Genomic DNA, 40,628 nt, shown 5'->3' with positions numbered 1-40,628 from the left:
GGGGTGGAGACCAACAAGATCCTCGGCACCTCCGACCAGGACCGGGTCATCATGGACGGCCTCTGCGTCCGCATCGGCGCCATGCGCTCCCACTCCCAGGCGCTGACCCTCAAACTCCGCGAAGACCTGTCCGTCGCCGAGATCGAGAAGCTGCTGGCCGAGGACAACCAATGGGCCAAGGTGGTCCCGAACACCAAGGAAGCCTCCATGGCAGAGCTGACCCCCGTAGCCGTCTCTGGCACCCTGGACATCCCCGTAGGCCGCATCCGCAAGATGGAAATGGGCCCGCAGTACATCAGCGCCTTCACCGTGGGCGACCAGCTCCTCTGGGGTGCAGCCGAGCCGCTGCGCCGCATGCTCAACATCGCCACCGGGAACCTGTAGCCCTTCCGCTTCAAAATCGTCAGCCGGATGGATGACGCCACCACCTGCACCCGGCCGTCCGGGGAAGACGGGCACGGTCTCTACGGACACCACTCGGCGGACGTAGACGTGTATTACCCTGCCGATAAGCCGGCGTGATCTACGTGCGGTCCGCTGGGACATGGCTCAACTGCGCGGTGTTGCCCGGGTAGCGGTCCTTCCATAGCATTCATTGGCGTCGCCTACCTGCTCACGGACCACTACACCGTGGCCAACATCTTCCTGCTGAACGCCATGGCGGGGCCCCAGGAAAGTGACCACCCAGTGGCACTTCTGGTTCATAGAATTGCTGGTGTACATCTTCCTGGCGGTGGCGCGGCACAAGATGTTCGCCTATGTGGGCCTGGCCGTCCCTTACCGTGAACGCATGTGGAGGGAGCGCGTGGCGCCCTTTGCAATTGCAGCGAGAAAGGGTGCTCCGGCCCTGCCAGGAGCCGTGAGGATCCGCGCCGCCCGGTTCATGACGGACGGCGGGAGCCATGTTGCGCGGAGCCGCTGCAAAAAGGTGGCGTTGGCCTGCAGCGCCACTTCGAGGGCAGCGAGGCGTGCTGCAGTGCCCCCGCCTGCCGCTCCCGTCCAGGGCAGCCCGGCGTTGTCGGCCTCCCGGCTGTCCGTCACGGGAGATGGCCTGCCGTATCGGTGCCGTTCGAAGTCGGTGGTGAGCACTCCCACTGCCTGGTACGCCGCTGTGTCCATCCCGCCCGGGTCTCTTAGATGTCCGCGGAGCCGGCTGGAATAGGCGCGCGGCGTTTCACTCGGGCCCTGGGGCACGCCGTAGTCCGTGCCCAGGTCCAGCAATTCGCTCCACGCCAGGGGAATGGCATGGCCGGGATCCCGGGGCCGGAGTCGGCGACTGCGGAGGGCAGCGCGGAGTAGGTGCGGCGAAGCGGCCAGGAGTGCCGCGCCCAGGACCCCGCCAACTCCGAGCAGCGTCAGCAGGAGTTGGACGTCCTCGTCTGTGCTGCCGGTTGTATCTGGTCCCGGAAGCGGCGCCGCGTTGGGCGCAGGGCCCGGCGCCGGTGTGGACTCGGGGACAAGGTCGCCATTGTTTTCGAGTGCGCCCGGGGCAGCCTGCGCGGAGGACTCGGTAGCGTAGTCGGGGACCACGCCCCGAGAGGGAGTGGGTTCGAAAGGTACCCAGCCCAGACCTTGGAAATACAGTTCGGGCCAGGCATGGGCGTCGCGGGCGTCTACCTCGTATTCGGGAAGCGGGCCCTGCCCCGCCACGGTCACCGTTGCACCGGTCAATCTGCCTGGAGCATAGCCTACGGCGATACGGCTGGGGATGCCTTCGAGCCGTGCCATGACCGCCATGGCGGACGCGTAGTGAATGCAGTAACCGCTCTTCTGCTTCAGGAAGTCGGCCAGGACGGACAGGCCGTTGCCGTCGTAGCCGCCCTGGACTGCAGGGAGTAGGTGAACTGCGCCGACCGAAGGTACTGCTGGATGGCCAGGGCCTTTCCATATGGTGTGGCGCGGGAACCCGCCACGTCAGCGGCGGTGGACCTGACAATTTCCGGTACGTTTCCGGGGATCCTGGTGAAGTCGTCAGGAACGTCCCGCACCGTGGCTGAGGACTGTGCCAGCACTTCCGGCGACAATTTCGGCACCGAGGACGTGACGACGTACTTCTGCCGCCAAGAGGTGGCGTCGGTCCCCTGGATACTCAAAGTGGTTGGGTCCCACGTCCACCGCCCATTGAGCCCGCGGGCCGATTCGGGGGCGTACGGGGCGGGCAGGTAGAGGCTGCTGAAGATTCCGGTATCGATGGCAGTGACCTGCTGCAACTGGTCATTCGCCGGTAGGGCATAGCCGGGGTCAATCTGCCCCACCAGGGGGAGCCGGGAGGCGTCCCGGTCGTCCGGTCCCCAGGATTCGCCGTCGAAATTGTCCACCGTGACAGTCCGCAGGTACAACGGGGCGGCCGCATCCGTGGCGTAGGTGATCCGGCGCTTCTGACCCGCGTCCGCAGGCTGTCTCCGAGGGTGATCATCGGGTTGAGACCTGTTGAGGTGCCCCATGGGTTAAGCCGGGAGCCTTGCGGAAAGGTGCCCCGGTCGAACCCGGGGATGGCCAGCGGTACCAGCAGTGTGGCCACCAGCGCGGCGGTGCCCGTCAGGACCGCCCGCTGCATGTGTCCGGAGCTGGGCACGGAATCGGCCCCGGACTGTGTGTCCTGGGCGACCCACTGGCCACAGGCGTGAATCATCAGGTATCCGGCAACAGCAGCCGTGAAACCCCACGATCCGGCGCTTTGCGGCTTGATCATGGCCGGTATCACCAGGATGGCCAACAGCCCCACGCCGGTGGCGGCGGGCATGCGAAGGGGCATTGCGAGTGCGTCCACCAGGATGACTGCAATGCCCAATACGGCGCAGATCACCATGACGATACCCACGTTGGGTGCCACGGGTGCTGTTTCGGCCAGGACCGTTTCGCTGGCGCGGCGGATCAGCTGGTTCAGTTCGGGTAAGGTGGCGCCGCTCGGGATGAACCCCAGGATGGCCGACCCGCGGAAGAACGTCAGTGTCAGGATGGCGCCCAGGGACAGGAAGCCGCCGGCCGTGACCAGCAGGGGCTGGACGCGCAAGGCACGCAGTGCCGCTAGGGTAAAACTGACTTCCAGCACGGTCATAAGCACAGGCCAGTACCAGCCCCAGCCGCGCAACACGCCGTTCAGGGAGAGGGCAGCGCCGCCGACGCCGGCCGCCGTTGCAGCCGCCATCGCCCAGGGAAACGCGCCGACGCGGGACCTGGCTGCGGACGCATCCGTGGCTGGAGAAGCGGGCGGCCCGGTTCGCCCAGTCCGGCCCGGGGCCAAGGTCATTGCCCCACCCCCGCCGCACGGGCCCCTTGAAGATGGTCACGCGGTTGCTGAGCGGGATCGGCCCTCACCCTTGAACTGGCACTGTTTTGGGGCATTGAACAGTTACGAATGGCAGCACGTTCTCCATAACTAACCCACAGGGTAATCCACAGGTCAGTCCACCAAATGGAACCGGATCTGGTGGGTGGGACCCAGACCAAACGCCGATAATTGCGATTTTGTAAAGCTGGGGGGAGTAGTCCCTGCGGGTGACGCACCATTCGGGGAGGCTTGGCTAGTCTTCCATTACTGCGCGCGCGGCTGCTGCGTCGTGGAGGTCCGGCAGGTGCTTTTCCTGCTCCTCGATCTTCCGTCGGTAAAAGTCATGGGCAGCTTGTTTACTGATCCCCAGCGCTTCCCCAATCTGGGCCCACGTCGCGCCGGCCTCACGCGCGGATTTGATGACGTACCAGCGCCTGGCCGTGAGCAGCTCGACGGCCTTCGCGTTCGCGCGCAACGCCTCAAGCGCTGCGACTTCGCGTACCCCTGCAAGGAACTGTGCTGCGGCCGCCCGCGCCTGGTCACTGCCGGTGGCAGAGACTTCGCGCCAGGTCTCGCCGCTGTTGAAGTCTTCCCACACTTTGAGCAACTCGTGCACATCACCGCCGCTGAGCGCCTGCTGAACCGATGCCGCATCACCATCCATGACGTCAAGCTAGCTTGACGCCTCTGCTAGGTCAAGGAAAGTCTCGACTCACCCCAACCAAGGGCAGCAATCTGCGAAGTTGTGGGCCTGCTCAAACTCGCAAACCGACGATGAGCCATTCTCTCGTCTATCGACGCCTCAGGTTGAACGCCGATAGAGGGACCTTTTGTCAAGCTATAGGCCGCCGCGCCTGCCCTAATTGTCCAAGGACCTTTGGACAATTAGGGGCACGGGGGACGGAGCCGTAGCTCAACTCGGGCGGATGATCCAACGCTGTGTCGTGTTGTTTTGAACAGGCCGGGTGACGAGCCGAAAATCCAGGTTCGATGCTTCATGGGCATCGACGAAACGTCGGTTGCTGAGCTGCCGGAGCGTGTAGACATCATTGCCCAAGGGGATAGTTACCCAGCGTTGCGTGTCGTTGCTCTGCCATGGGCGGGTCACGAGGCCGAAGTCTTGATTCGCTGACTCGTGCGCGTCGACGTAACGTCCATTGCTGGCCTGCCGGATGGTGTGGACACGTCCAATGGACTTCAGAATCCAAAATTGGGTGGTGTTGTTTTGCGCAGGGCGGGTGACGAGCCGGTAGTCGTCAGTTGCTGTTTCATGGGCATCGACGTAGCGGCCGCTACTGAGCTGTCGAAGCGTGTACCTGTTGTTTCCCAGGTGCAGGATCGTCCAACGCTGGGTGTTGTCGTTCTGCCATGGGCGGGTCACGAGGCGGAAGTCTTGATTCGCTGATTCGTGGGCGTCAACGTAGCGGCCGTTACTGAGCTGTTGAAGCGTGTACCTGTTATTTCCCAGGTGGATTGCAACCCAACGCTGCGTGTCGTTGTTCTGCCACGTACGCGTCACAAGGCGGAAGTCTTGATTCGCCGTTTCGTGGGCGTCGACGTAGCGGCCGTTGCTGGCCTGTTGGATGGTGAAAATGTGTCCGACAGGGTCCAAGAGCCAGCGCTGGGTGTTGTTGTTCTGCCAGGGGCGGGTCACGAGGCCGAAGTCTTGATTCGCCGTTTCGTGGGCGTCGACGTAACGGCCGGTACTGAGCTGCCGGATCGTATACCGCCCCTTCAGGGCAGCAATGAGGCCAACGTCGTTGCCTGCCAGGGAGCTTGCATGACTTGCTGACGTGGGGATCGCCGTTGCGGCCAGAAGTCCTGCTCCGGCCATAAGTGTTTGTCTCCGGGTCATGTTCTGGAGTCCTGGCAAAAGCGCCTTGTCGGCACTGTCGTTGCTGTACATGGGGTCTTTGAACATTGCAGTTTCTGCTCCTTGGTATATCTCCGTCGAATGCAAAAGGCACGACAAAGGTACGGGTGACACTCGTTTGTGGATACGAGAAAATGACCTGTGGCACCTCACGGCAGCGAATCTTCTAATAAGAATCGGCCGATGCCCACGCGAATCGATGGATCAAATCAGATACGACACAGTTGTTCATGTATGAAAATGGCGGTCGCTTTGCAGGACACTAACGTCCAGCGCTTGCTACTGTATGGTTCTCGTGATGATCAGGACTACCTCCTCCTGCGACATGATCTGCCAGGTATCAGCGCGCGTCTGTGACGCCTAGACCGAATGGTCTTAGAAGATTAGTGCCGCTATCCAGCGTCATTGCGCGGTAATGGCTTGCAATACGGTGGGCGGGCAGCTCCTTGTCATATATTGCAACTTTTCCTATTCCGCCCTTGAAAAAGGACCTGAAGTCGCGTGTTCCGACTCTGAAGGGCGCGTTACCGCGCTGTGGGATAATGGCCGTCCCTTCGAATATCAGACTGTCCTGGTCCATCTGCTTACCGTCACGATAGATTTTGGTATACCCGCGGGGATAGTCGATACTCCGTGCCTTTGAATTTATGACAAGCACATAATGTATCCATTTCGCGGCACGGATGTCGCTCTGAAAATGTGAACCAGCACCTTTCCCCCCAGAGGCGTTGAACAGATAGCCAGAGATCCGATTGGCCCGGTAGGGTCTTTCCGTATTGTCGGCCGAATACATCCTCGCCACGTACTCATGCTTATTCGGCTCACCCTTTCCCATCCAGTGCACATATCCGGACCCCTCGGTATCTGGGAAGGTAAGGGTGTCCGGCCGCATCCAAGCTTCAATCGTAAGAATGCCGCGCGTCGCTGGACTGAGCTTGGCGGAATCAGGGACCTGCATATATTGACTGGTGCCATTGAACTTGGCCGCGCTGGCTCCGTTGGGAAGCCTGGTGACCGGGGGTTTGCCGATGTAGCGGCCGTTATGTCCGTGTCCGGTGAGATCCCGTTCGGAACCAGAACCGGGGCTCCCAATGTTCCAGAATGCGGAAGGGCTATCTTGAAGCACCGTGTCGTTATAGGACACTCTGGCTCCCAATGCAGGCGATACCCTGAGTCGCGGCTCCTCCGCAAAAGCTGACGGACTTCCTAAAAGGCTAAAAATGAGTAAGGACAGTAACGCGGTCTTACGAGACCCCTGCGAGCACGCCATTGCTCGCTCCTGCGGTTGTAACATCGCTACTCCAGCTGCTAATTGGTAGGTTACTCAAACTCGCAGCCGAGGCCACTGCGATCATAAGTGATATTTGCGGTCCGTCCTTGACGGAAAGCATCGAGGGTTCCTAGTCGTTGGTTTTTTTGCTTGGATAATAGGATGTGCGTGAGTATTGATCGGTGCGAATGCTATTTAGGCAATGCAAGGCCGCTCCTCGGGCAACAAATCAATATTTTCAAGCTTTTAATCGCAGAAGTAGAACGCGTATTCCTCCATGCTCAAGCGCGGCCTTGATGATCATTAGGAGGCGCAAGGACAAGGGGGACCATTCCCCGGCCCATATCCACAGGGATTGTTCTTCAAAGCGGCAGACACTCCGCATGTGCGTAAGATCCGACGATCGGTTTCCGGAGCTTCGCTTTTCTTCCGAGCGTTCCGCATTTGCCGCGGGCTTAGGAAGCGACATCGTACCCGCATATTCAAGGGTTCCGTAGGGTCATATTGCACCTAGGAGCAGTAAAAATCAAGGCCTGCTTTTTGATTGATAACTCTCATTTTACGCTCGTGCCACAGGGCTCAGGATATGTTGATCTTTGTGCACCAACAGTGTTTTGTTCGCCCAGCAGGCGGCAATCCGGGCTTTCGCAGATGAAACTGCTTAGGGCGATCTGCTGGCTCCGCAATCACGGCCGTTTGCGACGCACGGCGGTGCGGCAGGACTAAGGCCGCGTTGCTGGCTCGGGTGCGTGTCGTTCAGTGATTTGCGTGCTGGTGCAAGCGGCTTGGCGGCAACCGGAGGGGGATATCCTGGTATCGACGCAAACGCGCTTTCAGTCCGCCGCCAGCCGACAGAACCCTCACCGGGAGGTAGCGGCGTGCCTATTTCAAGCCCCTCCCCCGGCGATTTTAGAACGCCGATAATGGATATTCCGTCAACCCGTCGAGGCTCGGACAAGCTGCGCTGGCTGACTCTGTTCCGTCCACAGTTGGGGTCAATTCGGGTTATCCACGGCTGGATGTTGGGAGCCCCTGGATTAGCTCCCGGAGCAGCAGTAGCGGTGGATCCCATGAAAATTGTCCCTGGGTGGGGGCGGCGGCGTAACCCAGCCTCTCAGTGGACTCGGATTGAAGTCCCTTATTTCTGGGGCCCAACAAGGCCCCCTATCTCAGGTTGGGGTGTACCCCGGCTAATTGCTGACCACGTCAGCCGGCTAACCAAGCTCCCCGATCAGTACAACTAGCTGGAAGGCTCTACTCCGGCAGGCGTTTTAGGAGGGCACGTGGAATGGCCTGCATTCCTTCCAGCGCAAACAGGCGGTTGTTCTTTTCCCGTGCGAGGTAGCTGGCAAAATAGCGCATTGCGTACTTGGCTGAGAGATTCGCCGGGTCACCCACGGCGCCCCCGCGGATAGCTGTCGCAATGCTGTCTCGGACTGCGGGTTGGTCCAAAACAGCGGGGAAGCGCTTTTGAAACCCATGGCGGCAATAGCCAGGAACACCAGGGCCATGACGGGCGAGGCGATGGCTGCCGCGAAGGTGCCGACTGCGGCGACCAGGAGTGCAATCACCAGCAGCGGCCGCTTGGACTTGGCTTTGTCCTGCCATTTGGCGGCGAAGTACATGGCGAACACGGCGCAGATCCAGGGGATGGAGGACAGGAAGCCGACCGTGAGGTCGGTGGTGCCGGGGATCTGTTTGATGATGCTGGGGAGCCAGAAGGTGTTGGCGTAGATGGACAGCTGCACGGAGAAGTAAATGCCGCACAGCAGCAGGATCTGCGGGTTCGGGAGCATCTTCCAGCGGTTGATCTTTCCGCCGTGGGCCGTGGTGTGCTGCGCGTCCTCATCGGCGATGGCCCGGGACACGCCTCCTTTTCAGAAGCGTTGAGCCACTTGGCGTCCTTGATTTTGGCGTCCAGCAGGAAGAACACGGTGATGCCCAGAGCCTGGCCAAAAATCCTCGAAAACCCGGAAATCGGGCACAACGTCCTACATGGCCAGTGGGACTGGATGCGGGACCCGGACATCCACTCCACCACCCGGGAGTAGGACTTCGTCACCCCCTCCCGCGCCTGGCAGCACACCCACAACGACTCCCACCACCGCTGGACCAACGTGGTGGGCAAAGACAACGACATCGGATTCAACCTGCTGCGAATGGACCCTGAGCAGGAATGGACGCCATTCAACCTGAGCAAACCGCTCTATAACGCACTTCTGGCCCGGTCTTCGAATGGGACATCGCCTTCATTCAGAAAGTGATTGTGGCCGAACCAGTTCGGTCGTATTATTTTGCTTGATCGGCGCATTTCCGCACCGGTCCCAGCAGGCCCGACGAGCGGGCCCCACAATTACGAAGTCGGTTGAGAGAGCTTTCTCGATCACCGGACGAACCGGGCATCTGCGCCTGCTTCCGTTGGCTTTATGCCCCGGCCCGCCTTCACCCATTCAGAGCTTTGTGAAGATCCCCGTCGCCAATCCAGGCGCGTCGGGATCTAGGAGTCCCATCGTGAAAACAAGAACCGGGCGTCATCATCCGCTGGCTGTCGCCGCCTTCCTGCTGGCAGCACTCTTCAGCACCACCGGCCTGACAGCCGCGGCCTCCCCCGCCGCGGAACCCGCCGCCGTCATCCAGACAGAGGCGAGTGTGGCTGCGGCCCGCTACGTCTCCATGGCCATCTACCTGCCCACCTTCGCATGGCACGCAACCTGGGCGTCGACAGCGTCTGAGGCGCAAACCAAGGCGCTGGATCAGTGCAACATCAAACACTCAAAAGGCACCTATAACTGTTCATCGGCCGGTTACGCCGTGAACGCCTACCTCGCCGTCGCGGTTTCCACGCACAACGGTCCCTGGGGGACCTACAGAGCCGCCACAGCGACCGATGCGGGAAAGGGAGCCCTCGCCTGGTGCAGGTACTACGGCGGTAAGGACGCCTGCCACGTCATCTTTAACCGGCACTCCAGCGAAAAGTAGGCCAACAAGCCATCTGAAGGCAAGCAAGAGGCATCACCGCTGGCACGCCGCAGCGCCACGATCAGGGAATGAAATTGTCGGCCGGTAGCGGTCGAAGAGTGTCATGGCAAAAGCACCGAGACCCCGAACACCTCGAACCTAAAAAGGCGCCAGCGGGCGGGTTCCCCGACGTGCGGACTATTCCTGTATGAGCTGCCGAACGGCCACGTCCGCCAGCTTACTTTGCGGCCGGCGTTTGCAAAGCGTGACAAGACACCGACGGAGTTGCCACTGCGTATGCAGCCGTCGGGCAAGATAACGCAGCAGAGCACCTCTTCAATCACGTGCTCGAGCGGCCTTCCCAGCTCGGCGAACACAAGTCGGAGGCCGTGACACTGTTCCATTGGGCGGAGGCGCGCCTGCGCTGGGACGACACCGACGGCGCCTGGGAAGACCAGCGGCTCCGGCGCCGCTCTTCCCGGAGTCCGTGGCCGCGCCCCGCGCCCCGCCCCGCGACCCTTTGCGCCTCGGCGTAACCGCCCTTGCAGGTCCCGGCAACGGATCAAAGCTCGTGATCGACGTCACCCACCGGTGGTGACGCCAGAGGTGGCGACCGACAAAACCGGGAAATATAGCCGGGTGAAGCGAAGCCCCGCTCCCAGGGGAGGCGGGGCACCGCCTTGCCCCCACCGTCCGGCAATGTCATTCGGGAAGCGGCACTCCGCGAACACCCCGCCGGGCGTCGGTGATTTTTGTGATGATCACGTGGGTCCCAGCGCTGTGCGGCGACCCCTGGCCGGCGCCGGCGGGTCTCCGGGTCTTCGGTTATCTGATTAGCGGAATCTCCTCTCGTGGCTTAGCACCGAGGCGACGTAGGCGCGGGTGTCCCGGAACATGCCACGGGTCATGACGGAGCGCTGTCCTTGGTAATAGGAAGCGATCGCGATCCGCAGGTTCGGGCTGGTCCATATCAATGCCCGGATGATGGCGACCCCGGCGGTGATGTTGTCCTGGGCGTTGCGCAGGTTGAGCGGGCGCCCGACGAGCTGGGACGCCCAGACACCCGAGCTCGGCATGACCTGCATGGTGCCGATCGCGCCAGCCCAGGAGGTGACGTTCTGCCGGAAGCTGGACTCCTGTAGGGCGATGGCCAAGGCCAAGGACGGGCTGACACCCATCCGGCGGGCCGTGTTTGCAACCATGGACTTCAGCTGCCCAACACTCGGGTTCGTCGCCGGGGCCCATGCCTGACCTGACCCGCTGATGATGATCCGCTGACCAGGATAGATGATGGTGCGCATGTTCATCCGGTTGATGGCGAGGATTGTCCTGAGGCTGATCCCATACCGCGCCGCGATTCCGCTTAGGGTGTCTCCGCGCCGCACGATGTGAATTGCAGAGCGGGCCGCGGTGCCGATCCGGATCCTCTGGCCCGGGTAGATGATCGTGCGCATGTTCATCCGGTTGATGGCGAGGATGGTCCTCAAGCTGATGCCGTGGCGGGCGGCGATTCCGCTGAGGGTGTCACCTCTTCTAACGACGTATACCCCGGATGCCGGGACCCTTACCGGGGCCTGGACTTGTGTCGGTACCGGGATTTGCGATGGGGTGGCTGTTTGCGCGGCTGGGCCGCTGAACAGGGTGGAAAGGATGGCTGCAGAGATTGCTCCTGCGGTCAGAGTGACGCTGGTGCGCCGTTTGGCGTTTCTCATGGTTTTTCTTCTCACAGGTGGTGGCTTCCGCCCGCCAGGTATTGGCTTTTGGGCGTGGTAAGGCCAGGCCGCATCACGCGTGCGCGGAGCCGGACTTTGACTTCGGTCCTCGAGACCGGACGCTCACCCGCAGAACAACTGCACCACCCGCATGCTGGCTCCTAATTGGGCGCAGCCCCCCGGTGCACATGCCGTCCGCATGGATGCGATCGGAGCCCCTCTTCCGGAAGGGCGCAGCCGGCACGGCTCACTCGGTATGATGCAGTTGTGGGCACACCAAAGAGCACGGAAAGTCCACTGCAAGGAGCGGTCAGACAGAAACGCCAGCGATGCTGCCAAATTGCCACCGGATGGGTCGGTAATCGCCATCAGCGGCGGGGTGAGGATAGAGGCCGGACCGATTGCGTTTCCATCCCGGCCTAAGCCCGATTTTATCACCACCTGCCGGATCTGCACCGGGCCGATCCCGGCTAATCGCTTAACCCTGGGCCCACGTTTTCCTTGTCCTGGGCACCCAGCGGCGACCACTCCGCGTGGACGGACCAGAATCACCTGTGGTTCCTGTCGTTGACCTTGACAATGTCGGGCGCCGCATACTGGATGTAGTCCCTTCCGAGTTAACCGGGGAAGGAGGTGCCTGGCGTGAAATCCCTGATGGGAATCGAAGCGAGTTCTTTCCGGCGGCAGCCGTACTCACCGGTGTTGTTCTCGTCTGGACAGCAGGGATGCTGGGCGGTCTGTCGCTGCTGAGTAGAAGCCAGCCAATTCTGGACACAGTGAGCTGGCTGTACGTTGTCTATGCCGCCGTGGTCCTTTCGCCTTTTAGCAGCGGAGTGGGCTGCCGGTGATCTAATCCGCCGTTTGCCGCGGCGCAGGGACGAGGGACCGGACAGAAAACAGGGCCACCACCCCGGATAGTCTGGGCATGCCGCCCCCGCCCCGAAAACGTGAGGGCCGCCGTGCCCGGCGTTAAGACGAACGCGCCGTCACCGGGTCAGCAACCTGACCGCTACCCAGTAAAGAAAAGACCCTTCGTGGGGCCGGCGTCTACAGGGTCTCAATACTCGACCCTGACCGTGGTGGGAGTGATCCGGAGCCTTCCCTCCGTCTCGGCGGTCTTTTCGATGGCTTGTTCCACCTGCTTTGCCAGGAGTGCCATCGCGGCTTCTTTCCCGGACATTTGCGGCCACTCCGTGTGCACAGGACGACATCGACGTCGATGAGATCGCGGATTTCCTCAAGCGAGTCGCTGAACGTGAATATGCGGTCCTCGTTGACGCGGGACGGAACCACGAGGGTTACGGATGTCCCCTGTACCAGAACGACCCCCAGGGGCCGAGCCCGAGCTGGAGGGCAGAAGCAAAGGACTGAAGTTCAACCGATGACATCTGGGCCTCCCGGCTGGAAGCATCCCGCTACGGTCGATTTGGCCGGCGGACTGGGCCGCGTGCCGGGGTAGAGATCCGTGATGCGCCCCAAGACCGCGCACTCGCGCAACGCTGAGATCCCTGCGCCTGCCGCCCGCTTGTCCTCAAAAGCACCGAATACTGCGAGAACCCTCCCGCCGCGGTTCCTAAGGCGGAACCTGAAGCACGACTGTGCGTCCAGGAATAAGTCGAACATGCTGCCATGGCGTACCCCTCCCAGTCTTGGGCGGCCACCGTTCGGCAATACCGCCCCAGGAAAGAGCTCCTTTTGCAGGCACTCCCCCGCCAATTCCGGAAGGCCGATAACCGTGATTCTGTCAATCACTCGCGGAGGTATTGGCGGAGTCCGGGGATTGCGAAGTCCACTTTGCCGTAGCCGGCGGACTCGATCAGACCTGCGGCGATAAGCCTGTTCCGGTACTTGGAAATGACGTTGGGCTTGGCTTTGAGGATGGCCCCGATCTGGCCGGCTGCTGAGGGTCCGTCCTGGGCGGCCATCGCGTTCAGGAACTCGCGGTCTCTGTCCGAGATGTCCGACAGGGCTGACTCGACGACCACCAAGGTGTTCCGTCGTTGGGCAGCAGCGATTCCACGCTGAACGCTGGTCTGGTCGAGTTTCCATCCTGCCTTGTCGGCCTCCAGCCAGAGGTAGTAGCCCACCAGTTGGATCAGGAAGGGATACCCTTCGGTGGCTTCGGCCGCCTCATTGATGAGGTCAGGGGAGATACTGATGCCTCCCTGGCTGAAGAGCTCACTGTACGACGCGGTGACTTCCGCGATGGCGGCTTCGTGGAGATTGATCCTGTCGGCCCGCCGCAGGAAGGTGGCTACGCCTTCATTGAGGAGGTCCGACACAGCTGACGGCAGGCCGGCGAAGATCAGGCCGATGGGCAGCCCGTCGCGGATGAAATGCTGAACGTCGGCGGCCAGCTGCGCGATCTCCGCCCTGTCCACGGCATGGATCTCGTCAATGGTGATAACGAGCCCTGTGCCCTTCGTGTCCAGCCGGCGCAGCAGTTCGTTCCCGGTCCGGCGCCAGTCCGGGGCCCGTTCCGGAGGGAGTTGGGTTGTCAGACCGAACCCGGCAGCTGAAAAAGCGGTGATCTTCCGGGACGGAGGCCCGTCCCCGAGTTCATCGAGAAGGCGGAGCATGTCATCACCGACCCCTGCGAGAAAGCCCGGCGTGGCTGTCCGGGAGATCACGGCCCAGCCGTGATTCCTGGCGATACCTTCGGCTTCGCTCAGCATGACCGTCTTGCCGATGCCCCGGGAGCCGGTGATGATGGTCAAGAGCCCGGGCGCTCCGGAACCCTGCTGCAGGCCGTACTCGAACTCGTCCAGCAGCCCGGCCCGGCCTACCAGTTCGGGAGGCGTTGCTCCGGCCGTCGGCTTGAAGGGGTTCTGCACGGCACCCTCCTCGGGTGAAAGTGGGTGAAACTGGTGAAAGTGGTGAAACTCCTGCCACGATAGGCCGATCCTTGGATCAGAGGCAAGACCGGTTCAGGGGAAGCGGTGTCTGGGCCACGATCGGGGAAGAGAACTATACGGGAGCACGCGCTCCACATCGGCGCGGTTTGGGCGGTCTCGGCTGGAAGCCTCTGATGGAGCGTTCGGTGGCGTCTGCGCCTTCTTGTAGCGCTTGTGGCATGAGGTGCCCGTATACCTGCTCAGTGGTGCGCACCGAAGCATGGCCCAGCCGGCGGGAAATTGCGAAGAGGGAGATTACTCCGTCTTGGAGGAGCCAGGAGACGTGAGTGTGCCGCAGGTCGTGGATGCGCGGCGTCTTAGTGAGGCCGCGGGCTCGAGCGGCATGGACTGCTGGTACCCAGTGATTTTGCCAGTACGCTTTGTGAGCGACTCGGCCGCCACTGGCCGTTGTGAACAGCAACTCGCTCCCCGGCCGGCTTGCTACTAAGGGGATGAGCAGGTCCACCAGGGCAGGGTTCAGCCCGAGGGTTCGTTTTCCTGCCCCGGTCTTGGTCGGCCCGATGTAGTAATCGGATTGCCCGCCCCGTTTCCACGCTTTGTTGATTCGTGCGGTCGGCGGTTTGGAGAGCAAATCGATATCGGCGACCTTGAGGGCGGTTGCTTCACCAAATCTGGCTCCTGTCATGACCAGGAATTGCGCCAACGTCTTGTACTGTCCCTGCATGCCATCAATGAGCAGGCCGAACTCGGCATGGGTGAGAAACATGGCATCGTTTTCAGCCCTTTCAACCGTGGGAAGGGGGACCCCGCGGCAGGGATTGCAGGAGACGTACTCAAGCAACTCGGCGGTCTTCATCGCAGCCGACAGCAGTCCGTGCATGTTGTGAATGCTCTTAGGCGCGACACCCTCGACGTTCAGGCCCGTGACCCAATGCATGATCTCGCGATACCCGAACTCGTCAACCGGGATATGGCCGATAGTGTTCCGAATGTGGAGTCGAGAATCCGTTGGTAGGTTCGGATGGTTCCGGGGGAGGGACGGACTAGCAAGTCGATATGTTCCTGGACTACATCCGCGACCGTAGGAACGCCCGGCTTCGACAGTTGAATGGCCGACGGGGAGGGCTCCGGCATCTGGCCGTTGTCGTTGAGGTACCGCACGAGGCTGCGGGCTTCCTGCTCCGACCCGACGGTCACGTGGCGCTGGCGACGGGTCCCAAGCTCCCGCCATCGAACCGAGAAAGCCGTGGTCCCATCCCACCGGACGCGAGTGACAATACTGGCCACAGGGACAGGCTACGCCCGCGTGAACTCGTAGTCAGCACAGACGTGGGCTGACTAGGGTGTGGCATGGCCACGAAAACGTCCCGATACAACCACTCGGAACACACGCGGCTACACCGCCACCAGCACAACACCGGGGCGGTAGAAACCAGGGTCTCGGGGATTGAAAGCATCAGGACCAGACATCGACAACCGGTTTTCCGTGGGCCGACCCGGACCCAAAGAAGCAAGTCGAGGGAAGATCTTAGGGCCGCCGGGCCTGACGTAGATACTGGTAGACCGTCTCCCTGCTGATCCCGTAATCGCGCGCAAGGACGACTTTTGGGATGCCGCTGCCGGCCCACTGGACCAGCTCGGCTGCCCGTTCCGGCGTGAGGGTCTTCTTCCGCCCCTTGTACGCGCCGCGCTGCTTGGCCAGGGCGATGCCTTCTCTCTGGCGTTCCATGATGAGGGAACGTTCAAATTCAGCAAAGGCTCCCATAACGGAGAGCATGAGGTTTGCCATGGGGGAGTCCTCACCGGTGAAGACCAAGCTCTCTTTGACGAACTCCACCCGCACGCCCTTCCGGGTGAGGCCCTGCACGAGGGCACGCAAGTCATCCAGGTTGCGGGCGAGCCGGTCCATGCTGTGAACCACGACGGTGTCCCCGTCGCGGGCGAACCGCAGCAGTTCCGTAAGTTGCGGTCGGGAGGTGTCCCTGCCGGATGCCTTGTCCGTAAAAACCCGGTCCAGGACCTGGCCTTCGAGCTGGCGTTTCTCGTTCTGGTCCAGCGTGCTGACACGCACGTACCCGACCCGCTGCCCGGCCACTGATTGCCTCCAACCCTCGTCCTGTCAGGTTGAGTTCTAGGCTCGTCTTAGAAAGAAGTCAAGACTAGCCGCGCAGGTTGTCAGGTTTGGGGTGTGGCCTACTTAGACGAAAATCCCGCCCTGCCCCCTGTCGGGAATCTCAACGGTCCCCGAAAGGCCGTGATCGAGGTGGAGGTAATCGCCGCCCGGCCGCCGCCGGCTGATAGTTCCGCCTGATGCCGCTGCGGAGATTCCGGCGCGGGCTCGTACTTGGGGATGCCTTGGTGGGCTCGCCTACGCCACCGGGGGGCGGCGGTTGGCGGCGAGGACTGCCAGGTCGTAGATGAGTTGTTGTTTTTCGCGTTCCCGGCCACGGGGAGGCGCGATGTCTGAGGTCGGCGCCCGTTTGGTGGAAGGAGCGGGAAGGGGCGGCGGGGGGTTTGATGCCGTTAGGGAAGGCGGTTCCCCAGCCGAAAACGGATCAGTAAAGTGCACTCGTTTCACCCAATTCCTCCACTGCCTTGTCGCTTGTTCGTAGATGCTAATCCGGCTGGGCCTTCCGATTAAGGATTTCCGGTTCAAATCCAGTGCCCTCTGGGAGAAAGGCGGAGGATCGTGTTCGGCTTCGACGGCTCAGCGGCCCCCCTGCCCCTCTTTTGAGAATTGGGTACCCCCTTCCTAGTGACAGCAAAAGTTGAAGAGGGATACCGTTCCCTTAGGCAGACACGAATTTCTGCGCGGAAGCGTGACGCAAAGCCGGGTCGGCGGCGTAGTGAACTAATCCAAGAGACAGTTCATACCCCCAGTCGCCGTCGGCCCCTCAAAGTCTTCCCCTGATAATGGGCGAACGCGCGGCATGCACGAGGGCGCCCAGAAGCTCTGGGTTTAGGCGAGGCTGGGCTGGCTGGACAGGATGTAATCCACTGCTGCAGGGCCCGTCATCGTGAGCCCAGGCCACACGTGATGGCCATCATCGTGGTAATTCCTGCTGTGGCCAAGTTCCTTGATGGCGGCCCAAAAGGCATGATCGGCGCCGGGCTGCATTCCATTGAGGGCGCACCAGCTCAGGTACACCCCGTACATTTCGTCGTCGCGAAGACCTGAGTCCTTGTCGGGATCCTTGATGATGCACTCTGACAAGAACCTGGGGTAATTCTCGACGCTCATTCGGTAGTCCTTCTGCTGGGTAAAGCTCGACGAACTGCGGGTGCAACGTGTGGCCACGCGGTATCAATGACAGTACTGATTCGAAGCCGACAACGCGACCGATGGGAGCCAAATTCGAGGACAACACTGAGCAGATTTCCGCGATGCGGTGCGGGGCAGCCTGTTCGAGTAAGGCCGGGTCCGGGGGCCCCGCGAAAGCAGGGCACCAAGCCTTTGCGTGGATAACTGCCTGCTCAAGCCGTCGCACGAACGGCCACGAGTGCTCTGCTGCCTCGGCCGTGGACCGAAGGTTGCACATCGAGTACCGCAGCGCCCGCGAAGGCTATCGGAGGCACCTCTTATCCCTCTCCTCCCACGCGCTGAGTGTTGCGCAACTACCTAGTTAGTGACACTATCTATCTGTGAGTGAGATCGACTTTGACCAGGAGCTGACCCGCGCAGCGCTCCCGCAGGCAGTGCTTGCGGTGCTCAGCCACGGTGAGAGTCATGGTTACGCCATCGCTGAAACTCTTCGGCAGCACGGTTTTACGCGAATCAAAGGTGGGACGCTGTACCCGCTCCTGAAGAGACTGGAGGACCAGGGTCTCGTGGAGCACACGTGGCAGCACGACCAGGCAGGTCCGGGCCGCAAGCAGTTCAGACTCACGGAGCAGGGCCGCCAGGAACTGGAGCGCTCAGCGAAAGCCTGGCGGGCGATGAGCCAGGCACTCACCGACATCAAGACGACCCGATAGGAACGACCATGAGCTACGAGCGAAGACTGACTTTCAACCTCCGGGTGCGTGGGCTGTCTGAGTCAGAAATAGCTGAAGCCCTCGATGAAGTCCGGGCCCACGGGGGAGCCACCGGGACTCCTGCGGAAGCCGAATTTGGCACCGCCGAGGAGTACTCGAAACAGTTCCCCAAGAAGAAGAGGCGGACACTGGGAAGGACCATCACAAGCGTCGGGGCAGCTTTGGCGGTTGCATATCTTCTCCTCGCGGTCCTTCTGATGCTTCTGTTTAGAATCGACGTTCGCGACTTCGTGGGGCCGATCACGCTCCAGCCGGCCGCCATGGTGATCCTGGCCAGTATTCTGGCAGGATTCCTGACCGACTACTTCCGTCCCGTGCAGCGCTCCAGCGCTGCACGCTCAGAAGTCCGCTAAATCAGGGGCCAAGCCCTCCCTGGGCCCGCCAATGTCATGGCAGAGCTGCTTCAGTCGGGTGTCGTTTTCAGCGTGTGCCGCACAAATGTCTGAACCCGCCGGCATGACCGTTCCCTGCCGAAGGCGCGGTCTTCCTCGCTTCCTCCGGTCCAGGGCAAGGCATCGCCTCGAACGCCATGCCATCACGCTGGGCCCGCAGGTGGCGCCCGTCATCCTCGACCACTTCCCTGCAGCCTTTGGCAAAGACATTTGCCACGTTGGGGTGTAATTCCGCCTGACGTGCTTCCAAAGGGGCGTGATGATTTGAAGGTGTCTTAGCGACGAAAGGTGCTTTTGAGCTGAGAATATAGCGGTGGTTCACCAGACAAGACCTCCGGCTGGCCATCACGCTCTGGCTCGAGAGAACCTACCACTGCCGGCGACGGCAAAGACTGCTGGGAAAACTGATGCCTATCGAATATGAAAAAATCAACCGGACCGCGCTTTTAGCGGCCTAAGACCAAAATCCGGGCCGTCCCCTTAGCTGTTTCCGGAGTAGATAATATTTCGTGGGTCGTGCTGAAGGGCCGGTGAGTCAGAAGCCGGAACGTCAGTTGAGCCCTACATGTTCTGGCGCATCGTTTTAGGGTCCTCGTGTTCAGGTGAGTTGCTGGCCGACTACACCGATTTCGTAGGCGCGGATGACCGCTTCGACTCGGTTGCGTAGGCCGAGTTTGGACAGTATTCGTCCGACGTTCGCTTTGATTGTTGACTCGCTGAGGTACAGCGTTGCTGCGATTTCGCTGTTCGTCTCGCCTTGCCCGATGAGGACGAAGATTTCCCGTTCGCGCGCAGTCAGCTCGGTGAGTGCGTCATCGGCGTCGACGGTCTGGCGTAAGAGGAGGTGCGGGGCTGCGACCTGGATGAGTTTCGCGGTGATGCGTGGTGACACGGCGGCGTCTCCAGAGTGGATAGCGCGTATTGCGGCCACGAGATCGTCAGGGCGGGTGTCCTTCAGGAGGAAGCCGGCCGCACCGGCCTCAAGCGCCCCAAAAGCGTACTCGTCAATGTCGTAGGTGGTGATGACAAGAACACGAGTGTCCGGATGGAGGCGAGTGATGCCTCTGGTGGCTTCGATGCCGCCTATTCCTGGCATGCGGATATCCATGAGTACAACGTCTGGCTGGAGTCGTCCGACAGCGCTGACTGCTTGCGCGCCGTCGGACGCTTCACCAACAATGACCATGCCGGGGTTGGCTTCTAGCATCAGTCTGAAGCCGTATCGGACAAGTTCCTGGTCATCGACGAGCAGCACCCGTATGTTATCGCTCACGGTAGCGGTTCCTCGCGTTCTAGTCGTACGAAGACGCGCCATCCGCCATCTTCGTGAGGCCCTGCCTCAACCATCCCAGCGTAGAGTGCCGCCCTTTCCCGTATCCCAAGGATGCCGCTGCCAGTAGGTGCGGTATGTGTGGGTGGGGACGCGGGTGGTCCCGTGTCCCGGACGAGGATGGTCACTGTTGCGGTCGTCCAGGTTACCGTGACCGTTACGTCGTGAACCTGGTGGGCGTGGCGGAGGACGTTCGTTAGTGATTCCTGCACGACCCGATAAACGGTGAGGCCAAGACCGGGATCGGTAGAGGGGTCGCCCGCAACAGTGAGTCGTACGGGTAAACCGGTTGATGCGAACCCGGTTACGAGGGAGGTGAGATTCAGTGCAGTCGGTTGAGGTGCGTGTTCCTGCGCGGAACCCTGATCGTCGCCCCGAACACCCCCGAGGAGTCGGCGCACTTCTACGAGGGTTCGGCGGCCGGTCTCGGCGACGCGCCCGATTGCTGCTTTCGCTTCGGCGGGGCGTTCGTCTGCGACAGCGTGTGCACCGTCGGAGACGGCAATGATGACTGAAAGGCTGTGCGCGATGACGTCGTGCATCTCGCGTGCAATGCGTTCGCGCTCGAGTGCTCTAGCGATTTCTCCTTGTTGATCCCGCTCACGCGCCAGTCTGTCTGCTCTGTCGAGGAGCTCACCAATATGGCGTCGTCGGTGTCCCGCGTTCGTGCCGAGCAGTGCCGCGATCAGCAGTGCGGCGGCGATGATCAGATAGGCGTTCGCCCAGTCCAGGAGTGGATCTCGGGCAAGGACTCGCGGCGCCAACCCCAAAATGGGGGGCAGGATAATCCCTCGAACAGACAGGACCACCGCACCTATCGCACCGCACACCATGGCGACACCGAAATAGGTCCAGGCAACCCTTCCTGTTCGGTGCACCCCCGCTCTGTATACCGCCATCACAGCGAGTAATGACTCAGCACCTGAACCGCTGGCCAGAGAGAATACTGACAGCACCATTGCGGCGGCGAAGGTTCGTCCGCGATTCGTATGACGGGTCATGAGGACCATGAGGCCGCTGATACCAAGTACGACCATCGACCATAAAGGTGTGATGTGGGGCGGCTCGGAAGACAGGGCCGCCATGCCGATGGCTAGACCCGCGTAGAACATCAGGATGAGGGTGTCCGAGATTCGGGCACGTCCAGGACGAGTCCGAAGCGGGTTGCCGCGATCGCGCGACGCCGCGGTCAGGGCGCCGCGCAATCGCTCGTGCGCGGAGATCAGACGTCCCTGCGACGTAGCTGGAGGAAGCCCATGAGAAGGAAAAGGCCGGCCCAGGTAGCGGCGACGAGCCAGCCGGCACTTGAGCTGACATAACCGTCGGCCAAATCCATGAAGATCCCTCCGTCATCAGGGGCACTGGACATCGCGTCGCCGGCCTTCGACATCGACAGGAGATGGAAGTTTCTGACCAGTGAGGATGCAGGAAGGACGGAGAGAACGATTGGCAGCAGCAAGATTATCGAAATGACGGTTGCTACGCCGGCAGCGACAGATCGCAGTAATGCGCCGATGCCTGAACCAAGGACGGCTGAGAGGCCGATATACACCGATCCCCCGATGAGCGCGGAGAGCACCCCAGGAGCAGTCAGGCCAACCTCAATCCCGAGGGCGGCGAGCAGGGGATACGTCACGGCCCATGAGCCGAACATTGCAACGAGAGCGGCGGCCGTCACGGTGAGGAACAGCACGACAGCTTTGGCAGCCAGGACAGTACCTCTACCGGAGACAGCGAGGAGCGTCGATTGGATTGTCCCGCTTGAGTATTCTCCGCTGATGATCAGAACCCCGAGAACCCCTGCCAAGAGCTGCCCGAACAACACGGTCCCGATCGTGACCTGGTCCAGCATGAATCCTACTGAGGGTCCGTCCGGCAATCCGGCGCCTTCCGCGGTGACACCCAGGATAAAACTGACCGCGAGCCCGAAAACGACAATCGCCAGCAAGAGGCTGACGGTCGAGCGAAGACTGCCGAGCTTGATGAACTCTGACAGGAGGACGTCGACGAACCTCGGGGGGTGCTCCGCGGGAGCGGCCGCGCGTGGAGTTTCGAGCGCGTTCATTTGTGTGCTCCTGACCCTGAGCTGTTCGATGATCGGTACTCGACCTCTCCTGCAGTGAGGGCAATGTAGGCGTCTTCCAGTGAACCCGATATTGAGGTGACCTCATAAAGGACGATCCCAGCCGCTGACGCGGCAATAGCGACCTGTTCAGCGCTCAGCCCGGTTATCTCGATAGCACCATCGGCAAGCATAGAGGACACGATGTCAGGTCCGGCGATTGTTGCCATCAGACGCTCAGGGTCCGGGGTGCGGACGCGAGTCACGGAGCGAGTTGCTTCGGAGATGACGCTGCTAATGGAATCATCCGCCAGGATTCTGCCCCGCCCGATCACGATGAGCCGATCGGCGGTCTGAGCCATCTCACTCATGAGGTGCGATGACAGCAACACTGTTCTGCCCTCGGCGGCCAGGTCCCGCATCAGCGTCCTCACCCACCGGACGCCCTCCGGATCCAAGCCGTTCACGGGTTCGTCGAGAATGATCGTCGCCGGATCGCCGAGCAGGGCAGTAGCTATCCCCAGCCGCTGGCTCATTCCGAGCGAAAACCCGCCAACACGCTTACCCGCGACCGACTCAAGTCCCGCCAAGCCGATCACCTCACGCACTCGAGAAGCTCCGATTCGGTGCGTTGCCGCGATCGCGAGCAAGTGCTTGTAGGCCGAGCGACCACCGTTGACCGCCTTCGCATCCAGCAGCACACCGACCTCCCGTAACGGTGCCCGGTGCTCGTGGTAAAGGCGCCCGTTCACGCTCACCCGCCCTGCAGTCGGCCGATCCAAGCCAACGATCATCCTCATCATCGTGGACTTCCCCGCGCCATTCGGTCCTAGAAAACCTGTTACCTGACCAGGTCTCACAGTGAAGTCGATCGCATCAACTGCAACCTTGCTCCCGTAACGCTTCACAAGTGCTTCTGCTTCAATCATGTTCTTGTCTTTCGCATACCAATCACGCTAGGCGTGTTCGGCAACGGACACATCGGACCTGAGTCCAGCCCTGGTCGCCCCACCCAGTACCTAAGTACTGCACGTCGGGAGCTTCTGCATCCGGTGGGCGTGGTCCCGCTACACCTTCGTTCCGTCAGACGCCCCGCGCGGACCTCTGACAGTGCGGTCACCGAACCATCGGTCGCGCTAAAGGATCCCTAGATGAGTCAGAAGGAGAGCGGTATTCCACCGTCCCACGGGCCTACCATTTACCGCCGGCGGCGGTCCAGGCGCACGGCCCGGATGCAGAGGATGGTCGCGCCGGCCACGAGCACCGCCCCGATGCCTTGCAGGCCCGGGGAGTCATCGGCGCCACCGAGCACGAAGACGGCCACGCCCAGCGCCACGACGAGGAGTGAGACCAACCACCTCAAGAGTCGTCCGTCCCGTTCCCGGCAGCGTCGTCGTCGACCCACTCGAGCAGGTCGCCAGCCTGACACCCCAGGACCCGGCACATCGCGTCCAAAGTGCTGAAACGGACCGCTTTGGCCCGGCCGTTCTTCGGCACCGCCACGTTGGCCGGGGTGATGCCGACGCGCTCGGCGAATTCCCCTACGCTCATCTTGCGCTTTGCCAGTTCCACGAGCCTATTGGGCGTAAAATGGGCTCGCTTGGCTAGAAGTCTTTGCGCATGACGACCCGCCGCTTGGTTGGATGACTGATTACTTGGAAGCCGGCCTGACTGAATGTCGCGACCGTACCGACGTGTAGCTCTTCGTCGAGGACCGCCGTCGTAGTGAGGGGATAACCCTCGACCGCTCGCGCGCCTCGCTCTTGTGCATACCGTGCGGCAGCACTTGCCAGCGCCCGGCTGATACCCCGTCGCCGGTACCCGATGCGAGTCACAAAACACGTGATAGCCCATACGCTGTCATCAGTTTTATCGTCCGCTCGATCCACCCAGGGGACACGGCTGTTGCGCAGTAACCCTTGGTACGCAGTACGGGGTTGCACCGCGCACCAGCCAACCGGATCATCGTCCAGGTAAGCGATGATGCCGGTAGTTTCACCTGTCACCGGGTCTTCGCAGTGCGTTTGTTGGCGCAGCCGCTGTGAACGCTCTTCATCGGGGAAAGAAGCGAAGCTCTCTCGAGGCTGTAACTTGTACCGTTGGCATTGACATCGGCGTGGCGAACTGGCGCTGAGCACCAGCTCGAGATCCTTCCATGGCGCTTGGTTGGCGGGGATAACCCGCAAAGATACAGGTGCGATGTCTGTCTTTGATCCAACCTTTTGCATGGCAGCCACCCCTTTGACAATATGTCAGTCGTACCAGAACCATAACTAGCGGAGGGTGCGGACTAGTCCAGTCCTCATATCAGGGCCTTCCGCACCACCTCAAAAAGGCGCCGTGAACTGATGCAGGGCACCTTCGGACATGCCGTGCATGGGACTTCGGGAAAGTCACAACCGTAGCCATTTCGGGAGTGTCCCGCCGGGATTATCCCGATTCCAGGAACTGGGACGTTCTAGTTGCCGCGGTGCTCGAACTCCATATCCGAGCTCCTGGTGGCGAAACTCTGTCTCTGGGTGAGGCTCACCCGCAGTGACGATTTCTTGGTCCAACTGACGGTGGACCTGGCTGTCGAGAACCTGCAACTTCTCGTCCTTCAGCTTTTCTAGATCCTCAGGAAAAGGATCTGTAGGAGTGATCCGCAGACTGGCTGACATGGATGTCCCTTTCACTGGCGGCACTCCAGACGCTTCGGACACCCGCGACGGGGGTATTTTAGAAGGAATCGAGCCGCTGCATGAAATGAGGCCGACCTGCATGAGGACTGGAAGTGGCGTGTCCCAGTTCGAAGGACGTGGGACAGGGCCATTCGTCTGGCCTGGCTGCAGCAGTTGGGGACCTTCACCGTGCATAAGTCGTGCGAGATATACGGGCATCTCGACACCCGCGTTAGTCTGTGCAAGCGTTTGAATCTTTGGCGCCCGTTGGGCCACCGGCTGACGGGCGCCACGAGCACCCAACGGCAAGGACGCGGGCCGAACCCATTGCGACGCCGACGCAGCTGCAGTCCTCTTCCTGGCGCGGGGCATCAGCCTTCTGCGGACAGTCGAGTACGCCACTCCTGAATAGCACGCATCCGCATCCTTCAGTGCACCTCTACGACCGTCGAAACTGTATTCCAGCGGTGACCGCTTCCGGCTGATTGCCGCGGTAGTTCACAAACGGCCTCTTGAGCCGTAATCTCGTTGCCAGGTTCGCATTGCTGTTCGTTGATGGCCTGGCTGACTGCATTGATGGCGCTGAGGACGATTTTCTCGCGGGCGCCTGCATCGTCTCGCTCGGACTCATACACGAACGCCGTAACGCCGCGCTGGCTTCCGCAGTAGTCGATGATGCCGTGCTCCATCTGGGTCCGCAGCGCTTGCTCGTACCCGTGCCGGTCGTACACGCCGGCATCATCACCGGCGATGGGCACCAAATGTGTTGTCACGTCCCCGAGATTGCGTTTCATGCCACCCTCGGCGGCCACTTCGAACGCCCAACCATTTACGAACACGCGGTCGATCCAACCCTTGAGCAAGGCGGGCATCGACCACCAATAGACGGGGAACACCAGCACGAGATGCGCGGCCCTGTCGAGCCTCAGCTGCTCAGCGGCAACATCGGGGGCAAAATCGCCCCCGACCCTGTACGTGTGCCGGTCAGCGAGAGTGAACCTCGGATCGAAGCCCTCTGCTGCCAGATCAGCAAACTCCACGAGCCCGGGCTTCAACGCCTGCTCGAGCCGACGAGCGATGTCATGTGTCAGCGATTCGGAATCAGGGTGAGCAGTAACAATGAGTGTCTTCACACTTAATCATGACCACAAATCACACCTCACTGGCACCATCATCCCGGGCGAGTTGCAAGCTCACGGCCTTGAAGAACCGTCCCGGCAAGGGATCGTTTACCGATCCAGGCATCCTCGTCGAGTCTGAGAAGAGGCGTCTCCACTTCCGGCACCAAGAGGGGAGGCGTCCGACGGGCTGGGTAGGCACAGGGAGACTGTTGAGCACTTGCGCGGTAAGCAACTCATCATGGATTGGGCCAGAGACCAGCACCACGCCTTCCCGTGGTCCATCGAAGGAGAGTTCTTGGTGACCGGTGCCCGGCTGCGGAGCGGCGTGAAGGCGGCTCTCGTTAGCGGCCAGCAGCTCGCATTCGAGGTTCAGCGCATGCCGATGGACCGGAAGGGGACCTTCGCCACGGCGGGTATGAGAGTGGGGGAGTTCGCGATGTGTGGGTGTGGTCCCCGGACGTTCCCCACGCTCAATTTAATGTTGCATATACTCATCTCGTCTTGAACAACGTCCTTGGGGGAACATCATGAACATCCGTAAAAGCACCCGCCGCCTCGTATCTGCCGTAACTATCGCCTCGACGCTGGGATTGGCTGCAGCACCTGCAGCCAACGCCGCATATGTCAGCTACGGCTATTCGGCAGGAGCTCCCACGTTCCTGCAGTGCAACACCTACATGACCAGAGCTCTGGCAGAGAAGCAATCTTACGGCTTTACGATCAGCCACCTTAAGCCCTGCGAACGGAAGTACACCGGCCAATGGATTGGGTCCTTCCGCTACTCCAAAGGCGGCGTCACGCCCGTCTAAGCAAACGAGCCAGCCTCCTCCCCGAGACTAACGACTTGGGGGGGAAGAATGATACGTACCGGACCGCGGCAGGCCAGATTCACCCGAGCGGGGACGCTCGCCTTTTCGTGCTGCAGAGTTGCCGGCATCTCCCGACTGCCCGTGGTTCAGCGGCATCCTTTAGAAAAGTTTGCCAGTTTGGTGAAGCTTACTTACTCGCACATGACTCAACCGGAAGTTCTTAAGGCATATCGCGACATTGACGGCCGCTTTACCTTCGTCACCGCAAGACACCTCTTCATCACCCAGCTGCGCCTCACGACGCCAAAAGCAGCTGGGCAACCTGAGCCTAAACGGCATCCTCAAGGAACTCCAACGAGTGATCGCCCCTTGCTCGGCTAGTGCCCCGCTGTCGGCGACAAGCACCAATCTAACAACGCACTACTGGGCGAACGTCCCGAAGACCTTACGATCAAGGAAGGCGTTGCGTAACTTGCCCTCGGGATCCATGCGCTGGGCGAGCTTCCGGAAGTCGTCGAATCGGGGATAGACCGGTGCGAGCTGCTGGGCGTCCGCCGCAAACAGTTTGCCCCAGTGCGGGCGCATACCGAGGGGTGCGAGTGCGGCCTCCAGTTCGGGCAGGAGCGCTTCGACTTCCAGCTGGAGCGGCTTCCACGTGAAGTGGAGGCCAATCCCGGCGCGCTGGTAGTTGTTGCTGAGCCACAACTCGTCGGCGGCCATCGACCGCACCTCGGAGACCTGCAGCAAGGGGGTGATTTTCGGGGCGAGTGTTCGCATGCGCTGGATGGCTTCGACCGCGTGCTCGCGGCCGACGAGGTACTCGGTTTGGAGCTCCTGTCCGCTGCTGGGTACGAAGGCGAGGCGGAAGTGCGCGAGGCGGTCAGACCATGGCCCGGAGACGCCGAGCTGCTGGGTGCAGTGGTCGGCGGCCATACCCGGCACTGGATGGTACGCGCGCCGCGCCGGCGCACCGCCGTGGAACTCGGCTGGCACGGCTGCGCTGTCCGTCCTGCTCTTGAGCCAGGCTTGGCTGATGGTGTCGCCGGCCCAGTCCGTGAAGAGGCTGACGCTGTAGGCGGATGACGTGGCGGCGTCGTAGTTCTCGAGGACTGCGTCCCATGGCACGTCCGTGAAGATGTCCTGGCGCACGTCGAAGGAGGGTTCAATGCTAAGGGTCACGCGGTGGATGATGCCGAGTGCGCCGAGTCCCACAACCATGCCCTCGAAGTCAGGGTCGCCCTTCGCCACTATCAGGACATCGCCGGAGGCGGTGACGAGCTCGAGCCCGACGACGGCCGTGGCGAGGTTCCCGTTCCCGTCTCCGGAGCCGTGGGTGGCCGTCGCAATCGCACCGCCGATCGAGATGTGGGGAAGGGACGCGAGGTTGTGGAGGGCGAAGCCGCGGCGCTGCAGGTGCTCGGCGAGGATTCCGTACCGGACACCCGCGCCAACTGTGACAGTGAGAGCTGCCTCGTCAACCTCGACGCCAGGGTCGAACCTGTCAAGGGATACCAGGGTCCCGGGACTGTCCGCAATGTCGTTGAAGGAGTGACGCGACCCGAGGACGCTAATGCGGGTAGCTCCTGCCACCGCACGTCGAAGGTCGGTGAGTGAGGTGGGGTAATCTATCGTCCGGGCGCGGTACTCGTAATTACCTGCCCAGTTGAGCCTGTCCTGTACTTGTTCCTCGATCATGGTCGTCCCTGTCCAGCCGATGTTGCGGCGATTCGGTTAAAAGCTGCGGCACCGCATGGGAAAGGGGTGCCCGGTCATCCTACAACGTTATAGACTTTCAGCACACGTGACGTATCAGGCATCACGGGCGGGATACCAGGGAGCGGCATGGCGGTCACATTGAAAGACGTTGCGCTGGCGGCCGGCGTCTCGATTAAGACCGTCTCCAACGTCATCAACGACTACCAGTACATCCGCACGGACACCAAGCAGCGGGTCATGGAGGCTATCGCCAACCTCGGCTACAGCCCCAATCTGTCCGCGCGGAGCCTCCGCTCGGGCAAGACCGGCGTGATCGGGCTTGCGGTTCCCGAACTCTCTCTCAGCTACTTCGCCGAGTTGGCGGACTCCATCATCAAGGCCGCCGAACGGTGCGGCCTCAAGGTTTTGATCGAACAGACCGGCGGCGACCGTGCCCGCGAACTCGAGATACTCTCCAGCCCGCGGTTGCAGATGACCGACGGGTTGCTGTTCAGCCCATTGGGCCTGTCCAATGAAGACGCCCACCACCTCAACGTCAACTTCCCCCTCGTCCTTCTCGGCGAGCGAATTTTCGGTGGACCTACCGATCACGTGACCATGAGTAACGTGCAATCCGCACGGGCTGCAACAGCGCATCTGCTCTCGAAGGGCCGGACACGCATCGCCGTCGTCGGAGGACACGAAGGGGAGATCATCGGTTCTGCCGGGCTCCGCCTGCGCGGTTACCAGCAGGCGCTCAAGGAGGCGGGCATCCCGTTCGACCCCAGGCTCGTGGCCTACACCACTCTGTGGCACCGGTCCAACGGGGCCACCTCGATGCGGGAATTGCTTAAGACCGGCGTCGAGTTCGACGCGATGTTCGGCTTGAACGACACGTTGGCACTCGGTGCCATGCGCGTACTGCAGGAGGCGGGCCTGCGAATTCCCGACGATGTAGCCGTCATCGGATTTGACGATCTCGACGAGGGCAGGTATTCGCTGCCCACGCTGTCGACTATCGATCCGGGCAGGGACGAAATCGCCGCGACGGCCGTGCGCATCCTGCAGGAGCGAATCTCAGGGCATGATGCGTCCCCCCGGGAGTTCGAGGCGCGGTTCCAAGTCATCGAGCGCGAGTCCTCAATGCTGCCGACCAGCTGAAAGCCCCGGCGTTCGAAAATTTTATTGAACAGCAGCTTGACAGTGACCGGCCTCACTCGGCATGCTACTTCTACAACGTTTACCTACAACGATGCAATACGGACCAGGTACTTGCGAAAGCCTCGCTACGAGGCGTACTTGCAGGAGGACGGGCCCGGATCAAGGAAGATCGAGGCGGCACAGCACTTGGTGCCCCGGTGATCCTCCTTGATGCATCGCCGGACCGGCCGCCTACGGGCGGACCACGGTGGAATGCCACCGCGAGAGGAAGCAAAGATATGAAAGCCAAGTTCCTGGCATCGGCTGGCATCGTCGCCGCCACTGCCGTAGTACTGACAGGCTGCTCCGGAGGAAACGGAAGCGGCGGGGGAGGCGACTCGGCGGCCGCTTCCTGCACCAACACCATTGTTAACGCGGAGGCGCCCCAAGTCACTGTATGGGCCTGGTACCCCGCGTTCAACGACGTTGTCGACAACTTCAACAACTCCAACAGCGACGTGCAGATCTGCTGGACCAACGCTGGCCAGGGCAACGATGAGTACACGAAGTTCTCAACCTCGATCGAGTCCGGTTCCGGCGCCCCCGACGTTATCCAGCTCGAGTCGGAGGTCCTCGCCAGCTTTACCATCCGCGACGCGCTTGTGGACCTCACCGAGTTCGGCGCCAATGACGTCAAGGACCAGTACGCCGAGGGCGCCTGGGAGGATGCCTCAAGTGGTGAGGCCGTGTATGCCATCCCGGTCGACGGCGGCCCCATGGGGATGCTCTACCGCCAGGATATCTTCGACGCGGCGGGCATCAAGGTACCGACAACCTGGAAAGAGTTCGAAGCCGCAGCCCAAAAGTTGAAGGAGTCCGGCAACGGTGCTGTCATCGCTGACTTCCCGACCAACGGACGTGCGTTCAACCAGGCACTTTTCGCGCAGGCCGGTTCGGTTCCGTTCGAATATGATTCCGTCAACCCGCAGGAAATTGGGATCAAGGTCAACGACCAGGGTGCCAAGGACGTCCTTGAGTACTGGGACGGACTCGTCAAGAAGGGGCTCGTAGCCACCGATGACGCTTTTACCGCGGACTACAACACCAAGCTCGTCGACGGCTCGTACGCCGTTTATCTTGCCGCAGCCTGGGGCCCGGGCTACCTGCAGGGCCTGTCCGACGCCGACCCGGACGCGGTCTGGCGTGCGGCACCACTCCCGCAGTGGGACGCGGCCAAGCCCGTCCATGTCAACTGGGGCGGTTCCACCTTCGCAGTGACCAAGCAGGCTAAGGACAAGAAACTCGCAGCGAAGGTGGCCATGGGCATCTTCGGTAACAAGGAGGGTATGAACCTCGGCGTTGACAAGGGAGCGCTCTTCCCGTCGTACGCGCCGGTCCTCGACTCCAAGGAGTTTGCAAATAAAAAGTACGAGTTCTTCGGCGGGCAGCAAATCAACAAGGATGTCTTCCTCAAGGCTGCGGCCGGCTACCAGGGCGCAACCTTCAGTCCGTTCCAGAACTACGCCTACGACCAGTTGACCGTGCAGCTCTACTCGATGGTCCAGGGCGAAAAGGACGCGGGCAAGGCCCTCGACGATCTCCAGGCGTCCCTGGAGCAGTACGCGACCGAGCAGGGCTTCACCCTGAAGTAACCGGGGGAGGTGCCCGCGTCCATCGCGGGCACCTCCCCGTCCGGCCCTCGTGGATACCTCCACCGCGCCATCCGTCCCATTTGCTTGAGGAAAGACCATCATGGCTACGACCACCGCGCTGAGTTCGGCCCCGCAGGCAAAGACACCGGCCCCCGCAAAGCATCGCCCCGACAAAAACTACCGGCGCCGGCAGCGCTGGGGATGGGTCTTCGTTGCGCCCTTCGCGGCAATCTTCCTGACCTTCCTCATTCTCCCGCTGGTCTACGCCTTCAGGATGAGCCTATTCACCAGCACCCTGGCCACTGGCACCAAGTTCGTCGGCGCGGACAACTACCTCAAGGCCTTCTCCGACCCGATCTTCCTGCAGGGACTGGCGACGGTTGCGAAGTTCGCACTGATCATGATCCCCGCGCAAATGCTCATAGCCCTGCTCGCAGCCCTCGTTCTCGACAACCTCGCCACCTGGGCGTCCAAGTTCTCCCGTTTGATGATCTTCGTCCCGTACGCGGTTCCCGTGGTCATCGGCGCCCTTATGTGGGGCTTCCTGTATAGCCCCCGCTTCGGGCCGGCCGGCTCCATCTTCGGCATCTTCGGCCTGGCGGCGCCGGAGTTCCTGGCGCAAGACAGTATTTTCGGCAGCCTCGTCAACATCGTAACGTGGCAGTGGGCCGGCTACTACATGATCATCATCTATGCCGCACTGCGCGGTATCGATCCCGGCATTTACGAGGCAGCCGTGCTCGACGGGGCCTCCGACCGGCAGATCGCATGGCGGATTAAGGTCCCCATGATCTCTTCCTCCCTCGTGATGGTGGTCATCTTTGCTCTCATCGGCACCCTGCAGTTCTTCACTGAACCGCAAGTGCTCCGCGGCGTGGCGCAGGGTGCCATTCCGACGTCGTATACCCCCAATATGTATGCCTTCTCGCTGGCCTTCTCCTACAGCCAGTTCAACTATGCCTCCGCCATCTCCTTCGCGCTCGGCATCGTCGTGTTCGTTTTCTCCTTCCTCTTCCTCTTCCTGACCCGCAAGCAGAGCGGACTGAAATAAGCCATGGCACTCGTCACCGAAACCCCCGAGCTTGAGGGCGGCCGGAAAGGCCGCAGCGCTGCAGGCCGCAACAGGGCCCGCAACGGCGGCCCCCGCATCGGCTCGCATATCTTCCTGCTTATCCTCGTCATCTATTTCATCACCCCCATTTGGTGGCTGACTGTCGCCAGCACCAAGGACACCGCCGGCCTCTTCGGCGGCTCGGGCGGACCCCTCTGGTTCGACGACGAGTTCCACTTCTTCAGCAACATCCAAGGCTTGTTTGAACGGCAGGACGGCATCTACTGGCGTTGGCTCGGGAACTCCTTCCTCTACGCCATTTCAGGTGGCGTCGGGGCAACCATCCTCGCCGTGTTTGCAGGCTACGGCTTCGCCAAGTACAACTTTCGCGGGCGGGGGCCCTTCTTCGGGCTCCTGCTGGGTGCAGTGATGGTGCCCCTGACGGCACTGGTCATCCCGACCTTCGTGCTCCTGAGCTCGGTGGGGCTGGTGAACACCATCTGGGCCGTAATCCTGCCCTCGCTCCTCAGTCCGTTCGGCGTGTACCTGATGAGGGTCTTCGCCCAGGAAGCGGTTCCGGATGAATTACTCGACGCCGCCCGGATTGACGGCGCGGGGGAGTTCCGCACGTTCGTCCAGATTGCACTGCCCCTGCTGCGCCCGGCGATCGTGACGGTACTGCTGTTGTCCGTCGTCGGGACCTGGAACAACTTCTTCCTGCCGCTGGCAGTCCTCAGTGATCCACTGTTGCTCCCCGTCACGGTGGGGCTCAACGGATGGCAGGCCCTGTCCAACGCCGGCAGCGGCGGCGAGGCCCTATGGAACCTGATCACCACGGGCGCCTTCCTCTCGATCATCCCGCTGATCATCGCGTTCCTCTCCCTTCAGAAGTACTGGCAGGGCGGGTTGTCGCTGGGCTCGCTCAAATAACCCCCAAACCGCTGCCGGCCCACGCCACCACGTACAGAAAGTAATTTGATGCAGAACGCACGCCTCACGCTCGACCCCCACTTCACGGTCGGGCCGATCAACCGCAACATCTTCGGCGGGTTCGTCGAACACCTTGGCCGCCACGTCTACGACGGCATCTACGAGCCCGGCCACGAGAGCGCCGATAACGAAGGTTTCCGCCAGGACGTCATCGAACTCGTGAAGGAGATGGGCGTCTCCACCATCCGCTATCCCGGCGGCAACTTCGTCTCCGGGTTCTGCTGGGAAGACAGCGTGGGACCGCGCGAGGAGCGCCCGACCCGCCTGGATCTCGCCTGGCACTCCACCGAAACCAACCAGGTGGGCATGCACGAGTTCGCCTCCTGGCTGCAGAAGGTGGACAGCGATCTCATGCTGGCCGTGAACCTCGGAACGAGGGGAACCACCGAAGCGCTCCAGCTTCTTGAATACTCGAACCTGCCCAAGGGTACAGCCCTCGCCGACCGGCGCATGGCCAACGGCCACCCCGACCCTTTCGGCGTCAAGATCTGGTGCCTGGGCAACGAGATGGACGGCCCCTGGCAGATCGGGCACCGCTCAGCCGAGGACTACGGTAAGCTCGCGGCCATTACGGGGCGGGCAATGCGCCAGTTGGACCCGTCGATCGAGCTCGTGGCATGTGGTTCCTCGAGCGCCCACATGCCAACGTTCGGCGAGTGGGAGCGCGTGGTGCTCACCCACACCTATGACGTCGTCGACTACATCTCCTGCCACGCTTACTACGAGGAGAAGAACGGTGACCTTGGGTCATTCCTCGCATCCGCCGTCGACATGGACCACTTCATCGAGTCCGTCGTGGCGACCGCCGACCATGTGAAGGCCGTACGCGGGAGCTCGAAGACCATTAATATCTCCTTTGACGAGTGGAACGTCTGGTACATCAGCCGCTTCGAGAACGTCGACAAGATTGAGGGACTCGACAATTGGCCGGTGGCTCCGCGCCTGCTCGAGGACTGCTACTCGGTGGCGGACGCCGTCGTATTCGGCAACCTCATGATCTCGCTGCTGAAGCACTCTGACCGCGTCACCTCGGCGTCGCTGGCGCAGCTCGTCAATGTTATCGCGCCCATCATGACGGAGCCGGGCGGCCCGGCATGGCGCCAGACCACGTTCTTCCCGTTCTCGATCACGTCGAAGCTCGCCCAGGGCTCGGTACTTGAACTCAAGCTCGACGCCGGGACGTACGAGACCAGCGAGTACGGTGCTGTGCCGCTCGTCGACGCTGTAGCCACGCACGACGAAGAAACGGGTGCGACCGCCGTCTTCCTCGTCAATCGGTCCCAGACCGAAGAGACCACCGTGACCATCGATATTGCAGCGCTCAACGGGTACAGCTCCGTCGAGGCGCAGTCGCTGTTCGATACGGACGTGTATGCGAAGAACACCCTCGAGGAGCCCGAGCGCGTGACCATGAAGCCCAACACCTCCGCCTCCCTGGACGGTGGTGCAGTCACTATTACCCTTCCTCCCGTGTCATGGACGGCCGTTTCCCTCGCATGAACCACCGCGAATACAGGATCGAGGGCGGCGGCTACACGGCCGTCGTCCTCGGTTTCGGGGCCACTGTCCGCGAACTGACTCACGAGGGGCGGCCGCTCGTAGTGGGCTTCGGTTCCGACGAGGAAATGCCCAACTTCCGTGGCGCCTTTGTGGCTCCGTGGCCCAACCGCATCGCCGATGGGCGCTATACGTTCGACGGGGAGGACTACCAGCTTCCCGTCAATGAGCCGGAGCGGGGCGCCGCACTGCACGGGCTCGTGTTCGGCATCCCTTGGACACTCGTGAAGCACACCCCGAGCACGCTTGAACTGGCCTGCACCATCGAGCCTACGGCGGCCTACCCCTTTGAGCTCTCCCTCCAAGTGCGGTTCAGCCTCGACGGGCAGGGCTTCAGGACAGATGTAGCAGCATCTAATATCGGCGCGCGGCGCGCGCCCTACGGCGTCTGCCCTCACCCGTACCTGGTGGGCGGGCCGTCGCCGCTGGACGAGTGGGTGCTCGAGCTGCCGGCCTCAACGGTCCTGACCGTAACTCCCGACCGTCTGCTGCCCGTAGCCAAGGAATCAGTCGCCGGTACTCCCTTCGACTTCCGCTCGGCGCGTGCGATCGGTGATGTGCAAATCGACCACGCCTTCACGGGCCTCACCCTGGATCGCGACGGCCGCGCCACAGTCCGGGTCACCGATCCCGCCCTCGGGACCGGCACAGCGATGGTGTGGGACGCGAGCTGCCCTTGGGTGCAGATCCACACAGCGGACCTTCCGAGAAAACCAGAGAGCACCCGGCTCGGGCTTGCCGTCGAGCCCATGACATGCCCGCCGGAGGCCTTTAACACCGGCGAGGACCTCGTGGTCCTCGAACCGGGGGAGTCGCACAGCACGGGCTGGACCATCGCCGCTCTTTAGCTCTGAGCGGGCTTCATCGGCCGGCCGCGGATGAGCGTGAAGGACGGGACCCCGGGGACGTTTCGCCAAGAACGCGCCGCCGGCCGCCGCCAGAGGCGGGAAACTCAGCTCAAAGTAACATCCTGGCCGGATGTCCCCGCACAGCCCCTCTTGGGACCACTCCCCGCCGCTTTTCGACTTCTATGGAGCGATACGCGGCACAACAACCTTCGTCTACGACTCCGAGTCCACCGACAACAACACCACGGCATTCAGCACGGAAACCGCAGCAACTCGCATGCACAAGCCATCACCCATATGGCTCGAACGTCAACTCCGCACTTGAGCCCTCCCCAGACTTGGCGAGTGAGTACGGATTCAAAACGGGCAAGCTGATATGCGCCATCAAAGGGCTTCATCTGCCCCCTTCCAGACGCTAGCTTTACATAACGTCGGTTATCGGCGTTTGAAAACAGGCGGGGGAGTGCCTGCAAAAGGGGCCTGTTTAACGTCACGGAGGGATCCCTAACGTGCTCCGGGCGGTCAACCTCCCCATCGGTTCGAGGCCCGTGGGACTGCCCTAAAGCGGTGGTGGTTTTCTGGCGTGGCTCTTAACGCCTCGGCACCGGATAATGGGGCGATGACGACCTATTTCGGCACGAAGGAGTTCGAAGGCGCGACCTTCGTTAAGGCGAGTTTCAAGGGCGCCACCCTGCGGTTCTCCGATGTCAGCGGTGTATCGATGCGAGGCGTCGACGTGGACGGGCTCGATATCGACAGCCACGACCTGTTTTTCGGCAGCCTCTTCGTCAACGGGGTCGACGTCGTGCCGCTCGTGGACGCCGAGCTTAACCGGCAGTTCCCAGGCCGCGAGCTGCAGAAGGCGCAGACGCCTGAAGGCCTGCGTGAGGGGTGGAGCGTTGTGCAGTCCGCGTGGCAGGAGACGGTGACGGGTACGCCGCTGGACCTAGTGGACGCGCATGTAGAGGACGAGTGGTCTTTGTCTCAGACCCTGCGGCATCTCATCCTGGCGACCGATGCCTGGCTTCGCGGCGGGATCCTGCGGAAGGAGCAGCCGTTCCACGAGATCGGGCAGATTTTCACCGGTGCCGGCGAGATGGGCTTTGACATGTCGATCTTCCGGGTGGACCCGCCGGCGTACGAGGAGATCCTCGCGGTTCGGGCAGAGCGACAACGACAGGTAGCGGGTTTCCTGTCCACGGTGACGGCGGATTTACTCGCGGAGGAACGCGAGGACCCGTGGGGTGGCGGTGACTGGCGTCCCAGCGTCGGCGACTGCATTCGCGTGATCCTGGAGGAGGAATGGGCGCATCTGCGATACATCCGGCGGGATCTCGCTCGTATTCGTCCGAGCTAGAGGCAGCCAGCCGGGCGGCTTGATGAGCGATCCACGGAGAAACCGTCACCGCCCACACCCGGGGACAATTCTCAGGGGTTATCCACCGCTACTGCTGCCAGGGAGCTACCCCAACGGCTCCTACTTCCAGCCGTGGATAACCCGAATTGACCCCAGCCATGGACAGATCAGAGTCACCGGAGCGAGCTTGTCCGAGCCGAGCCGGGTTGACGGAATATCCGTTATCGGCGATCCAAACTGGGCAGGGGAGCGGCCCTAGAAGTTGGCCGACGGCGGGATAATCCAACCCTTCAACGTATGGGGACTGGTGGCGTTTGTGGCCCACACCATTGAGGATCAGCGGTTGGCGCGCTCGTTCCTCATGTGACGCCGGTAGAGTGCCGCTCGCTAGATGCGAACTATTAATTTCCCTTCATTTTCCCCGCTGAAAGGTAACCGCACGCCTTCGGGTGCGGTATCACGGCCTCAGGGACCGTCTCCTAAATATGACCAAATCTGCCCGGTGCGACCCACACGGCCATCTCCTCGACCCATAGGACTCAGATTCTCCCGAAGCCCTAAAAGTGAGCAGCAGGAAGGAACCGATGCGCTGCCGGTTGGGCTGTGCAAAAGGGGCGACGCTGCTTACTTGCAGGCTCTTGTCGAAGGCTCTCCCCCCACCGATTTTCGAACGCCGATAACGGATATTCCGTCAGCCTGCTTCCACCGGGCAGACCCGCGCTTTGCTGATCAGGCGGCCGGAACTGGTGGCGACTCTTACCCGTCCATGGCTGGGGTCAATTCAGGTTATCCACGGCTGGAAGTAGGAGCCCGGGGTAGCTCCGTGGCAGCAGTAGCGGTGGATAACCTAGGAGAATTGTCCCCGGCTGTGGGCGGGCGGACCGGACTTCTCGTTCGAACGTAGATCAGGTCCGGTTGTTCCGAGGACCAAGGCAACAGAGCCGTGGGTCAGTTTGGAGTTGCCGCTGTGAAAGGCTGCGGTTATGGAAAACTCATCTCGGGAACATGACCTCGTTCTCTACGGAGCGACGGGTTTCGTTGGCCGACTGATCGCCGGCTACGTCGCGGAGCATGCACCGGCCGGTATGCGGGTCGGACTCGCGGGCCGGTCGAGGTCCAGGCTCGGGGCGGTTCGGTCGCAGTTGCCGGTCGCGGCGCACGGATGGGCCCTCATCGAAGCCGACTCGGAGGACGCGGACTCGATCGCCGCACTGGCAGCGGGCACACGCGTGCTCTTCACAACCGTCGGTCCATACGCGAAACACGGACTACCTGTCGTCGACGCCTGCGCACGGGCCGGTACCCACTACGCCGACCTCACGGGTGAGGTGTCCTTCATCCGGGAGGCGATCGATCGCTACGACGCTCCGGCCAGGACGAGCGGGGCCCGGATCGTGCACTCCTGCGGCTACGACTCCGTGCCGTCCGACCTCGCCGTACTGCTGCTTCATCAGACGGCAGAAGCCGACGGCGCCGGCGGTTTGGTCGAGGTCCAACTCGTTGCTACGGCCAAGGCTGGTATCAGCGGAGGCACACTCGAGTCGATGCGCGGGCAGCTCGACGCGATGCGATCAAGCACCGCCCTGAGGTCATTAGCCGCGGACCCCTACGCTTTGAGCCCCGACCGGACAAGGGAGCCGACGACACAACAGCCTCCTGACGCCGGTCCTGTGCGCCGTTCCGATGACGGCACCTGGACCGCGCCTTTCATCATGGCCCCTGTCAACACCCGGATAGTGCGCCGCAGCAACGCATTGCAGGGCTGGGCCTACGGCCGCTCCCTTCAGTACGGGGAGGTGATGGGGGTGGCCCCCGGACCGGCAGGAGCGGTCATCGCCAGGGCAATGGCGCTCGGGCTCCGGGCATTCACTGGCGCGATGGTGTTCCCGCCGACCCGGCGGGTGCTCGACCGGTGCCTTCCGGCACCAGGTGCGGGTCCGAGCACCAGCACGCAGCGCGCGGGCTGGTTCCACTCCCAGGTGACCGCCCGCACCGAGCACGGGCACCGTTACCAGGCGATTGCTGCCGGCCCCGGTGATCCCGGCTATGCCGCCACCGCCGTGATGGCAGGGGAGACTGCACTCGCTCTTGCCCTCGACGGTGACCGGCTGCCGACCGCGAAAGGGTCACTGACACCGGCCACTGCACTGGGCAACGTGCTCATACAGCGGCTCCGTGCGGCCGGCCACACGTACCAGGTAACCAAACTCGCCTGAATCCAGGCTCTGCACATCGACGGCGCAGGCAGGGGAGCGTGGCTCACTCCACTTTGGCCTGTCGCAGGTATTGGTATACCGTTTCCCTGCTGATCCCGTAGTCGCGGGCAAGGACGGCTTTCGGGACACCGTTGCCCGCCCGCTGGACGAGTTCGGCGGCTCGTTCCGGTGTGAGGGTCCTTTTCCGCCCTTTGTAGGCGCCGTGCTGCTTGGCCAGGGCAATTTCTTCCCGCTGGCGTTCCCTGATGAGGGAACGCTCGAATTCAGCGAACGCGCCCATGACGGAGAGCATGAGGTTGGCCATGGGGCTCGTTCGTGACGGTCCGCTTCGTTCATGATCGGGTGGGTTGCGCTGGGGAGCGATAGCCTTCCGGAAGATGATGTGGTCAATGTGGTTATGACTTCCGAGGGGAGTTGAGGGTGCAGCGTGTCGCCTACCACCTTGGGTGACACAGCAAAGTGAGCGGCTGTGAGTGACGTGGCCAGTGGATGGGGACCACGGTATCGCCCACCGAAGGCCGGACACGGACAAAAGAACGAGGTTGGGAGGGGCTCCGCAGCCACTCCCAACCTCATCCAGTCTTCCTAGTAAGCGAACTGCCACATGTAGCGGCGTCCTTCCAGTGAGTATCCTCGGACCGCTGCGTAATGGGCTGCGAGCCGGAACGCAATGGGGTAGAAGACCAGCGGCGCGATGAAGGCGCGCAGTTCTTGCGGAATGCCGGGAAGCTCGAGTTCCCGGCTGTCGATGCGGAACGTCTCGCCGCTGTACTCCTCCAGGAAGCGGTCGGCGCGTTCGGCCATGGGACGGGTTTCGTCTTCGCTCAGGTACAGGATGCTTTTGGTCTCCTTGTCGAAGACTTCAAAGGGGCCCTGGAAGAATTCGTTGGCGTTGAGGGTTGCCGCGTGCATCCATTGCATTTCCTGCAGGAAGCAGCTGGTGAACGTGGTGGCCATGCCCTGCAGTGATCCCGAAGCGACGAGGTATGTGACGGGAACGTCCTTCATGTTCTCGGCGATTTTGGCGGCGTTGGGCTCGAACGCGCGGACGGCAGTTTCCGTGGCGGCTGGCAGTGCGGTCAGAGCTGAGAGCTCCGCGGACACGTTCTGGCCTTCGCGCTCCAGGATTGCGAGAGCGAGCAGTTGCAGCAGGATCTGGTTGCCGTCCCCGTTTCGGGCAACAAAAGCCGTATTGATCGCTTTTGCCAGGGTGCCTTCAGCGTTCAGGGTCACCGCCACTACAGCGGCCCCGCGCTCCTGTGCCCAGGAGGCTGCCTTTGCGGTTTCGGGCGTCATACCTGCAGCAGAGAAGGCGATAACGAGGGCGCTTGGCCCCACTCCGGGTGATGCACGGTAGTAGAACTCGTCAGAGTTCACGGACGTCACTGGCGTCGTGGCCCGCCGGTCGAGGAAGTACTGAGCTGCGTGCAGGCCTGAAAGTGAGCCTCCGGCACCGACAAGGTAGACCCTGTTGACCTCAGTCAGTCCCACTATGTAGGACCTGATTTCGGGCCAGAGCGTCAGGGCGTGTTCCTGCGAGTCCCGAATATTGGCGGGGATTTCTTTGACTGGCTGTATCCCGGTGAAAGTGCCGTCGGTCATTCTTGTTCCTCTACTTTTGTGTGACGGGCGCGTGCATCGCCCGGGTTGTGTGTGGCCGGCCTGGCGCGTTGAGGTTTATTTGCTTGCCGTTGCTGCGGTCTGTTCGGCTTTGGGCAGGTACTGCTCGGGCATCGGGGAGCCCGGGAACCATTTCTGGTAGAGCGTCTTCCAG

35 protein-coding genes and 4 pseudogenes are annotated in these 40,628 nt (G+C 61.9%); 15 read left to right on the top strand and 24 right to left on the bottom strand.

Going from position 1 to position 40,628, the window contains the following annotated elements; translation table 11 throughout:
• Positions 1-384 (top strand): aspartate-semialdehyde dehydrogenase (locus CXQ88_RS17515; protein ID WP_146069241.1); only part of this gene is annotated, 384 nt, incomplete at its 5' end.
• Positions 385-777: 393 nt separating this feature from the next.
• Here the strand turns inward: CXQ88_RS17515 and CXQ88_RS22640 are convergent.
• The 7 genes and pseudogenes from CXQ88_RS22640 to CXQ88_RS17490 all read right to left on the bottom strand — a co-directional run bounded on the left by CXQ88_RS22640 (position 778) and on the right by CXQ88_RS17490 (position 8,282).
• On the bottom strand, positions 778-1,737 hold the full coding sequence (locus tag CXQ88_RS22640; RefSeq protein WP_306737090.1) for a DUF4129 domain-containing transglutaminase family protein: 960 nt from the start codon (positions 1,735-1,737) through the stop codon (positions 778-780).
• A gap of 38 nt (positions 1,738-1,775) precedes the next feature.
• The gene (locus tag CXQ88_RS22635) at positions 1,776-2,444 is read right to left on the bottom strand and encodes a DUF3488 domain-containing protein (protein WP_306737088.1); all 669 of its coding nucleotides are present in this window, start codon (positions 2,442-2,444) and stop codon (positions 1,776-1,778) included.
• Between the two features lie 2 nt (positions 2,445-2,446).
• Positions 2,447-3,058 (bottom strand): annotated as a pseudogene (locus CXQ88_RS22630) (DUF3488 domain-containing protein); the annotation flags it as partial.
• Between the two features lie 466 nt (positions 3,059-3,524).
• Positions 3,525-3,935, bottom strand: a complete 411-nt coding sequence (locus CXQ88_RS17505) for a hypothetical protein (protein ID WP_104045408.1) — start codon at positions 3,933-3,935, stop codon at positions 3,525-3,527.
• A gap of 249 nt (positions 3,936-4,184) precedes the next feature.
• A complete protein-coding gene (locus CXQ88_RS17500) occupies positions 4,185-5,192 on the bottom strand; it encodes an RICIN domain-containing protein (RefSeq protein WP_104045407.1) in 1,008 nt (335 codons plus the stop codon).
• A 292-nt stretch (positions 5,193-5,484) separates the two neighbouring features.
• Positions 5,485-6,288: a LamG domain-containing protein gene (locus CXQ88_RS17495; protein WP_258061972.1), complete on the bottom strand. Its 804-nt coding sequence runs from the start codon at positions 6,286-6,288 to the stop codon at positions 5,485-5,487.
• 1,397 nt (positions 6,289-7,685) lie between these two features.
• Positions 7,686-8,282 carry an MFS transporter gene (locus CXQ88_RS17490; protein WP_258061971.1) on the bottom strand — a complete coding sequence of 199 codons (597 nt, stop codon included), beginning with the start codon at positions 8,280-8,282 and terminating at the stop codon, positions 7,686-7,688.
• Positions 8,283-8,369: 87 nt separating this feature from the next.
• Here CXQ88_RS17490 and CXQ88_RS17485 point away from each other — a divergent pair.
• Together CXQ88_RS17485 and CXQ88_RS21945 are read left to right on the top strand one after the other, a co-directional pair.
• Positions 8,370-8,662: pseudogene (locus CXQ88_RS17485) on the top strand (acyl-CoA desaturase); the annotation flags it as partial.
• Between the two features lie 263 nt (positions 8,663-8,925).
• Entirely contained in the window at positions 8,926-9,393 is a 468-nt protein-coding gene (locus CXQ88_RS21945) for a DUF4189 domain-containing protein (protein ID WP_181037585.1), read from the top strand.
• Positions 9,394-10,205: 812 nt separating this feature from the next.
• Here the strand turns inward: CXQ88_RS21945 and CXQ88_RS17470 are convergent.
• From CXQ88_RS17470 to CXQ88_RS17440, 6 genes are all read right to left on the bottom strand, one after another.
• A complete protein-coding gene (locus tag CXQ88_RS17470; protein ID WP_104045404.1) occupies positions 10,206-11,084 on the bottom strand; it encodes a lytic transglycosylase in 879 nt (292 codons plus the stop codon).
• 1,057 nt (positions 11,085-12,141) lie between these two features.
• Positions 12,142-12,264 carry a hypothetical protein gene (locus CXQ88_RS22435; RefSeq protein ID WP_258061969.1) on the bottom strand — a complete coding sequence of 41 codons (123 nt, stop codon included), beginning with the start codon at positions 12,262-12,264 and terminating at the stop codon, positions 12,142-12,144.
• A gap of 568 nt (positions 12,265-12,832) precedes the next feature.
• Positions 12,833-13,918 carry an AAA family ATPase gene (locus tag CXQ88_RS17455; RefSeq protein WP_104045402.1) on the bottom strand — a complete coding sequence of 362 codons (1,086 nt, stop codon included), beginning with the start codon at positions 13,916-13,918 and terminating at the stop codon, positions 12,833-12,835.
• Between the two features lie 133 nt (positions 13,919-14,051).
• On the bottom strand, positions 14,052-14,819 hold the full coding sequence (locus CXQ88_RS17450) for a site-specific integrase (protein ID WP_258061968.1): 768 nt from the start codon (positions 14,817-14,819) through the stop codon (positions 14,052-14,054).
• 648 nt (positions 14,820-15,467) lie between these two features.
• Positions 15,468-16,034, bottom strand: coding sequence for a recombinase family protein (locus CXQ88_RS17445; protein ID WP_104045401.1), 567 nt, complete (start codon positions 16,032-16,034; stop codon positions 15,468-15,470).
• 864 nt (positions 16,035-16,898) lie between these two features.
• Positions 16,899-17,180 carry a hypothetical protein gene (locus tag CXQ88_RS17440; RefSeq protein WP_104045400.1) on the bottom strand — a complete coding sequence of 94 codons (282 nt, stop codon included), beginning with the start codon at positions 17,178-17,180 and terminating at the stop codon, positions 16,899-16,901.
• A gap of 401 nt (positions 17,181-17,581) precedes the next feature.
• On the opposite strand from CXQ88_RS17440, the gene CXQ88_RS17435 reads away from it, so the two are divergent.
• From CXQ88_RS17435 to CXQ88_RS22175, 3 genes and pseudogenes are all read left to right on the top strand, one after another.
• Positions 17,582-17,914, top strand: coding sequence for a PadR family transcriptional regulator (locus CXQ88_RS17435; RefSeq protein WP_104045399.1), 333 nt, complete (start codon positions 17,582-17,584; stop codon positions 17,912-17,914).
• Between the two features lie 8 nt (positions 17,915-17,922).
• Positions 17,923-18,327, top strand: a complete 405-nt coding sequence (locus CXQ88_RS17430) for a hypothetical protein (protein WP_104045398.1) — start codon at positions 17,923-17,925, stop codon at positions 18,325-18,327.
• 350 nt (positions 18,328-18,677) lie between these two features.
• Positions 18,678-18,824: pseudogene (locus CXQ88_RS22175) on the top strand (IS3 family transposase); the annotation flags it as partial.
• Between the two features lie 140 nt (positions 18,825-18,964).
• On the opposite strand, the gene CXQ88_RS17425 reads toward CXQ88_RS22175, so the two are convergent.
• From CXQ88_RS17425 to CXQ88_RS17390, 8 genes are all read right to left on the bottom strand, one after another.
• On the bottom strand, positions 18,965-19,639 hold the full coding sequence (locus CXQ88_RS17425; protein WP_104045397.1) for a response regulator: 675 nt from the start codon (positions 19,637-19,639) through the stop codon (positions 18,965-18,967).
• The gene (locus CXQ88_RS17420; RefSeq protein WP_219816349.1) at positions 19,636-20,574 is read right to left on the bottom strand and encodes a sensor histidine kinase; all 939 of its coding nucleotides are present in this window, start codon (positions 20,572-20,574) and stop codon (positions 19,636-19,638) included. The genes CXQ88_RS17425 and CXQ88_RS17420 overlap by 4 nt, the downstream gene beginning before the upstream one ends.
• A 344-nt stretch (positions 20,575-20,918) precedes the next feature.
• Entirely contained in the window at positions 20,919-21,761 is an 843-nt protein-coding gene (locus CXQ88_RS17415) for an ABC transporter permease (RefSeq protein WP_104045395.1), read from the bottom strand.
• Complete coding sequence (locus CXQ88_RS17410) at positions 21,758-22,687, bottom strand: ABC transporter ATP-binding protein (protein WP_104045394.1); 930 nt, start codon at positions 22,685-22,687, stop codon at positions 21,758-21,760. The genes CXQ88_RS17415 and CXQ88_RS17410 overlap by 4 nt, the downstream gene beginning before the upstream one ends.
• Before the next feature lie 269 nt (positions 22,688-22,956).
• Positions 22,957-23,121, bottom strand: coding sequence for a hypothetical protein (locus CXQ88_RS21940; RefSeq protein ID WP_181037583.1), 165 nt, complete (start codon positions 23,119-23,121; stop codon positions 22,957-22,959).
• Positions 23,118-23,330 (bottom strand): helix-turn-helix domain-containing protein, encoded by a 213-nt coding sequence (locus CXQ88_RS17405; RefSeq protein WP_258061967.1) that lies wholly within the window; start codon positions 23,328-23,330, stop codon positions 23,118-23,120. The genes CXQ88_RS21940 and CXQ88_RS17405 overlap by 4 nt, the downstream gene beginning before the upstream one ends.
• A 32-nt stretch (positions 23,331-23,362) precedes the next feature.
• The gene (locus CXQ88_RS17400) at positions 23,363-23,986 is read right to left on the bottom strand and encodes a GNAT family N-acetyltransferase (RefSeq protein WP_104045392.1); all 624 of its coding nucleotides are present in this window, start codon (positions 23,984-23,986) and stop codon (positions 23,363-23,365) included.
• Between the two features lie 860 nt (positions 23,987-24,846).
• The gene (locus CXQ88_RS17390; protein ID WP_104045390.1) at positions 24,847-25,551 is read right to left on the bottom strand and encodes an NAD(P)H-dependent oxidoreductase; all 705 of its coding nucleotides are present in this window, start codon (positions 25,549-25,551) and stop codon (positions 24,847-24,849) included.
• Positions 25,552-26,066: 515 nt separating this feature from the next.
• Here CXQ88_RS17390 and CXQ88_RS17380 point away from each other — a divergent pair.
• Positions 26,067-26,348 (top strand): hypothetical protein, encoded by a 282-nt coding sequence (locus tag CXQ88_RS17380; RefSeq protein ID WP_104045388.1) that lies wholly within the window; start codon positions 26,067-26,069, stop codon positions 26,346-26,348.
• A gap of 420 nt (positions 26,349-26,768) precedes the next feature.
• Here CXQ88_RS17380 and CXQ88_RS17375 read toward each other — a convergent pair whose 3' ends face one another.
• Positions 26,769-28,043 carry an FAD-binding protein gene (locus tag CXQ88_RS17375; protein WP_104045387.1) on the bottom strand — a complete coding sequence of 425 codons (1,275 nt, stop codon included), beginning with the start codon at positions 28,041-28,043 and terminating at the stop codon, positions 26,769-26,771.
• A gap of 147 nt (positions 28,044-28,190) precedes the next feature.
• Here CXQ88_RS17375 and CXQ88_RS17370 point away from each other — a divergent pair, with 147 nt between their 5' ends.
• The 8 genes from CXQ88_RS17370 (at position 28,191) to CXQ88_RS17335 (ending at position 38,854) form a co-directional block, all read left to right on the top strand.
• Positions 28,191-29,204 (top strand): LacI family DNA-binding transcriptional regulator, encoded by a 1,014-nt coding sequence (locus CXQ88_RS17370; RefSeq protein ID WP_104045386.1) that lies wholly within the window; start codon positions 28,191-28,193, stop codon positions 29,202-29,204.
• 278 nt (positions 29,205-29,482) lie between these two features.
• The gene (locus tag CXQ88_RS17365) at positions 29,483-30,835 is read left to right on the top strand and encodes an ABC transporter substrate-binding protein (RefSeq protein ID WP_104045385.1); all 1,353 of its coding nucleotides are present in this window, start codon (positions 29,483-29,485) and stop codon (positions 30,833-30,835) included.
• 100 nt (positions 30,836-30,935) lie between these two features.
• Complete coding sequence (locus CXQ88_RS17360; protein WP_104045384.1) at positions 30,936-31,886, top strand: carbohydrate ABC transporter permease; 951 nt, start codon at positions 30,936-30,938, stop codon at positions 31,884-31,886.
• Positions 31,887-31,889: 3 nt separating this feature from the next.
• A complete protein-coding gene (locus CXQ88_RS17355) occupies positions 31,890-32,816 on the top strand; it encodes a carbohydrate ABC transporter permease (protein ID WP_104045383.1) in 927 nt (308 codons plus the stop codon).
• Between the two features lie 48 nt (positions 32,817-32,864).
• On the top strand, positions 32,865-34,376 hold the full coding sequence (gene arfA / locus CXQ88_RS17350; protein ID WP_104045382.1) for an arabinosylfuranosidase ArfA: 1,512 nt from the start codon (positions 32,865-32,867) through the stop codon (positions 34,374-34,376).
• On the top strand, positions 34,373-35,281 hold the full coding sequence (locus CXQ88_RS17345; protein WP_104045381.1) for an aldose 1-epimerase family protein: 909 nt from the start codon (positions 34,373-34,375) through the stop codon (positions 35,279-35,281). The genes arfA and CXQ88_RS17345 overlap by 4 nt, the downstream gene beginning before the upstream one ends.
• Positions 35,282-35,900: 619 nt before the next feature.
• Entirely contained in the window at positions 35,901-36,638 is a 738-nt protein-coding gene (locus CXQ88_RS17340) for a DinB family protein (protein ID WP_104045380.1), read from the top strand.
• 983 nt (positions 36,639-37,621) lie between these two features.
• Entirely contained in the window at positions 37,622-38,854 is a 1,233-nt protein-coding gene (locus tag CXQ88_RS17335) for a saccharopine dehydrogenase family protein (RefSeq protein ID WP_104045379.1), read from the top strand.
• Between the two features lie 43 nt (positions 38,855-38,897).
• On the opposite strand, the pseudogene CXQ88_RS17330 reads toward CXQ88_RS17335, so the two are convergent.
• Positions 38,898-39,164, bottom strand: a pseudogene (locus CXQ88_RS17330) (helix-turn-helix domain-containing protein); the annotation flags it as partial.
• A gap of 275 nt (positions 39,165-39,439) precedes the next feature.
• A complete protein-coding gene (locus tag CXQ88_RS17325) occupies positions 39,440-40,456 on the bottom strand; it encodes an SIS domain-containing protein (RefSeq protein WP_104045378.1) in 1,017 nt (338 codons plus the stop codon).
• Between the last annotated feature and the right edge of the window lie 172 nt (positions 40,457-40,628).

The organism is Arthrobacter sp. ZGTC412 (assembly GCF_002929215.1).
Classification (GTDB): Bacteria; Actinomycetota; Actinomycetes; order Actinomycetales; family Micrococcaceae; genus Arthrobacter.
This window is presented reverse-complemented; position numbering and strand designations above follow the sequence as displayed.

What these genes read in the sequence shown, in the direction of transcription:
- CXQ88_RS22640 (WP_306737090.1), bottom strand. Translation starts at nt 1,737, where the DNA reads ATGGCGGTCATGGCACGGCTCGAAGGCATCCCCAGCCGTATCGCCGTA.
- CXQ88_RS22635 (WP_306737088.1), bottom strand. Translation starts at nt 2,444, where the DNA reads ATGGGGCACCTCAACAGGTCTCAACCCGATGATCACCCTCGGAGACAG.
- CXQ88_RS17505 (WP_104045408.1), bottom strand. Translation starts at nt 3,935, where the DNA reads ATGGATGGTGATGCGGCATCGGTTCAGCAGGCGCTCAGCGGCGGTGAT.
- CXQ88_RS17500 (WP_104045407.1), bottom strand. Translation starts at nt 5,192, where the DNA reads ATGTTCAAAGACCCCATGTACAGCAACGACAGTGCCGACAAGGCGCTT.
- CXQ88_RS17470 (WP_104045404.1), bottom strand. Translation starts at nt 11,084, where the DNA reads ATGAGAAACGCCAAACGGCGCACCAGCGTCACTCTGACCGCAGGAGCA.
- CXQ88_RS22435 (WP_258061969.1), bottom strand. Translation starts at nt 12,264, where the DNA reads ATGTCCGGGAAAGAAGCCGCGATGGCACTCCTGGCAAAGCAGGTGGAA.
- CXQ88_RS17450 (WP_258061968.1), bottom strand. Translation starts at nt 14,819, where the DNA reads ATGCACGGACTGCTGTCGGCTGCGATGAAGACCGCCGAGTTGCTTGAG.
- CXQ88_RS17440 (WP_104045400.1), bottom strand. Translation starts at nt 17,180, where the DNA reads ATGAGCGTCGAGAATTACCCCAGGTTCTTGTCAGAGTGCATCATCAAG.
- CXQ88_RS17430 (WP_104045398.1), top strand. Translation starts at nt 17,923, where the DNA reads ATGAGCTACGAGCGAAGACTGACTTTCAACCTCCGGGTGCGTGGGCTG.
- CXQ88_RS17415 (WP_104045395.1), bottom strand. Translation starts at nt 21,761, where the DNA reads ATGAACGCGCTCGAAACTCCACGCGCGGCCGCTCCCGCGGAGCACCCC.
- CXQ88_RS17410 (WP_104045394.1), bottom strand. Translation starts at nt 22,687, where the DNA reads ATGATTGAAGCAGAAGCACTTGTGAAGCGTTACGGGAGCAAGGTTGCA.
- CXQ88_RS17400 (WP_104045392.1), bottom strand. Translation starts at nt 23,986, where the DNA reads ATGCAAAAGGTTGGATCAAAGACAGACATCGCACCTGTATCTTTGCGG.
- CXQ88_RS17380 (WP_104045388.1), top strand. Translation starts at nt 26,067, where the DNA reads ATGAACATCCGTAAAAGCACCCGCCGCCTCGTATCTGCCGTAACTATC.
- CXQ88_RS17375 (WP_104045387.1), bottom strand. Translation starts at nt 28,043, where the DNA reads ATGATCGAGGAACAAGTACAGGACAGGCTCAACTGGGCAGGTAATTAC.
- CXQ88_RS17370 (WP_104045386.1), top strand. Translation starts at nt 28,191, where the DNA reads ATGGCGGTCACATTGAAAGACGTTGCGCTGGCGGCCGGCGTCTCGATT.
- CXQ88_RS17365 (WP_104045385.1), top strand. Translation starts at nt 29,483, where the DNA reads ATGAAAGCCAAGTTCCTGGCATCGGCTGGCATCGTCGCCGCCACTGCC.
- CXQ88_RS17360 (WP_104045384.1), top strand. Translation starts at nt 30,936, where the DNA reads ATGGCTACGACCACCGCGCTGAGTTCGGCCCCGCAGGCAAAGACACCG.
- CXQ88_RS17355 (WP_104045383.1), top strand. Translation starts at nt 31,890, where the DNA reads ATGGCACTCGTCACCGAAACCCCCGAGCTTGAGGGCGGCCGGAAAGGC.
- arfA (WP_104045382.1), top strand. Translation starts at nt 32,865, where the DNA reads ATGCAGAACGCACGCCTCACGCTCGACCCCCACTTCACGGTCGGGCCG.
- CXQ88_RS17345 (WP_104045381.1), top strand. Translation starts at nt 34,373, where the DNA reads ATGAACCACCGCGAATACAGGATCGAGGGCGGCGGCTACACGGCCGTC.
- CXQ88_RS17340 (WP_104045380.1), top strand. Translation starts at nt 35,901, where the DNA reads ATGACGACCTATTTCGGCACGAAGGAGTTCGAAGGCGCGACCTTCGTT.
- CXQ88_RS17335 (WP_104045379.1), top strand. Translation starts at nt 37,622, where the DNA reads ATGGAAAACTCATCTCGGGAACATGACCTCGTTCTCTACGGAGCGACG.
- CXQ88_RS17325 (WP_104045378.1), bottom strand. Translation starts at nt 40,456, where the DNA reads ATGACCGACGGCACTTTCACCGGGATACAGCCAGTCAAAGAAATCCCC.